The 57,671-nt window shown below is 27.2% G+C and carries 56 protein-coding genes (1 of these 56 running past the window's edge); 27 read left to right on the forward strand and 29 right to left on the reverse strand.

Annotation, left to right across the window (positions count from 1 at the left end):
* From dnaA to gyrB, 3 genes are all read left to right on the forward strand, one after another.
* Nucleotides 1-1,317 carry a chromosomal replication initiator protein DnaA gene (gene dnaA, locus AAQM_RS00005; protein WP_129095491.1) on the forward strand — a complete coding sequence of 439 codons (1,317 nt, stop codon included), beginning with the start codon at nt 1-3 and terminating at the stop codon, nt 1,315-1,317.
* A 168-nt stretch (nt 1,318-1,485) separates the two neighbouring features.
* Nucleotides 1,486-2,556, forward strand: a complete 1,071-nt coding sequence (gene dnaN, locus AAQM_RS00010) for a DNA polymerase III subunit beta (RefSeq protein ID WP_129095490.1) — start codon at nt 1,486-1,488, stop codon at nt 2,554-2,556.
* Nucleotides 2,557-2,585: 29 nt separating this feature from the next.
* Nucleotides 2,586-4,907 carry a DNA topoisomerase (ATP-hydrolyzing) subunit B gene (gene gyrB / locus AAQM_RS00015; protein WP_129095489.1) on the forward strand — a complete coding sequence of 774 codons (2,322 nt, stop codon included), beginning with the start codon at nt 2,586-2,588 and terminating at the stop codon, nt 4,905-4,907.
* Nucleotides 4,908-4,939: 32 nt separating this feature from the next.
* On the opposite strand, the gene AAQM_RS00020 is transcribed toward gyrB, so the two are convergent.
* Nucleotides 4,940-5,941, reverse strand: a complete 1,002-nt coding sequence (locus AAQM_RS00020) for an NAD(P)-binding domain-containing protein (RefSeq protein WP_129095488.1) — start codon at nt 5,939-5,941, stop codon at nt 4,940-4,942.
* A 140-nt stretch (nt 5,942-6,081) separates the two neighbouring features.
* On the opposite strand from AAQM_RS00020, the gene queF reads away from it, so the two are divergent.
* From queF to AAQM_RS00040, 4 genes are all read left to right on the forward strand, one after another.
* Nucleotides 6,082-6,459, forward strand: coding sequence for a preQ(1) synthase (gene queF, locus AAQM_RS00025; protein ID WP_164967057.1), 378 nt, complete (start codon nt 6,082-6,084; stop codon nt 6,457-6,459).
* Nucleotides 6,460-6,470: 11 nt separating this feature from the next.
* Nucleotides 6,471-7,076, forward strand: coding sequence for a MerR family transcriptional regulator (locus AAQM_RS00030; RefSeq protein WP_129095486.1), 606 nt, complete (start codon nt 6,471-6,473; stop codon nt 7,074-7,076).
* Nucleotides 7,077-7,310: 234 nt separating this feature from the next.
* Nucleotides 7,311-7,718: a YqaA family protein gene (locus tag AAQM_RS00035; protein WP_129095485.1), complete on the forward strand. Its 408-nt coding sequence runs from the start codon at nt 7,311-7,313 to the stop codon at nt 7,716-7,718.
* Between the two features lie 277 nt (nt 7,719-7,995).
* The gene (locus AAQM_RS00040; RefSeq protein WP_129095484.1) at nt 7,996-9,174 is read left to right on the forward strand and encodes a YbfB/YjiJ family MFS transporter; all 1,179 of its coding nucleotides are present in this window, start codon (nt 7,996-7,998) and stop codon (nt 9,172-9,174) included.
* 7 nt (nt 9,175-9,181) lie between these two features.
* Here the strand turns inward: AAQM_RS00040 and AAQM_RS00045 are convergent, their stop codons facing one another.
* On the reverse strand, nt 9,182-10,075 hold the full coding sequence (locus AAQM_RS00045) for an RluA family pseudouridine synthase (protein WP_129095483.1): 894 nt from the start codon (nt 10,073-10,075) through the stop codon (nt 9,182-9,184).
* A gap of 114 nt (nt 10,076-10,189) precedes the next feature.
* Here AAQM_RS00045 and purB point away from each other — a divergent pair, with 114 nt between their 5' ends.
* The 7 genes from purB to AAQM_RS12770 all read left to right on the forward strand — a co-directional run bounded on the left by purB (nt 10,190) and on the right by AAQM_RS12770 (nt 17,063).
* Nucleotides 10,190-11,521 carry an adenylosuccinate lyase gene (gene purB, locus AAQM_RS00050; RefSeq protein WP_129095482.1) on the forward strand — a complete coding sequence of 444 codons (1,332 nt, stop codon included), beginning with the start codon at nt 10,190-10,192 and terminating at the stop codon, nt 11,519-11,521.
* 11 nt (nt 11,522-11,532) lie between these two features.
* Nucleotides 11,533-13,917 carry a ribonucleoside-diphosphate reductase subunit alpha gene (locus tag AAQM_RS00055; protein ID WP_129095481.1) on the forward strand — a complete coding sequence of 795 codons (2,385 nt, stop codon included), beginning with the start codon at nt 11,533-11,535 and terminating at the stop codon, nt 13,915-13,917.
* 129 nt (nt 13,918-14,046) lie between these two features.
* The gene (locus tag AAQM_RS00060; protein ID WP_129095480.1) at nt 14,047-15,066 is read left to right on the forward strand and encodes a ribonucleotide-diphosphate reductase subunit beta; all 1,020 of its coding nucleotides are present in this window, start codon (nt 14,047-14,049) and stop codon (nt 15,064-15,066) included.
* Between the two features lie 127 nt (nt 15,067-15,193).
* Entirely contained in the window at nt 15,194-15,775 is a 582-nt protein-coding gene (locus AAQM_RS00065) for a hypothetical protein (protein WP_129095479.1), read from the forward strand.
* Between the two features lie 331 nt (nt 15,776-16,106).
* Entirely contained in the window at nt 16,107-16,535 is a 429-nt protein-coding gene (locus AAQM_RS00070) for an acyl-CoA thioesterase (protein ID WP_129095478.1), read from the forward strand.
* A gap of 1 nt (nt 16,536) precedes the next feature.
* Complete coding sequence (locus AAQM_RS00075) at nt 16,537-16,923, forward strand: VOC family protein (protein ID WP_129095477.1); 387 nt, start codon at nt 16,537-16,539, stop codon at nt 16,921-16,923.
* 14 nt (nt 16,924-16,937) lie between these two features.
* Complete coding sequence (locus tag AAQM_RS12770) at nt 16,938-17,063, forward strand: hypothetical protein (protein WP_268878218.1); 126 nt, start codon at nt 16,938-16,940, stop codon at nt 17,061-17,063.
* A 37-nt stretch (nt 17,064-17,100) separates the two neighbouring features.
* Here AAQM_RS12770 and AAQM_RS00080 read toward each other — a convergent pair whose 3' ends face one another.
* Together AAQM_RS00080 and AAQM_RS00085 are read right to left on the reverse strand one after the other, a co-directional pair.
* The gene (locus AAQM_RS00080; RefSeq protein WP_129095476.1) at nt 17,101-17,826 is read right to left on the reverse strand and encodes a dienelactone hydrolase family protein; all 726 of its coding nucleotides are present in this window, start codon (nt 17,824-17,826) and stop codon (nt 17,101-17,103) included.
* A 15-nt stretch (nt 17,827-17,841) separates the two neighbouring features.
* Nucleotides 17,842-18,330, reverse strand: coding sequence for a hypothetical protein (locus AAQM_RS00085; protein WP_129095475.1), 489 nt, complete (start codon nt 18,328-18,330; stop codon nt 17,842-17,844).
* An 86-nt stretch (nt 18,331-18,416) separates the two neighbouring features.
* Between AAQM_RS00085 and AAQM_RS00090 the strand changes: the two genes are divergently transcribed.
* Entirely contained in the window at nt 18,417-18,887 is a 471-nt protein-coding gene (locus AAQM_RS00090; RefSeq protein ID WP_129095474.1) for a CYTH domain-containing protein, read from the forward strand.
* A 22-nt stretch (nt 18,888-18,909) separates the two neighbouring features.
* Here AAQM_RS00090 and hcp read toward each other — a convergent pair whose 3' ends face one another.
* Nucleotides 18,910-20,235, reverse strand: a complete 1,326-nt coding sequence (gene hcp, locus AAQM_RS00095; protein WP_129095473.1) for a hydroxylamine reductase — start codon at nt 20,233-20,235, stop codon at nt 18,910-18,912.
* Between the two features lie 147 nt (nt 20,236-20,382).
* Between hcp and AAQM_RS00100 the strand changes: the two genes are divergently transcribed.
* Nucleotides 20,383-20,640 carry a hypothetical protein gene (locus AAQM_RS00100; RefSeq protein WP_129095472.1) on the forward strand — a complete coding sequence of 86 codons (258 nt, stop codon included), beginning with the start codon at nt 20,383-20,385 and terminating at the stop codon, nt 20,638-20,640.
* On the opposite strand, the gene AAQM_RS00105 is transcribed toward AAQM_RS00100, so the two are convergent.
* Complete coding sequence (locus AAQM_RS00105) at nt 20,637-21,854, reverse strand: NAD(P)-dependent oxidoreductase (protein ID WP_129095471.1); 1,218 nt, start codon at nt 21,852-21,854, stop codon at nt 20,637-20,639. The two genes, AAQM_RS00100 and AAQM_RS00105, sit on opposite strands and share 4 nt — an antisense overlap.
* A gap of 176 nt (nt 21,855-22,030) precedes the next feature.
* On the opposite strand from AAQM_RS00105, the gene AAQM_RS00110 reads away from it, so the two are divergent.
* Together AAQM_RS00110 and AAQM_RS00115 are read left to right on the forward strand one after the other, a co-directional pair.
* Nucleotides 22,031-23,041, forward strand: a complete 1,011-nt coding sequence (locus tag AAQM_RS00110) for an OmpA family protein (RefSeq protein ID WP_129095470.1) — start codon at nt 22,031-22,033, stop codon at nt 23,039-23,041.
* Nucleotides 23,042-23,045: 4 nt separating this feature from the next.
* Nucleotides 23,046-23,531, forward strand: a complete 486-nt coding sequence (locus AAQM_RS00115; protein ID WP_129095469.1) for a hypothetical protein — start codon at nt 23,046-23,048, stop codon at nt 23,529-23,531.
* Between the two features lies 1 nt (nt 23,532).
* On the opposite strand, the gene AAQM_RS00120 is transcribed toward AAQM_RS00115, so the two are convergent.
* Nucleotides 23,533-24,522, reverse strand: a complete 990-nt coding sequence (locus tag AAQM_RS00120; protein ID WP_129095468.1) for a YhdH/YhfP family quinone oxidoreductase — start codon at nt 24,520-24,522, stop codon at nt 23,533-23,535.
* Nucleotides 24,523-24,636: 114 nt separating this feature from the next.
* Here AAQM_RS00120 and AAQM_RS00125 point away from each other — a divergent pair, with 114 nt between their 5' ends.
* Complete coding sequence (locus AAQM_RS00125) at nt 24,637-24,960, forward strand: winged helix-turn-helix transcriptional regulator (RefSeq protein WP_129095467.1); 324 nt, start codon at nt 24,637-24,639, stop codon at nt 24,958-24,960.
* On the opposite strand, the gene AAQM_RS00130 is transcribed toward AAQM_RS00125, so the two are convergent.
* The 12 genes from AAQM_RS00130 to AAQM_RS00185 all read right to left on the reverse strand — a co-directional run bounded on the left by AAQM_RS00130 (nt 24,953) and on the right by AAQM_RS00185 (nt 38,417).
* The gene (locus AAQM_RS00130) at nt 24,953-25,627 is read right to left on the reverse strand and encodes an energy transducer TonB (protein WP_129095466.1); all 675 of its coding nucleotides are present in this window, start codon (nt 25,625-25,627) and stop codon (nt 24,953-24,955) included. The genes AAQM_RS00125 and AAQM_RS00130 overlap by 8 nt on opposite strands.
* Nucleotides 25,628-25,637: 10 nt before the next feature.
* Nucleotides 25,638-26,534: an NAD(P)H-dependent glycerol-3-phosphate dehydrogenase gene (locus AAQM_RS00135; RefSeq protein ID WP_129095465.1), complete on the reverse strand. Its 897-nt coding sequence runs from the start codon at nt 26,532-26,534 to the stop codon at nt 25,638-25,640.
* Nucleotides 26,534-27,958: an Asp-tRNA(Asn)/Glu-tRNA(Gln) amidotransferase subunit GatB gene (gene gatB / locus AAQM_RS00140; protein ID WP_129095566.1), complete on the reverse strand. Its 1,425-nt coding sequence runs from the start codon at nt 27,956-27,958 to the stop codon at nt 26,534-26,536. The genes AAQM_RS00135 and gatB overlap by 1 nt, the downstream gene beginning before the upstream one ends.
* 18 nt (nt 27,959-27,976) lie before the next feature.
* The gene (locus tag AAQM_RS00145; RefSeq protein WP_129095464.1) at nt 27,977-28,801 is read right to left on the reverse strand and encodes a peptidylprolyl isomerase; all 825 of its coding nucleotides are present in this window, start codon (nt 28,799-28,801) and stop codon (nt 27,977-27,979) included.
* Between the two features lie 72 nt (nt 28,802-28,873).
* Nucleotides 28,874-31,714: an FAD-binding and (Fe-S)-binding domain-containing protein gene (locus AAQM_RS00150; protein WP_129095463.1), complete on the reverse strand. Its 2,841-nt coding sequence runs from the start codon at nt 31,712-31,714 to the stop codon at nt 28,874-28,876.
* A gap of 73 nt (nt 31,715-31,787) precedes the next feature.
* Nucleotides 31,788-32,432, reverse strand: a complete 645-nt coding sequence (locus tag AAQM_RS00155; protein ID WP_129095462.1) for a response regulator transcription factor — start codon at nt 32,430-32,432, stop codon at nt 31,788-31,790.
* A 1-nt stretch (nt 32,433) separates the two neighbouring features.
* Nucleotides 32,434-34,629, reverse strand: a complete 2,196-nt coding sequence (locus tag AAQM_RS00160; protein ID WP_129095461.1) for a sensor histidine kinase — start codon at nt 34,627-34,629, stop codon at nt 32,434-32,436.
* A gap of 25 nt (nt 34,630-34,654) precedes the next feature.
* Nucleotides 34,655-35,242: a LutC/YkgG family protein gene (locus AAQM_RS00165; RefSeq protein ID WP_129095460.1), complete on the reverse strand. Its 588-nt coding sequence runs from the start codon at nt 35,240-35,242 to the stop codon at nt 34,655-34,657.
* A complete protein-coding gene (locus AAQM_RS00170) occupies nt 35,235-36,614 on the reverse strand; it encodes a lactate utilization protein B (RefSeq protein WP_129095459.1) in 1,380 nt (459 codons plus the stop codon). The genes AAQM_RS00165 and AAQM_RS00170 overlap by 8 nt, the downstream gene beginning before the upstream one ends.
* Entirely contained in the window at nt 36,611-37,360 is a 750-nt protein-coding gene (locus AAQM_RS00175) for a (Fe-S)-binding protein (RefSeq protein WP_129095458.1), read from the reverse strand. Before AAQM_RS00175 ends, AAQM_RS00170 begins: the two co-directional genes overlap by 4 nt.
* Before the next feature lie 60 nt (nt 37,361-37,420).
* On the reverse strand, nt 37,421-38,008 hold the full coding sequence (locus AAQM_RS00180; protein ID WP_129095457.1) for a class I SAM-dependent methyltransferase: 588 nt from the start codon (nt 38,006-38,008) through the stop codon (nt 37,421-37,423).
* On the reverse strand, nt 37,980-38,417 hold the full coding sequence (locus AAQM_RS00185; protein WP_129095456.1) for a deoxycytidylate deaminase: 438 nt from the start codon (nt 38,415-38,417) through the stop codon (nt 37,980-37,982). The genes AAQM_RS00180 and AAQM_RS00185 overlap by 29 nt, the downstream gene beginning before the upstream one ends.
* Nucleotides 38,418-38,567: 150 nt before the next feature.
* On the opposite strand from AAQM_RS00185, the gene accB reads away from it, so the two are divergent.
* The 8 genes from accB to bluB all read left to right on the forward strand — a co-directional run bounded on the left by accB (nt 38,568) and on the right by bluB (nt 47,664).
* Nucleotides 38,568-39,032 carry an acetyl-CoA carboxylase biotin carboxyl carrier protein gene (gene accB, locus AAQM_RS00190; protein WP_129095455.1) on the forward strand — a complete coding sequence of 155 codons (465 nt, stop codon included), beginning with the start codon at nt 38,568-38,570 and terminating at the stop codon, nt 39,030-39,032.
* A gap of 9 nt (nt 39,033-39,041) precedes the next feature.
* Entirely contained in the window at nt 39,042-40,394 is a 1,353-nt protein-coding gene (locus tag AAQM_RS00195) for an acetyl-CoA carboxylase biotin carboxylase subunit (protein WP_129095454.1), read from the forward strand.
* Between the two features lie 237 nt (nt 40,395-40,631).
* A complete protein-coding gene (locus tag AAQM_RS00200; protein WP_129095453.1) occupies nt 40,632-42,194 on the forward strand; it encodes a DEAD/DEAH box helicase in 1,563 nt (520 codons plus the stop codon).
* A gap of 124 nt (nt 42,195-42,318) precedes the next feature.
* Nucleotides 42,319-43,905, forward strand: a complete 1,587-nt coding sequence (locus AAQM_RS00205) for an inorganic phosphate transporter (protein WP_129095452.1) — start codon at nt 42,319-42,321, stop codon at nt 43,903-43,905.
* Nucleotides 43,906-43,988: 83 nt separating this feature from the next.
* Nucleotides 43,989-44,894: an AEC family transporter gene (locus tag AAQM_RS00210; protein ID WP_228254533.1), complete on the forward strand. Its 906-nt coding sequence runs from the start codon at nt 43,989-43,991 to the stop codon at nt 44,892-44,894.
* Between the two features lie 5 nt (nt 44,895-44,899).
* On the forward strand, nt 44,900-46,690 hold the full coding sequence (gene asnB, locus AAQM_RS00215) for an asparagine synthase (glutamine-hydrolyzing) (RefSeq protein ID WP_129095450.1): 1,791 nt from the start codon (nt 44,900-44,902) through the stop codon (nt 46,688-46,690).
* A gap of 51 nt (nt 46,691-46,741) precedes the next feature.
* A complete protein-coding gene (locus AAQM_RS00220) occupies nt 46,742-47,044 on the forward strand; it encodes a hypothetical protein (protein WP_129095449.1) in 303 nt (100 codons plus the stop codon).
* Entirely contained in the window at nt 47,044-47,664 is a 621-nt protein-coding gene (gene bluB / locus AAQM_RS00225) for a 5,6-dimethylbenzimidazole synthase (RefSeq protein ID WP_129095448.1), read from the forward strand. Before AAQM_RS00220 ends, bluB begins: the two co-directional genes overlap by 1 nt.
* A gap of 6 nt (nt 47,665-47,670) precedes the next feature.
* On the opposite strand, the gene AAQM_RS00230 is transcribed toward bluB, so the two are convergent.
* The 10 genes from AAQM_RS00230 to rsmA all read right to left on the reverse strand — a co-directional run.
* Complete coding sequence (locus AAQM_RS00230; protein WP_129095447.1) at nt 47,671-48,399, reverse strand: succinate dehydrogenase/fumarate reductase iron-sulfur subunit; 729 nt, start codon at nt 48,397-48,399, stop codon at nt 47,671-47,673.
* On the reverse strand, nt 48,396-49,994 hold the full coding sequence (locus tag AAQM_RS00235) for an FAD-binding protein (protein ID WP_129095446.1): 1,599 nt from the start codon (nt 49,992-49,994) through the stop codon (nt 48,396-48,398). The genes AAQM_RS00230 and AAQM_RS00235 overlap by 4 nt, the downstream gene beginning before the upstream one ends.
* A 1-nt stretch (nt 49,995) precedes the next feature.
* Nucleotides 49,996-50,379 (reverse strand): type II toxin-antitoxin system Phd/YefM family antitoxin, encoded by a 384-nt coding sequence (locus tag AAQM_RS00240; RefSeq protein ID WP_171920630.1) that lies wholly within the window; start codon nt 50,377-50,379, stop codon nt 49,996-49,998.
* A gap of 345 nt (nt 50,380-50,724) precedes the next feature.
* Entirely contained in the window at nt 50,725-52,131 is a 1,407-nt protein-coding gene (locus AAQM_RS00245) for a PhoH family protein (RefSeq protein WP_129095285.1), read from the reverse strand.
* Nucleotides 52,121-52,648, reverse strand: coding sequence for a CopD family protein (locus tag AAQM_RS00250; RefSeq protein WP_129095284.1), 528 nt, complete (start codon nt 52,646-52,648; stop codon nt 52,121-52,123). Before AAQM_RS00250 ends, AAQM_RS00245 begins: the two co-directional genes overlap by 11 nt.
* Nucleotides 52,649-52,685: 37 nt before the next feature.
* The gene (locus tag AAQM_RS00255) at nt 52,686-53,870 is read right to left on the reverse strand and encodes a replication-associated recombination protein A (protein WP_129095283.1); all 1,185 of its coding nucleotides are present in this window, start codon (nt 53,868-53,870) and stop codon (nt 52,686-52,688) included.
* On the reverse strand, nt 53,854-54,684 hold the full coding sequence (locus AAQM_RS00260) for a pseudouridine synthase (RefSeq protein ID WP_129095282.1): 831 nt from the start codon (nt 54,682-54,684) through the stop codon (nt 53,854-53,856). Before AAQM_RS00260 ends, AAQM_RS00255 begins: the two co-directional genes overlap by 17 nt.
* Nucleotides 54,684-55,646, reverse strand: coding sequence for a KpsF/GutQ family sugar-phosphate isomerase (locus AAQM_RS00265; protein WP_129095281.1), 963 nt, complete (start codon nt 55,644-55,646; stop codon nt 54,684-54,686). The genes AAQM_RS00260 and AAQM_RS00265 overlap by 1 nt, the downstream gene beginning before the upstream one ends.
* A gap of 9 nt (nt 55,647-55,655) precedes the next feature.
* The gene (locus tag AAQM_RS00270; RefSeq protein ID WP_129095280.1) at nt 55,656-57,587 is read right to left on the reverse strand and encodes a ribonuclease J; all 1,932 of its coding nucleotides are present in this window, start codon (nt 57,585-57,587) and stop codon (nt 55,656-55,658) included.
* Nucleotides 57,574-57,671, reverse strand: partial view of a 16S rRNA (adenine(1518)-N(6)/adenine(1519)-N(6))-dimethyltransferase RsmA gene (gene rsmA, locus AAQM_RS00275; RefSeq protein WP_129095279.1) — the end only. Its footprint extends 697 nt past the window's final position; only the last 98 of its 795 coding nucleotides appear in the window; its start codon lies beyond the right edge, outside the window — the gene reads right to left on this strand; it ends in the stop codon at nt 57,574-57,576. The genes AAQM_RS00270 and rsmA overlap by 14 nt, the downstream gene beginning before the upstream one ends.

Genomic DNA, 57,671 nt, shown 5'->3' on the forward strand with positions numbered 1-57,671 from the left:
ATGACAAGCAAAGATTTTCTAACAATTATTCAAAAAGAAGCCACAAAAACTGACTATGAAAGATACTTAAAACAGTTAGTTTATAAAAAAGTATCTTCTGATGAAAAAATTGCCATTTTTGAAGTAAATAACAAGTATATAGCCTCTTGGATAAAGAGTAAATTTACTGGTTTAATTCAACACTGCTTTGAAATTTACGATGGTTCAAAACCTTCTATTGAAATCAAACTTGCTGGTGAAAAAAAATCTAAAAAAGAGATAATTAAAGAGCAAATTCAAAATCAAACAGCTGAAAGTACGATATTGAACCCCTCTTATACATTTGATTCATTTGTAGTTGGTCCCTCAAATCAAATGGCTTATAATGCTTCACTTGCTGTTTCAAACAAACCAGGCATTCAATATAATCCTTTATTCATTTATGGAGGAACTGGACTTGGAAAAACTCACCTTTTACAAGCAGTTGGAAATCACGCAATTGAAAAAGGAAATACTGTTATTTACGTAACAATCGAACAATTTATGAATGATTTTACCTTTTCTTTAAAAAATAAAAGTATGGAACATTTTAGAAATAAATATAGAAAATGTGATGTTCTTCTAATAGATGATATTCAATTTTTAAGTGGAAAAGAGCAAACTCAAGAAGAGTTTTTTCACACTTTTAACGAACTACATAATGCAAAAAAACAAATAGTGATGACCAGTGATAGACTTCCTTCTCAAATTGCTGGACTTGTAGATAGGTTAAAATCAAGATTTGAATGGGGATTAACAGCTGATGTTCAAATTCCAGGACTTGAGACAAAAATTGCTATTATTGAAAAAAAATCTGAATTAAATGGAATCTCTTTAAGTAGAGAAATTATTAATTTTATTGCTACAACACTTGATAACTCTATTAGAGAAATAGAAGGTGTTTTAATAAGAATAAATGCCAGTGCTTCTTTACTAAATCAAGAAATCACGTTACAAATGGTTCAAGGGTTATTAAAAGACCAAATAAAAGAGACAAAAGAAAATATAAAACTTCCTGATGTTATAAATATTGTTGCAAATCAATTAAATATTAAACCAAGTGATATAAAATCTAAAAAAAGAACAGCAACAGTAGCAAATGCTAGAAGAGTTGTAATTTATCTAACAAGAGAATTAACACATAACTCTATGCCAGATATTGCAAAATTCTTAGGAATGAAAGATCATAGTTCAATTTCTCATAATATTAAAAAAGCAAATGAGTTAATTGAAAAAGATGAAAACTTTAAAGTAATCATTGAAAATTTAAAAAATAAAATTATAAATAAGGAGTGGTAAAAACTTTAAAACAAAATAAGTTTTAAAGAATTGTGTGAAAAGATGTGAATACATATCAAACTTTAATCACTTAAACAAATTCCAGTTTTAAGGCTTTAAAGAGGTATTTTCATCTTTTCACATAGACTACTACTTTTACTAATTAAATAAAAATATATAGGAGAAAAAATGAGGTTTGTAATTACAAAAAATATATTTGAAAATGTTATAGCTTCTATGCAACCTTTTTTAGAAAAAAAAGACTCTAGTTCAATAACATCACATATATATTTAGAAATAAATAATACAAAATTAATTATTAAAGCAACAGATTATGAAATTGGTTTAGAATCATACATCGATAATATTACTGATATGGTAGATGGAAAAACTACAGTTAATGGTTCTAACTTATTAGGAATAATTAAAAGATTAAAAAATGAAGATATCTTAATTGAATATTCAAATAATAATTTAAATATAAAACAAAATAAATCTACATTTAAATTACCAACTTATGATGCTAATGAATTTCCTTCATTAAATAAATATGAAAATTTAAAAGATTTATCAATGTCAACTATAAACTTCATTAATTCTATAAGAAAAATTACTCCAGCAATTGATAATAATAATCCTAAATTTGAATTAAATGGAGCATTACTAGATATAAAAAGTCAAAAAATCAATTTTGTTTCAACTGATACAAGAAGATTAGCAGTTTCATTTTTACAAAATATAAATAATGATGAAGTTCAATTTATAATTCCTAAAAAAGCTATCATTGAAATTCAAAAACTTTTTTTAGATGAAGCTAAAATATCTTATGATGACACAAATTTAGTAATTTCTAATGAACACACTAAATTTTTTACAAAATTAATAAATGGAAAATTCCCTGATTATGAAAGAATTATTCCAAATACGTTAAAATACAATTTTCCATTACCTAAAAATGTATTAGTAGAATCTATAAAATTAGTAACTTCTTTATTTTCAAATATCAAAATAACATTTAATTCAACTTCTATAATATTTGAATCACTAGATGAAGATAGTGAAGCAAAAACTCAAATTGATATTGATTTAAATATTGAAAAAGAATTTTACTTAGCAGTAAATGCAAAATATCTATTAGACTTTTTAAGTATGTCAAACAATGACAAAATAAAAATTGGTTTTAATGAATCAAATTTACCATTTTTACTAGAAGATGATAAATTTTTTACTATTGTAATGCCAATAGTTTTAGAAAAATAAATAAAATAAATTAAGTAAGGAAATCTATAATGAGTCAACAAGAATACGGCGCTAGTAACATTAAAGTTTTAAAAGGTCTTGAAGCAGTAAGAAAAAGACCTGGAATGTATATTGGTGATACAAATACAAATGGTTTACACCACTTAGTATATGAAGTAGTTGATAACTCAATTGATGAGGCAATGGCTGGATATTGTAAAAATATTAAAATTACAATGGGAAAAGATAACTGGATAAAAGTAGAAGATGATGGAAGAGGAATTCCAACTGCAATTCATGAAGGTGAAGGAATATCTGCTGCTACAGTTGTATTAACAGTTCTTCATGCTGGTGGAAAATTTGATAAAGATACTTATAAAGTTTCAGGAGGACTTCACGGAGTTGGAGTTTCTGTTGTAAATGCTTTATCAAAACATTTAAAAATGACAATTTATAGAGAAGGAAAAATTCATTATCAAGAATTTAAATGTGGAATTCCTCAAGGACCATTAGAAATAATTGGTGATAGTCCTAGAAAAACAGGAACAACAATTGAATTTTTAGCTGATGATACAATTTTTGAAGTTACAAAATATGAATTTTCAATTTTAGCAAAAAGATTTAGAGAAGTTGCATATTTAAACTCATTTATTTCAATTACTTTAGATAATGAAATTACTAAAACAAAAGAAGTTTATCATTTTGAAGGTGGTATTAAACAATTTGTTGAAGATATGAATAAAGATACAGCTGTTTGTGATGCAGTTTCATTTAATGATACTATTGAAGGTGTTGAAGTTGATATTGCTGTTATGTATAATGATACTTATGTTGAAAAAACTTTATCTTTTGTAAATAATATTAGAACAATTGATGGTGGAACTCATGAAGCTGGATTTAAAGCAGGACTTACAAGAAGTATTGTTAAATATTTAAATGAAAATGCAGCAGCTAGAGAAAAAGATACAAAAATTACTGGTGATGATGTAAGAGAAGGATTGATTGCAGTTATTTCTGTAAAAGTTCCAGAACCTCAATTTGAAGGTCAAACAAAAAGTAAATTAGGTTCTTCTTATGTAAAAGCAATTACTCAAAAATTAACTGGTGATGCATTAGATAAATATTTTGAAGAAAATCCTACTCAAGCAAAAGCTATTATGGAAAAAGCATTAATGGCTGCACGAGGAAGAGAAGCTGCTAAAAAAGCAAGAGATTTAACTAGAAAAAAAGATGCTATGTCAGTAGGAACACTTCCAGGAAAACTTGCAGAATGTCAAAGTAAAGATCCAGCTATTAGAGAATTATATCTAGTGGAAGGAGATTCTGCTGGAGGTTCAGCAAAACAAGGAAGAGATAGAGTTTTCCAAGCAATTTTACCACTAAAAGGTAAGATATTAAATGTTGAAAAAAGTAGACTTGATAAAATTTTAAAATCAGATGAAATTAGAAATATGATTACAGCTCTTGGATGTGGAATTGGTGAAGATTTTGATGATGAAAAAATTAGATATCATAAAATTATTATTATGACCGATGCCGATGTTGATGGTAGCCATATTCAAACACTATTATTAACATTTTTCTTTAGATTTTTAAGACCTGTTATTGAAAAAGGATATTTATATATAGCTCAACCACCACTTTATAGATACAAAAAAGGTAAAAATGAAATTTATCTAAAAGATGATTCAGCTTTATCTGCATTTTTGATTGAAAATGGTTTAGAATCTTTTAGTTTTGAAGGACTAGGATATAACGATTTATTAGATTTATTTAAAATTGTAGCTAGATATAGAGGAATGTTAGGACAACTTGGTAAAAGATATTCTTTATTAGAAGTTTTAAAATATTTAATTGAAAATAATGATTTAGTAAATCTTGATTTTCCAGCACTTTATGAAAAAATAAAAGAGTATTTAGATGCTAAAGGTTACAATATTTTATCAAAAACAATTCTTGAAGATAAAATTCAATTATTTGTTCAAACAAATGAAGGTTTAGAAGAATTAATTATTGATGAGGAGTTATTTGCATCTCCATATTTTAGTGAAGCAACTTATATTTATAGTAAATTAGTTGAAAGAGACTTAACAGTATTTGAAGGTAGAGATTTACTTGATATTTTAGATGATATTGAAACATTAGCTAAAAAAGGTGCTTATATTCAAAGATATAAAGGTTTAGGAGAGATGAATCCTGAACAATTATGGGAAACAACAATGATTCCTGAAAATAGAAGACTTTTAAGAGTTAAAATTGAAGATGCAGAAGTTGCAAGTGATACATTTACTTTATTTATGGGAGATGAAGTAGAACCTAGAAGAAATTATATTGAAGAACACGCAAAAGACGTTGAACACTTAGACGTTTAATAAGATAAAGCATAGTTTTAAACTATGCTTTTTTAATTTGAAAATTTTTCCGTATGAGCAAAAATTTTTCCTCTTTTTCTTAAAATATTATTTACAATATGATAACCATGATTTAAAGCAATAGCAATTGAACCGCCACTTGCAAATGCAATATCACCAGCTACATATATATCTTTTGCAGTTGTTTCTTGATGTTCATCAAATATTGGTTTTAAGTCTTTATCAACTTCTATTCCACAGGCCTTTAAGAAATCAACAGGTGTTGTTCCTCCTATAGCGTAAATTATTCTGTCATAAATAACATTAAAACCATCGTTAAATGTAACTTTAACTTTACCATCTTCATTTTCTAAAGATTCTATATCTGTATTCATTCTAAGTCTTAATTTTTCTTCACCATTATATTTTCTTAATAAATCTTCATTTAAATCATTTAATCTTGAAAAAGTAGCTTTTCTATAAACTAATGTAACATTGTTATTTTCATCTGCTAAATGATAAGCATATTCAGCAGCACTATTTCCACCACCTACAACTAATATTTTTTCATTTGATGAACAGTGGTCTAAATTAAAATTAACAAAAGGTTTTATTGAAGGAGGAATTTTATAATCAGGTTTATTTGGTTTTCCCATTTTTCCAATTGCAACAATCGCATTTTTTGTTTGAATTATTCCTTTTGAAGTATGAACTTCTAATAAATCAGTTTTTTCATTTCTTATTATTTTTTCAACTTCAGTATTAAATATTGAGTCAATTTTTTCATTATCTAATAAATCATTAAAATAGTCTATAGTCGTCTCTTTTGTACCATCAAAAAAATCAACATTTCCTTGTAAAGTTGTAACTTGACCTTTATAATCTTTATCTACTCTTTTATTATCTTTATAAAATTTTCTAATAGTATTAGAGTGATTGTCACTTTTTTCAATTAATAGTATTTCTCCTATTTTATGGGCAGATGCTTCAATAGCACAACCAATACCACCAGGACCTCCACCAATAATTACAACATCATAAATTTTATCTTTCATATAATACTCTCTTATATTTATTTGTTAATTTCATCATTATACTTGAAATAATTTGTTTTTTCAATAAGCAACACTTGTAAGGCATTTTTAGATAGAATTCGTCAAAAATTATATTTATAAAGGTTACTAAAGATATGGAAATTAAATACGGTGAACAAGAAATCTTAGATTTTAATATAGATAATGAAGAGAATTTTTGGCCAAATCAACATGAAAAAAATTATGTAATAGATATTGAATTACCTGAATTTATGGCAAAATGTCCAAGAAGTGGTTACCCAGATTTTGCAACTATTAAAATTCAATATACTCCAAATAAAAAAGTAATAGAATTAAAAGCTTTAAAAATTTATATCAATTCATTTATGAATAGATATATTTCTCATGAAAATTCAGCAAATGAAATTTTTGATATTTTATATACAAAATTAGAACCAAAATGGTTAAAAGTTATTGCTGATTTTAAACCAAGAGGAAATGTGCATACTGTTATAGAAATAGATAGTTCAAAAATGTAAGGATTTAAACCTTGGAAAGATTAGTTACTACCTCTCAAGCAGCTGAAATATTGGGCTTATCTTTACAAGGAATCCACTATCGTATTAAAAAAAATCAATTAAAATCAATTAAAAAAGATGGAAAAATTTTTGTTTATGTTGATGATTCTAAAAAAGTTTATCAACAAGAACAAAAAGTTGAAGCTATAAAGCAAGAATCAAATTTTAATAATTATGAAGCTGTTATCGAAGTAAAAAATGAGCAAATAGAACTTTTAAAGAAATCTATGAAATGGATGAAAAAACAGTATATTTCAGAAATTTTTAGACTTGAAAAAAATCAAAAAAGAATAATAGAAGTGTTCAATTCAGAAATAAAACTTTTACAAAGTGCTTTTAATGAAATGCGTTCTATTTATAAACCTCAAATTGAACAAAAAATATCAGAACAAAAACAAAATAGTGGATTTATAGCGTTAAAAGATTTTTTTATTTTAATGAAAAGAGAAAACAAAAGTGATAAAGAGATAAAACACATCATTTTTGAAGCGATTAAAAATGGGGATAAAAGATTTATTTATAATAAAATTGAAAAAAAATTGCTAATTTTAGATTCTAATTTTGAGGATTTGATTTAAATATAAGCAAAAAAAAAGAGTACTTTTAAGTACTCTTCTCCAGATACCTAAACACAACACTAAAAAAGGTGCCTTGCTATGTTCCCATCCTGGGGCGTTGTCTTTAGAAATGCTTGTAAAGGTCTAAAGAAGAGCATTCAAAATACTAAAAGTATTCTCAATGTTCCTCTTTTAAGGCTGGAAGTATAGCTTAAAAATCTTTAATTTATACTAAATTTATAAAAAAAGGAAGTTATGACCTATTTAATACTATTTATATCAGCTTTTTTATCTGCAACATTACTTCCTTTTGGAAGTGAAGCTTTATTAATTTATAATATTTCAGAAGGTTATGATATTTATTTATTACTTTTTTTTGCAACATTAGGTAATAGTTTAGGTTCTATTTTGAATTATTATTTGGGATTAAAAGGTGAAGAGTATTTAATTGAGAAAAAACTTTTAAAAGAAAAATATATAAATATTTCAAAAAAATATTTTGATAAATATGGTTTTTTATCTATTTTATTTGCTTGGGTTCCAATAATAGGTGACCCTATTACTTTTGTTGCAGGAGTTTTGAAATATGATTTTAAAAAATTTGTTATTTTAATTATAATTTCTAAATTTTCAAGATATCTTTTTATTGCTTTAATAATTTAAAACTAAGTAAGATTTTAAAATTAATTTTTTATCAAAGGAATTTATATTAAAATGTGGATATAATTCGCACGTTGAAAAATTGATGACCGATGAGTATAAAACTTACAGCAGAAGTTTAACTAAAACAAATATACTCATCGCTTATTAATTTGGATATTTTTAATATATAAATTACTTCTTTATCATTTTTCCTTATATCACATATCATTATTGATTATTTGACACAGCATAACTTTTAGTGATAATATACCTTACTTTATATAACCAAGGTTTTTTCATGAATAGACTTTTAAACAAAGATGATAATTTATCCATCTTAATTGCTGGTATATTCGCAATTATTGTAGGTATTGGAGTTGCAAGATTTGCTTTTACTTCTTTAATTCCTTCAATGTTGCAAGATTATTTAGATATTACCTTTGCAGGAATTCTAGCTTCACTAAATTTTGCAGGGTATTTAACAGGTTCAATTTTATCTGTATTTATAAAAGATATAAATCAAAAAGTAGTATTGTTTAGAATTGGGTTAGTTTTAGCAATACTTACAACTTTTGTTTTAGGATTTAGTACAAATGAAACTTATTGGATAATTGCAAGAATAATAGCAGGATTTGCAGGGGCAATGGCTTTAGTAGTAGGTTCAGCAATTGTAATGACAAAATTGAAAATAGAGAGTAAAACTAAAGCTATGGGGATACACTTTAGTGGTATTGGATTTTCTATTTTAACTACAGATTTGTTAAACAGATATATTTTAAGTAGCGGTGGAACTTGGCAAGAATCTTGGAAGGTTTTGGCTATTTTTGGAGCAATTTTATCAATTTATTCGATTTATATCTTATCATTTGATAAAGAAGTAAAACAAAATGTGGTAAAACACAAATTTGATATCTCAATATTTACAATTTTTGTTATTTTATTGATTATGGCATATTTTACAGAAGGTGTTGGGTTTGTTGTTCAAGGAACATTCTTGCCTGATATTATAAATAATCTTCCAGGACTTGAAGGTTATGGAAATTTAACTTGGACTTTAGTAGGACTTGCTGGAATTCCTTCTTGTATTATTTGGATGAGATTAGCTCATAAATATGGAAGTGTAAATATAATTATCATCGCATTATTGATTCAAATGGTAGGTATTTTAATACCAACATTTACAAATAATATCTATTTGAATCTTTTAAGTGGTATTTTTTATGGTGGAACTTTTGTTGGTTTAGTTGCTCTTTTTATGAATCTTGGTGGGCAACTTGCAAAACATAATCCAGTTGTTTTAATGGGAGCTTTAACTACTTCTTATGGAATTGGACAAGTTATAGCTCCACTTTATAGTGTATATTTGATTGAAAAATATGGTAATTATGATTATGCTTTATATTTAACAGCATTTATTGTTTTTGGTGGAGTTTTATTATTGTTAATTGCAAAAAAATTTCAAACACAAAGAGTTTAAATAAATTTTATTTAAACTCTTTGTAAATATCTCTATTTTTAGAGAAAATTTTATAAGTGACATCTTTAAAAGTAAATTCTAAATAGTTTGCATGAAGCCATAATCTATGAGATTTTGTAACTTTAAATCTATCTTCTTCACTCAAAGTTTTATTTAGATAATTTTCAGCATTTACGTCATCTATTCCATAAATTGGGTCACCTAAAATAGTATGACCAATAGAATGTAAATGAACTCTTATTTGATGTTGTCTTCCTGTAAGTGGTATTGCTTCAATAAGTGTTAGATCTTTTTCTTTATTATATTTGATAGGTTTTATAATTGTAACTGATTCTTTTCCATCATCACAAACTTTCATTCTAACGCCAATTGCTAAGCCTTCTCTATCTAAACCTTTATCAATTTTTATCTCTTCTTTTATCTTTCCTTGAACGATTGCAAGATATGATTTGTGATATTTTTTTTCCTGAAACATATCTTTTAGTTCAATTTCACTTTTTTTATTTTTTCCTACTATTATAAGACCAGAAGTTTCTGCATCAATTCTATGAATTAAATTTGCATCTTCTCCAAAATGGTAGCGAATTTCATCAAGTAAAGAGTAAGGGGTATTTTTTGAAATTGGATGAACCATAAGGTTTGTAGGTTTATCAAATATTGCAAAATCATTAAACTCTATCAAAGGTTTTAAACCCCTTGTAGCACCCTCAAAAACAGCAATATAAATATATTCTGTAGGTATTGTATCTCCTGTGTTGATTGTATTCATATTTTCATCAAAAATTCTTCCTTTAGATGTTAGTCTCTGCCCTACTTTTGGTTCTATTCCTAATTCTTGAATTAAAAAAATTTGAATTTTTTTACCTACAATTGCTTTATGTTTTTTTAGTGTGAATGGCAAATTTTTGTCCTGCTATTTTTAATTTTGTTTTAGTTCTTTTAGGTACAATACAAACTAAATTTTAAACTATTTTATAATAAAAAATATAGAAATACGATTATAAGGGATTATGTTATGGTAGAAAGATACGCAAGAGAGCAAATGAGTTCAAAATGGACACAACAAGCTAGATATGCAGCTTGGTTAGAAGTTGAAAAAGCAGCTGTTAAAGCTTGGAATAAATTAGGTCTTATTCCAGATGAAGATTGTGAAAAGATAGTAAAAAATGCTACTTTTTCAGTTGAAAGAATCGAAGAAATCGAGGCTATTACAAAACATGATTTAATTGCATTTAATACAAGCGTATCTGAATCTTTGGGTGAAGAGTCAAGATGGTTTCATTATGGTATGACTTCATCAGATGCTGTTGATACTGGTGTTGCACTTCAAATGAGAGACTCTTTAGAAATTATTATTGAAGATGTAAAAATGCTTATGGAATCTATAAAAATAAGAGCTTATGAGCATAAAATGACTTTAATGATTGGAAGAAGTCATGGAATTCATGGAGAGCCTATAACTTTTGGTTTAACTTTAGCTGTTTGGTATGATGAAGTGGCAAGACATCTTAAAAATCTTGAAGAAACAATGGAAGTTATTGCTGTTGGTCAAATTTCAGGAGCTATGGGAAATTTTGCTCACGCACCACTTGAACTAGAAGAGTATGCGATGGCTGAACTTGGTCTTAAACCAGAACCTTGTTCAAATCAAGTAATTCACAGAGATAGATATGCAAGACTTGCAACTGCTTTAGCACTTTTAGCGTCATCTGTTGAAAAATTTGCAGTTCAAGTAAGACATTTACAAAGAACTGAAGTTTATGAAGCTGAAGAATATTTTGCAAAAGGTCAAAAAGGAAGTTCAGCTATGCCACATAAAAGAAACCCTATTTTAACTGAAAATATTACTGGACTTGCTAGAATGATTAGGGCTTATGCAGTTCCAGCTATGGAAAATGTTGCACTTTGGCATGAAAGAGATATTTCACACTCTTCAACAGAGAGATTCTGGTTACCAGATGCATTTATTACAACTGATTTTATGTTACATAGAATGAACAATGTAATTGCAAATTTAACTGTAATGCCTGAAAATATGATGAAAAACTTAAACTTAACAGGTGGATTAGTATTCTCTCAAAGAGTTTTATTAGAGTTACCACTTGCTGGTGTAAGTAGAGAAGATGCTTATAGAATTGTTCAAAGAAATGCTATGAAAGTTTGGGAAGAGATACAACAAGGTAAACCAACTACAAATGAAAAGGGTGAATCTTTATATCTTCAGTATTTATTAGCAGATGAAGAATTAAGAAATTCATTAAGTGAAGAGCAAATAAGAGAATGTTTTAATTTTGATTATTACACAAAAAATGTAGACAAAATTTTTGAAAGAGTTTTTAACAAATAAGGTAGTATCAAATGGGAATTATGATAAAAAAAAGAAATGGTCGTAAAGAAATTTTAGATATTACTAAAATTCAAAAGATGACTATTGATGCAACTTCTGATTTAGAAGGTGTTAGTCAAAGTGAACTTGAACTTGATGCACAAATTAAGTTTATTGATGGAATGAGTTCATCTGATATTCAAGATGCACTTATTAAAACAGCAGTTGAAAAAATAGATATTGATGTTCCAAATTGGACTTTTGTAGCAGCTCGATTATTTGTTTTTGATTTATATCATAGAGTTGGAAAATCAACGCATGGAATTAAAGGTGAGCCATATTGTCATTTAAAAGATTATTTGAAATATGGAAAAGATGCAGGAAGATTAATTCCAAATCTTGGTGAGGGTTATGATTTAGATGAATTAAATTCTTATATTGATCCTAAAAGAGATTTTTTATTTAACTATTTAGGAATTAAAACTTTATATGATAGATATTTAATCAAAAATAATCAAGGTGATCCAATAGAACTTCCTCAACAGATGTTTATGGCAATTGCTATGTTTTTAGCTCAAAATGAAACAAATAAACAACAATGCGCAAAAGAGTTCTATGATGTTATTTCTAAATTTGAAGTAATGCTTGCAACTCCAACATTATCAAATGCTAGAACAAATAGACATCAATTATCTTCTTGTTATATAGGAAGTTCTCCTGATAATATAGAAGGAATTTTCGATGGTTACAAAGAGATGGCATTATTATCTAAATTTGGTGGAGGAATCGGTTGGGATTGGACACAGATTAGAGCTTTAGGTGGAGTTATTGATAACCACAAAAGTGCAGCTGGAGGAACGGTACCTTTTTTAAAAATTACAAATGATATTGCACTTGCAGTTGACCAACTAGGAACTAGAAAAGGTGCAATTGCTGTATATCTTGAGCCTTGGCACATGGATATTGTAGATTTTATAGATTTAAAGAAGAATTCTGGTGAAGAAAGAAGAAGAGCTCACGATTTATTCCCAGCTCTTTGGATTACAGATTTATTTATGGAGAGAGTTTTAGAAGATTCTCACTGGACATTATTTGACCCTTATGAAGTAAAAGATTTATCAGAGTGTTATGGTGATGAGTTTAAAGCTAAATATATAGCTTATGAAAATGATGAAACTATTACTAAAAATACTATGAAAGCAAAAGATTTATGGAAAAAAGTTTTAACTTCATATTTTGAATCAGGAAGTCCATTTTTATGTTTTAAAGATACAGCAAATAAAGCTAATCCAAACTCTCATGTTGGACATATTAGAAGTTCAAATCTTTGTACAGAGATTTTCCAAAATACAAATCCAAACCATTATTTAATCAAATTAGAGTTTGAAGATGGAATGATTGAAACTTATGAAGAAGAAGATTTAATAGTTGTAGATGGTGGAATTACTAAAAAAGCAAACAAAGTATCAGCACTTGATAGTATAAATGGTAAAAAAGTATTTATAGTTGAAAAAGAGAAAATAGATGGAGATACAGCTGTTTGTAATTTAGCTTCTGTAAATCTTTCAAGAATAAATACAAAAGAAGATATACAAAGAGTTGTACCAATTGCTATTAGAATGCTTGATAATGTTATAGATTTAAATTTTTATCCATTAAGAAAAGTAAAAGCAACGAACATGAAATCAAGAAGTATTGGTCTTGGAGTTATGGGTGAAGCTGAAATGTTAGCTGAATATAAACTAGCCTGGGGTTCAAACGAACATTTTAAAATGATTGATTCTATTATGGAAGCAATTTCGTATAATGCAATTAAATCAAGTTCAGATTTAGCTATTGAAAAAGGTATTTATCCAACATTTGAAGGTTCAAAATGGAGTCAGGGTATTATGCCACATGACCATGCTCCACAAGCTGTAAATGCTTTAGTAAATAAGGATTTATTTGATACGGGATATGATTGGGATAGTTTAAGAGAAAAAGTAAAAAAAGATGGAATGAGAAATGGTTACTTAATGGCTGTTGCTCCAACTTCATCTATTTCTATTTTAGTGGGAACTACACAAGCTATAGAGCCAGTTTATAAAAGAAAATGGTTTGAAGAAAACTTATCAGGATTAATTCCTGTTGTTGTTCCAAAACTATCTCCAGAAACTTGGAATTATTATACACCTGCTTTTGAAATTGACCAATTACAAGTTATAAAAGCAGCTGCAATTAGACAAAAATGGATAGACCAAGGTCAATCTACAAATATTTTCATGAGCTTAGATAAAGCAAGTGGAAAATATTTACATGAAATTTATACATTAGCTTGGAAATTAGGACTTAAATCGACATACTATTTAAGAAGTCAATCTCCTGAAGCAAAAAATGATGTAGAAGACAGAAGCATGGAGTGTGCAGGTTGTCAATAATTTAAGAATTAAATTTTTTAGGACAACTATATATGGCACTGCAAAAAAAAGATTTAAAAAATAGTTTATTAAGAATCGAGTTCCGTATTTTCGGATATTATGTAAAATTTATAGCAAAGAAGGCTTAAAATGGAAAGAAAAACCATATATAACCCAGACTCAAAAGAGAGTTTAAATGATAGAAGAATTTTTGGTGGAAATAGTGATGGAATGATTAATTTTACTAAAATGAAATATCAGTGGGCATTGAATCTTTGGGATACAATGGAAGCAAATACTTGGTTTCCAAAAGAAGTTCAAATGACAGGTGATGCAAAAGATTATAAGTTTTTAACACCGGCTGAAAAAAGAATGTATGATTTAGTTTTATCTCAACTTATTTTTATGGATTCATTACAAACAAATAATCTAATGGACAATATAAATCCATACATCACAGCTCCTGAAATAAACGCTTGTTTAAGTAGACAATCTTATGAAGAAGCAAATCATAGTAAATCTTATGCAGTGATGGTTGAGTCTATTTCTGATAACACAGATTTGATTTATGATATGTGGAAAAATGATGTAAAATTAAGAGAAAAAAATACATATATAGCAAAAGTTTATAAAAATCTTTCAGGTGAAATCACAGATGAAAAAATCGTTTTAGCACTTTTTGCAAACCAGATTTTAGAAGGTTTATATTTTTATGCAGGTTTTGCAGCTATTTATGCTCTTGGAAAATCAGGAAAAATGCTTGGAAGTTCACAAATGATTAGATTTATTCAAAGAGATGAAGTTACTCACCTTTTACTATTCCAAAATATGATAAATTCAGTTAGAAAAGAAAGACCTGAACTTTTTACAACAGAACTTGAAGAGACTGTAAGAGCTATGTTTAGAAAAGCTGTAGAACTTGAATCTGCTTGGGGAGCATATATTACTCAAGGACAAATATTAGGTTTTACAGATGCAATTATTAAACAATATATTCAATACTTAGCTGATAGAAGACTTGAAGCAGTTGGATATAAACCAGAATACAATGTAAAACATCCAATTCCATGGGTAGATGGTTATGCATCTTTCAATGACCAAAGAACGAATTTCTTTGAAGGGAATGTTGTAAATTATTCTAAAGGTTCTATCGACTTCGACGATTTTTAATAGTTCTTTTACCCAATCTCAGCGTTGGAGCAATTCTTTTACTCAGTCACATACTGACTGTATGCTCCTTCCTAAAAAAATCACTCCGCCTTGACCTTGAATAAAATAACTATTAAAAAGGATTTTAATGGAGAAATTTGACAAAATACTTTTTTTTGAAAAAGAATATGAAAAAGAACTTCAAGTTAAAGATAATATAAATAATAATATAACTAGTATATTAACTTTATTGACAATTAATATAACAATTTTTTCATACTTTATTATAAATGCTCCACTTATGACTTTTATTGAGTCAACACATAAATTAGCATTTGTGATTTTTTTCATTTTCATTTTTTGTTATATAGTATATTTCATTTACACATTAATGAATCTAAATCAATTTTATTTCACAAATAAACAGTATATGAAAATTCCTTATGCAGATAAATTAGATGAATATTTTGAAAGTTTAAAAGAATATGATAAAGATAATTTTAATTACAATGTAAATAACTATTTATTAAGTTTTTATATTGAAGCTACTTCAAACAATTCAAAAGTAAATGAATATAAGAATGCATTACAATTTGAAATAAGACGTTTTCTATTTATTAAATTTTTTATTTTATTTTTGACATTTATTCCTTATTATATTATTATGGAAGGTAATTTAAATACATATAATATAGCAATTAATAATAAGGAATTTACAAATGTCAAGTGATAAGAAACCACAAATGCCACCACCACCTAAACCTAGAATGATTAGAGAAGATACAAAAAAATAAAGGAGAATTTACAAATGTCAAGTGATAAGAAACCACAAATACCATCGCCACCACCACCAAGGTTTATTAGGGATGGTGCAATTAAAAAATAAAAGCTAAAAATGAAGAAATCCCAGCCTTTGTCAATTTGGCTGGTGGCTTTTTGTTTTACTTTTTACCATTAAAAAGTAAAGAAAATATTACAACTTCCAAATATCTTTAAACAAAACCTAAACCCTTTTCGTTAAACTATCTAATTAAAATTTACTAATTATTAAAAGGTAATAAATGTTCACAGAAATAATAAAACCAAGATTTTTAGAAACAGATGCTTTAGGACATATAAATAATAATACTTATGGTGTGTGGTTTGAAGCTGCTCGTGATGATATATTTCATATATTTATGCCAAAAGCAAATATTAAAGAGTGGAATCTAATCATGGCTCATAGCTCTTTTGATTTTCTAAAAGAGGTATTTTGGGGTAAAGAAGTTATTATAAAAACTGGTATTAGTAAGCTTGGAAACTCTTCTATAGAATTATGCCATGCAGTTTATCAAGACGGGAAACTATGTACTACTGGAAAATGTGTTTTAATTCATTATGATTTTACTACAAAAGTAGCTGTAAGAATTCCTGATAATATAAGAATAGAGTTAGAAAAGCATCTTTTTATGAAGCCTTGGTCAGCAACTTTAGAAGAATTAGAAGATTAAAATGATAAAAGTAAATAGATTAGATCATTTAGTTTTGACTGTAAAGGATATAGATAAAACTGTAGATTTTTACACAAAAGTTTTAGGTATGGAAAAAGAGATATTTAAAGAAAATAGAGTAGCTTTAAAATTTGCTAATCAAAAGATAAATCTTCATAAATTAGGAAATGAATTTGATCCAAAAGCTTTTAATGTGAAAAGTGGCAGTGCAGATTTATGTTTTATTATTGATATTCCTTTAATTGAAGCAAAAAATTATATAGAATTACTAGGAATAAAAATTGAAGAGGGAATAGTAAATAGAACAGGTGCTATGGGAGAGATAGAATCTATTTATTTACGTGATCCTGATAAAAACTTGATAGAATTATCAAATTATAAAAACTAAAATTAGGAAAAAAGATGCGAAATATATTTATTATTGGATTAATTATTGTGGCTATGGTTTATATGTTTTCTATTTTATATGGAAAATATGAAAATATTATAAATGAAGAAAATAATAAAAAAACACTAGAACAAAAGTGATAAAAGAGGTGAAATACCCCTTTTATATGTATAAAACTTATTTTAAAGTCTCTTCTAAAACTTCAGTAAATCTTTTCCAAGATTTTTTATCTGCATCTTCCCTATAACTTTTTGAACCAAATACAGAAAAGGCATGAGGAGCCTTGCTATAAGTTATCATTTCATGTTCAATTTCTGTTTTTTCTAACTCAACTGCTAAATCAGAAAATTCACTCATAGGAACAACCACATCAGCAGTTCCATGAAAAACTACAACTTTTCCTTTTGTATTTTTATAATCTTGTCCAGTAGGTGTTGCTAAATTTCCATGAAATGGTATGAATGCTTTTAAATCTTTTCCACTTCTTGCAAATTCTAAAATAGAACTTCCACCAAAACAGTATCCCATTCCTACTGCATTTTGAGTGTTAGCACCTAGTTTTTTTGCTTCTTCTAGTCCAACATCTAATCTTTTTCTCATTTCAGTTCTATTTTCATAAAGAGATTTTGTCATAGCTTTTTTATCTTCAAGAGCTGTTGGTCTTATCCCTTTTCCATATAAATCTACAGCAAAAACTGCATATCCTAACTCATTTAGCATATCTGCTCTTTTAATCTCATAATCAGTTATTCCATCCCAATCATGAACCATATAAACTAAAGGTGCATCTTTTGATGGTGACTTATAATATCCTTCATACTCTTTTCCATCAATTTTATATGTAATATTTTGTGCAAATACAAATGAGCTTAAACTCAAAGCTGTAAAAATTAATTTTTTCATTTTAAATCTCCTTTTTTAAAATTTAGTTTCATCGTGATAAAACTTATTAACTCCATTGAATCCTTCTAAAAAGTATAAGAAGTGATTAACTTTACTTATTTCTTCTTCAGATATTTTACCCTTCATTGAAGGCATTACTTCAAAATGACGAATAACTCCCTCTAAACAAATAGTTTTTGATAAATCAGGATTGTATAAATAATCCTTTAAAAAGTCTTCAGTTTGATGAAGATGAAATTCCATATCATCCCTACTTCCAATTTGCTGTTTTAATCTAAAAGAGATTTCATTTCCAGTTGGAGCTTTTAGATTTAGAAGTTTGTTGTTTTCTTCTATGAAGTTTTTCATCAAAAGTGGAATAGGCATTGATTTTTGGTGACATTCCATACACTTATTTTCAAAAACTTTTTCACCTTTGTCATAAAGAAGTCTGTCAAATTCTTCAGGAAGTTCTGAAGCAAAAACACTACCTAAAAATACGAACATTGCTATAATAGTTTTCATAGTAACTCCTTTTTTTTATTCTAGCACAAAAAAATAGTTTCAAATAAAATTTTTCGATAAAATTATAAAAACAAAAAAGAGGATATATGCCCTTAGAAATAGAAAGAAAATACCTTGTAGATTTGGAAAAACTTGGAACTTTAGAAAATGGAAATAGAATAAAACAAGGTTATTTATCAACAAATAAAGATGCAGTTGTACGAGTGAGAGTAAAAAATGATAAAGCATATTTAACTATAAAAGGTTCAAATATTGGAGCAACTAGATTGGAGTTTGAATATGAAATACCCGTGGATGAAGCAAATGAGATGCTTGATAAACTTTGTCAAAAGCCAGTTATTGATAAAACAAGATATTTGATAGATTATGAAAATCATACTTTTGAACTTGATATTTTTTATGGTGACAATGATGGTTTAGTTGTTGCAGAAGTTGAACTTTTAGATGAAAATGAAACTATAAAACTTCCTTCTTGGATAAAAGAAGAAGTTACATCGGATGAAAGATATTACAACTCAAATTTGATGAAAAATCCATATAAAAACTGGAAGAAATAAAGAGAATATATTCTCTTTATTTTTATGCAATAAGAAGTTTTTTCAAATCATCTTTCGCATTTGTTGTAAGTGTAAGATTGAAGTTTTGAGCTAAAAAGTTGAAAATATCTTCATTTACAAATTGTGGAGGTTTTGGTCCAAGATAGATATTTTTTACTCCTAAAGAGAATAAAGCTAAAAGAATAATCACAGCTTTTTGTTCCATCCAAGATAATACGATTGATACTGGTAAATCGTTGATTGGAGTTTTAAGAGCATCACTTAAAGCTTTTGCAATCTCAACTGCTCCATAAGAGTCATTACATTGTCCTAAGTCTAAATATCTTGGAATTCCAGTTCCTTCAATCTCTCCAAAATCAATATCGTTAAATCTGAATTTTCCACAAGATGAAGTCAAAATCACTGTATCTTTTGGTAAGTTTTGAGTTAACTCTCTATAATATTCTCCTGGTTTCCCTGGAGCATCACAACCTGCAACTACAAAAAATTGTTTGATTTTCCCTTCTTCTATTGCTTTTAAAATTTGAGGTGCTAGTGTTAGAACAGTTTTATAGTTGTGACCAGTTACAAGTGTAGTATCTTCATTTAAATCAATTCCATTTGCAGGTTCACAAGCTAAAGTTCTTTCGATTAGTTCTGTAAAATCATAATTTTCAATTGGAGTTGAACCTTCAATACCAACAATTTTATGTGTAAATACTCTATCAATATAAGAACAATTTTTTTTAGGAGGAACAATACAATTTGTATTTACTACAAATGTTCCTGTAAATTTCTCCATTAGTTTTGCTTGGTCAAACCATGCTTTTCCAACGTTTCCTTTTAAGTGTTTGAATTTTCTTAGTTCTGGGTAACCATGAGCTGGTAACATTTCAGAGTGTGTATACACATTTATACCTTTATCTTCTGTAGCAATTAATAGTTTTTCAAAAAACTCTAAATCATGTCCAGAAACTAAAATAGCTTTTCCTTCAACTTTATTTTGAGGAACTCTAACTGGTGTTGGAATACCAAATCTATTTGTATGTGCTTCACCTAATAGGTTCATCACTTTAACCCCTGCACTTCCAACTTTCATTAATTGATTTATATGGTCATTAAAATTAAAGTTTACATTTGTAAGAGTAAAGTATAAAGTTTCACTCATAACATCATCTATCTCTTTTGTAAGTTCTGGCTTAAAAGTGTTTAGATGTTCTCTGTATGCACTAAGACCTTTTAAACCAAAAATCATAATATCTTGAAGACGCGAAAGATTTTCATCTTTTCCACAAGTTCCAACTGTTGCTCCAGTACTTCCACAACCACCTTTTTGACTCATTTCACATTGATAACAAAACATACTCATATTTATAATCCTTAAAAATTTTATTGGGATTATATGAAGTTAGAATTTTTGATGCATTGATACAAATCAATAATAAAAAGTGATATATTATATAAACACAAGTAATAAAAATATACAATACGCCCTTAATTTTAAAAGGAAATAGTTATGTCAAAAGAAAGAATAAAAGATTTTATAGATAAACAATTAGAAAATTTAGATAATTTTTCATATAAATTAGAGGAAGATGAAAATCATATTTATGCAATTTTTTCAGAAATTTTGAGTAAATATACAAATAAGGAGTTAACTTTTAAACTTCTTGATGATGTTTTATATTTACACTCTATTACTTATGGTTGGAAACCAGTTGAAAAAGGTGTTGCAAATAAGTATTTTTGGTTAGAGATTTTAAATAAGGCTTAACAAGCCTTATTTTTTGGTGGTAAGTTATTTATATATTCTTCTATAGAAATAGCTACTCTTTTAGAAAATGCTACTGCTTCAACTACAGTTCTAGCACCAGTTACCACATCTCCTGAAGCAAAAACTCCATCTCTTGTAGTAACTCCATTTTCATCACTTTGTAATAAACCATTTTCTCCAAGGCTAAGACCACTATTATGTCTTACTATTAAATCTCTTGCTGTTTGACTAATAGCTATTAGAATTGTATCAGCCTTTTCAAATCCTTCAGAAGTGTCATCTTCTTTTGTATTTTCATATTTTATTCCATTTTCAGTAAATTCTATAGGAGATTTATAAAGATTAAATTTTACACCATCAATTTTTGCGTGTTCTATTTCAATTCTTTCAGCAGGCATATTTTCTTCACCTTTTCTATACATAATTGAAACATCTCTTGCCCCGTTTCGTATAGCAGTTCTTGCAACGTCCATAGCTACATTTCCAGCTCCTACAACTACAACTTTTTTACCTAAATCATACGCTTTTGGTGTTTTTAAATAATCAATTGCAAAATGCACATTTCCTAAACTTTCACCTTTTATTCCAAGTTTTTTAGGAGCCCAAACACCAGTTCCTATGAATATTGCATCAAAGCCATCTCTTTGTAAATCATCTATAGTTATATTTTTCCCAATCATTATATTTTTTCTGATTTTTACACCTAATTTTTTTAGATTTTCTTCTATTTTATCAATGATTGTTTTATCAAGTCTAAAATCTGGAATACCATATCTTAAAACTCCACCTATTTGATTATTTCCTTCATACATTGTTACATTGTAACCTTTTATTGCCATCATCATTGCTAAGCTAATTCCAGCAGGTCCTGAACCAATAATTGCAAGATTTCTTCCATTTTGAACTGGTTTTTCAAACTCTCTATAATTCATATAATAAGTTGAAATGTAGTTTTCGATTCCTCCTACATTTACAGGAGATAATTTTTTATTTAAAACACAGTGTCCTTCACAATGCTTTTCATGAGGACATACTAAAGAACAAATAATAGATAAAGGATTATTATTAAAAACCATTTCTCCAGCTTCTTTGATATTTCCACTTAAAAAAAGTCTTATCATATCTGCTATTGGAGTTCCTACAGGACAACCTTTTTGACATTTTGGTTTTTTACAGTCTAGGCAAGTTTGGGCAGAATTTATAATATGTTGCATTTTCATACTCTCAAATTTTTTTCTAATTATAACAAATAAATTAAATTTAAAAATTAATTTTACTAAATAAGTTTAAATTATATTTAAAAAGGATTTTACATTGTATAATCTTTTATTTAACAAATAGTTAGCTATTTAAGGATATAATATTATAGATTATGTAAAAAGGTTTATCAATGTCTCTTGCTCGTAAAATACTTTTTTTGCTTGTATTTTTTATTTTTTTAAATATTTATTCTATCTACGGATTTGATTACAATAGTTATTTTGAGGAAAAAAGCAACACGATTTCTTTTGTAAAAAGTGATGATAATTTTCTTGATAAAATTAAAAATTATTTTAAACAAGAAGAAGAGAGCAAGTTTCTTGAATTGGTTCTTGAAAAAAAGAGTGGTGTAGTTGTTATGAGTGGAGTATTTCCAAAACAAAATGATGCACATAAAATTGCAGATTTATTAGATGTAAATAGAGAAGGTGATTATAAATATGAAGAGAATATAATCATAGATGAGCATTTAATTACTGAATTAACTAATTTAATTACTCCTTTTAAAGATTTTTTTTCTGATGATTCAAAAATTGTTGTTAGTAATAATGAAGTGATATTAAAAGGTGAGTTAAAAGATGCTAATTACAAAGAACTCCTAAATACTATTATCTCAAGAATGAATATAGATATTAAAAATGAATTAAGTGATGAAATAAAAGCTGAAGAAGTTATTGTTTTAAATAATGAAGAAGAAAAAGTTGAAGAAAAAATAGAAACACCTGTTGTTGAAGAAGTAGTTGAAAGTAAAGTAGTTGATATTAAATCACAAATTGAAGAATTACAATCAAAAATCAATAATATTTTATTAGAGAAAAAAATTACTTTTGAAAGAAGAAGTACAGAACTTACAGCTGATTCAAAATCTGTTGTTGAAGATATTTCAAAAATTTTAAAAGAATATCCTACTCTTAATTTTGAGATTGCAGGGCATACAGATTCAAGAGGAAATGATGATTTAAATAAAAAAATCTCTCAAGATAGAGCAAATAGTGTAAAAAATCTATTAATCTCTTTTGGTATTGATGAAAATAGAATAAAAGCTGTAGGTTATGGAGAGGAGTTCCCTATTGCTAAAGATGACGAGAATGGTTTATCAGAAACAAATAGAAGAGTAGAATTTAATATTTTAGGAGAATAGATTAATGTTTGAGGTTGCATCACAAATAGTTATAAATTTGCTAATTGCTTGTTTTATAGGTTTTCTTGCTGGTTATATAGTAGCAAAATCAAGAAGTTCTAAAATTAAAGCAATTAGCAATGAAAAAAGTGAGAATTTTATTGATGACCCAAAAGTAAGAACATCTATTAATCCTATATTTAAAAAAGGTTTTTCTGTTGATAATAAACCTTTAGTATTAAGTTTCCCTAAATCAACTGGAAAAGATAATCTTAAAAAAATAAAAGGAATTAATTCACGAATTGAAGCTGAATTGAACAATTTAGGTATTTATCATTTTGAACAAATAGCAAAATGGTCTAATAAGAATTGTGATTGGATTGAGGCTTTTTTAGATATTCCAGGGTCTATAAAAAATAATCAATGGCTTGATCAAGCAAAAATCTTACAAACAGGTAATGAAACAATCTACAGTCAAAAAGTTGTAGATGGAGAAATCGAAGTAGATTAATCTATTCCGAAATCTTAACCACGTATCTACCTACAGCTTTTCCTGAAAGAAGTTGCTCATAAGCATCTTTTATCTCATAAAGTGAAATCTCATTGGTCATATTAGTTAAATTATTTACTTTCCATCTACTGGCTAATTTTTCCCAAGCAGTTTGTTTTTTCTCTAATTTACACTCAACTGAATCAATCCCTATTAATCTAACACCTCTTAAAATAAATGGAAAAACATTAGTGTTTAATTCATGAGATGAAGTTAATCCGCAACAAGTTGCTACACCGTCATATTTTATTTGTTTTAAAGCTGCTGCTAGAATATCTCCACCAACTGTATCCACAACTCCTGCATATTTTTCAGCTAATAAAGGTTTTGTTGATGTTGATAAAAACTCTTCTCTAGAGATAATTTGTGTTGCACCTATTCTTTTTAGGTATTCATATTTTTCACTTTTACCTGATATTGCAATTACGTTATAGCCTAATTTACTTAAAATTGAAACAGCAATAGAACCAACTCCTCCTGTTGCACCTGTTACTAGTATATCTCCATTTTCTGGTTTTATATGATTACTAATTAGTTCATTTATACTCAAAGCAGCTGTTAAACCAGCTGTTCCAAATGTCATAATCTCTTTTTCTGTAATAGCATCAGGAATTCTAGCAACCCACGATGCTGGAACTTTTACAAATTGTGCATGTCCACCATCTGTGTTCATTCCTAAATCATAACCTGTAACTAAAACTCTTTCTCCTACTTTAAAAATAGTTGATGTTGTTTCATATACTGTTCCTGCAACATCAATTCCTGTAATATGTGGAAAATTTTTTGTTACTCCTGGATTTCCTATTGAACTTAGTGCATCTTTATAATTTAAAGATGAATAAGTTACTTTTATAACTATTTCATCTTTTTCTTGGCATTTTGGAATAGGTAAATCTTTTACTTCTGAAATAAACTCTTTATCTTCAGTTTTTTCAACTACAAAAGCTTTCATAAATTTTCTCCTTAACTCATTTACTTCAACTATAACTTTAGCTAAAATATAACAAAAGAACAAGAACTATCTTTTAAGAAAGGTACAGACTAAAAAGATAGTTTTGGAGGTTAAATGTCTAAAAGTGATTTTGAAAAATGCCCTGTAGAAACGGCAATTGATTTATTGACAGGTAAATGGAAAATCTTAATAATTTGGTATTTAAAAGATGAAAAAAAAAGATTTAGTGAGCTTGAAAAGTTATTACCAAAAGCAACACAAAAGATGTTGATTCAAAAATTAAGAGAACTAGAAGCAGATGGTTTAGTAAATAGAGAGGTTTATCCTGTTGTTCCACCAAAAGTTGAATATTCTTTAACTGAATACGGAAAGAGTTTAAAACCTATTTTAAAACAGCTTTATTTATGGGGAGAAACTCATAAAAATAGAGTTAATTAATTTTATATTCTAAAGGAAGATTATATTCAATAAACTCTTTTTTAATATTCTCATCAAAAGGTTTATATTTTTTTGTTTCAATTATTGTATTTATTGCAGCTTCATCTAATCTATTTTTATTACTTGAAGATTCTAATTTTATATCAAAAAAAAGTCCAGATTTAGCCACTTTAAAATTAATTATTACTATACCTTGTTCTTTTAGTTTTTTAGAAATATTGGGATAAATTTTATTTTTACTTATCTCTTCTCTTAATTTTCTTCCATATTCATCTATGAATTTTTGTTCTTCTAAGTCATCTTTTGGATTTTCTGTTAAATTTATTTGATTATTTTGACTACTTTGTTTTTGTTCTTCAATTTTTGATGATTTTTCTTGTTTTTCTTTTATTTTAGGATTGTTTTTTGGTTTTAAATTTTTTGTTTTAGGTATATTTTCTTGTTTTTTTTCAACTTTTTTTTCTTTAATAGGTTCTATTCTTTTTATTATTTTTTCTGTTTTTTCTATATTTTTTTCAATAGTAATTTTGGATAGATTTATTTCTATTAGATTTTTTGTATTTGTTGATTGAGTTTTGTAAATTTGATGGTTTTTATAGTAAAGAAATAAAAATAGATGTAGTAATAATACAAATAGAAAAGATAGTGAAATTATAAATTTATTCATCAATTTATAATTAATTTTTTAATAAATCTCTTAAACTATCTTTTGGATTTTTTCCATTTATTATGTGATAAACTTCATTTGCTATTGGAGTATAGATATTGTGTTTTTTTGATAGTTCTTTTATTGCTATAGATGTTTTTACACCCTCTGCAACTTCTCCTAATTCTTTTAAAATTTCATCAAGATTTTTATCATTTGCAAGACCTAAACCAACTCTAAAATTTCTACTCATAGTTGAACTAGCTGTTAAAAATAAATCTCCTGCACCACTTAATCCTAAAAAAGATGATTCATCTGCTCCAAAATGTTTACCGAATCTTTGCATTTCTACTAAACCTCTTGCAATTAGTGAAGCTTGAGCATTTTTCCCAAGATTTAATCCTTCACAAATTCCACTAGCAATTGCAAGTACATTTTTATAAGCTCCTGCAACTTCAGCACCTATTACATCAGAACTATAGTAGGTTTTTATAAAATCTGGAAAACAAACTTCAAACTCTACATAAAGTTTTTTTGAAATACTATTTATCACTAAAGCACATGGAAGACCTTTGATAACTTCAGCTGCAAATGATGGTCCAGAGATAAAACCTATATTTTCATCTGGCACAAAATCAGCATAAATTTCATTTAAAAATTGTCCACTTGATGCTTCAATTCCTTTTGAAGCTACAAGTATTTTTTGCCCTTTAAATACGAAGTTTTCTTTTAGCCAACTTCTTATTTCTTGAGCAGGAATTGCTATTACTAAATAGTCACAATCTAAAGCAGTTTGTAAATCAACAAAATTTTTAATATCTCTTTTTGTTCTTGATGTTATTAAACATTTTTGTCTTTGGCTTAGTGCAAAATGAAGAGATAATCCCCATTTTCCTGCACCAATCACTGCAATAGATTTTTCCTTCATTATGATAATCTTTCTTTTAATAAATCATTGATTTTATTCGGGTTTGCACTCCCTTTACTAGCTTTCATAGCTTGTCCAACGAAGAATCCAAACATTTTTTCTTTACCAGCTTTATATTCAGCTACTTTATCTTGATTTGCATTTAAAATTTCATCAATAATTGCTAATAAAGCTCCATCATCACTAACTTGTTTAAGTCCAAGTTTTTCAATAACAGAATCAACATCAGTCTCATTTTCCATTAAATAATCTAAAACTTCTTTAGCTGCTTTTCCTGAGATTGTATTGTCTTCAATTCTTTTTACAAGAGTTGCTAATGTTTTAGATTTTACAGGTGAATCTTCAATAGTTACACCCTCTTTTAATCTTCCTTGTAATTCAACAGTTAGCCAAGTAGTAGCATTTTTAGCACTAATTCCTTCGTTCATCATTTCATCAAAGAAATTAGCCATTTCAAGTGAAGATGTTATAACAGAAGCATCGTACTCTTTTAATCCATACTCTTTTACGAATCTCTCTTTTTTCTCATCAGGAAGTTCAGGAATTTTTGAATACTCAGCAATCATTTCATCTGTAATGATTAAAGGTAAAAGGTCTGGATCTGGAAAATATCTATAATCAGCAGCATCCTCTTTTCCTCTCATACTTCTTGTTTCACCAGTTGATGGGTCAAAAAGTCTAGTTTCTTGTACAATTTCAGTTGAGTGAACTCCATCTTCCCAAGCTTCAATATGTCTATTTACTTCATAATGAATTGCTTTTTCAATAAATCTAAAAGAGTTCATGTTTTTGATTTCACATCTTGTATATAGATTTGTATCACCTTTTGGTCTAATTGAAACATTTACGTCACATCTAAAGCTACCCTCTTGCATATTAGCATCACTAATTCCAAGATATCTTACAATTGAGTGAAGTTTTTTTAGATATAAAACAGCTTCTTCAGCACTTCTCATATCAGGTTCACTAACAATTTCAAGTAGTGGTGTTCCTGCTCTATTTAAATCCACATGTGAAGCATTTCCAGCATGGATATTTTTTCCAGCATCATTTTCTAAGTGTGCTCTTGTTACACCAATAGTTTTTTGTCTTCCATCTGGAAAATCAATAACTAATTCTCCAAGACCAACAACTGGAATTTCAAATTGAGAAATTTGATATCCACTTGGTAAATCTGGATAGAAGTAATTTTTTCTATTAAAAACAGATTTTTTGTTTATTTTTGCTTTTAGTGCTGTTCCTAGCATAATTGCTTTATGAACAGCTTCTTTATTTAAAACTGGTAACGCTCCTGGTAATCCTAAACAAGTTGGACATACATTTGTATTTGGTTCTTCTCCAAAGCTTGTAGCACAAGAACAAAATAGTTTACTATTTGTGTTTAACTGTGCGTGAACTTCTAATCCGATAATTACTTCAAACATACTTGACATCTATTTCCTTTATCTAACTATTTTTATATCTGCTGTTAATTTTTGTTTTTCAAAATATTCTTTAAGATATTTTTTTTCTCTTTCCATCATAATATCATTAAAAATTTTCCCTTTTACACTTTCATAAGAAAGAGCAGTTAAGCCATTTTTATTTTTTATAAAAAGAGTCATAAACTGCTTATTTGCTGTAAAAATAGGTGTAAATGTATTTATTTTTGTTTCATTTAATAAATATTGCATTTGAGCTTGTAAATTTTTTGTTTCTAATGTTATTGGAGTTTTTTGAACTTCAGAAGAAACGCTTAAAGGATTTTTAACAACTTGCATTAAAGCTGCTTTATTTTTTGATGAATATTGTACAACCTCATAACTTTTTGCTGTAGAAAAGCTATTTATATTTTTTTCATAATAAAGTTGCATATCTTCTTCAGTTGCTATTGCTAATTGACCTTTAACTAATTTTTGAATTAATTTTTGTCTAAGAACAGCCTCTTTTGCCTCATTTTCAAAAATAGAGTAATCAGGATATTTTTGTTTTACTACTGATTTAAAAGTGTAAATATCCATACCATTTGAAGCAGCAAGTTTTTCAATATACTCATTGATATCAAAAATATCAGCTGTAATATTGTTTTCTGCAATTACTTGGTCGTAAAGAGTTTTGTCAATCAAATAACTCACCGCTTCATTTTTAGTTATTTTATTAACAGACATTGTTCTATCGATATCATAAATAGTAATTGGCTCATCATTTACTGTTATAGCAATACCATTTACTGTTGATGCATAAGCAAGACTTGAACCTATTATTAGTGATAAAAAAAATTTATACATAATCATTTCCTTCTTTCATAAAGCAAATATTTTACCAAAAAAATGGTAAATATCTGTTTTATAGAAAAAAGATTATAGATTTTTAGCTTTTGTAACTTGATTTACAAGATAGAAAATAGAGTTATAATCAAGTCCTGATTCATCACTTAATCCAATTTCACAAGTTTTACTTGTTGAAAATGCCATTTTAGCACCAGCTGTTTGCTCTTTTAAATATCTTAGCGCTGATTTGTTTAATTCAGGGAAATTAAATCCTCTATCACCTGCAAATCCACAGCATTTTACATCTGATGGAATAATTACAGTTGTTGAACATAAATTTGCTAATTTTTTAAATTTATCTTCAAGACCCATTTTTCTTGAACTACAAGTTGTATGGATTGTAATTGGCTCATTTATAGCTGTAAACTCTAAATCTTTTGTTAAGAATTCTAAAGCAAACTCTATTGGTTCATAAATATTTAATTTATGTGAAAAACTTTCCATCATCTTTTTTGTACAAGGACTTGTATCACATAAAATTGGATATTCCCCAAATTCACTTGCATATAATAAAGCATCTTCTAATTGTGATGATTTTGTATTTGATGCTTCAATAAAACCTTTAGAAGAAAAAGGCATTCCACAGCAAAGATTTGATAAATCTTTTGGAAAAATTATTTGGTAACCAGCTTTTTGTAAAATCTCAATTGTTACATCAAATAATTGTTTTTCCTCTTTTGAAATATCATTTAATCCCATGCTTCTTGTGATACATGAAGGAAAATATACAACTTTTTTATCTCTTATTTTTTGTTCAAAATGAAGATTTATATTTGTTCCTTTTGGCATAGTAATAGACCATTTAGGAAGAGATTTTCTACTTAAATCCCTCATAGTTTTAGTAAAAGTTTCCATACTAGCAGTTCCTAAAACTTTATGTATAAAGTTTGCACTATGAAGACCAAATCTAACACCTTTTAATGTTGTACTAAAATTATTTGCTACAAAATTTGCAATTGATTTTGCTGCTGGAGTTAGTTGTTCAGCTCTTAAATGTTTTGTCAAACTTCCTGTGTCAATTTTAACAGGACAAGCATTTGAGCATAAACTACAGGTTGCACAAGTTTCTATTCCATCATATTGATAAAGTTTTTTGTACTCATTTGCCTCTTTTTCATTTCCTAAATGCTCAAGTCTTGAAATCTCTCTATTTATTACAATTCTTTGTCTTGGAGTTAAAGTCAATTCATTTGAAGGACAAGTTGGTTCACAAAATCCACACTCAATACATTTATCAACTATTTCATTAGTTGCTGGAAGTGTTTTTAGATTTTTAAGGTGTGCTTCTTTATCATCATTTATTATAACACCAGGATTTAATAAACCTTTTGGGTCAAATAAAGATTTGATTTTTTTCATCATAATATAAGCATCTAATCCCCACTCTACTTCGACAAAAGCAGCCATATTTCGTCCAGTTCCATGTTCTGCTTTTAGGCTTCCTTGATACTTTAAAGCAACTGAATTAACAACTTCATTCATCAAGTCATCGTATCTTTTTATCTCTTTTGCATCTGAAAAATCTTGAGTAAATACAAAGTGGAAATTTCCTTCTAAAGCATGACCAAAAATCAAAGCTTCACTATAATCATATTTTCTAAATAATTCTTGAAGTTCAAGTGTAGCTTCAGCCAAACACTCAATAGGATAAGCAACATCTTCGATAATAACAGTTGTACCTGTAACTCTTACCGCTCCAACAGCTGGGAATAAGCCCTTTCTTATTTTCCAATAAAGAGTATATTCTTCTTCATCTTTTGTAAAATAAATCTTTCTTTTTACTTCAAATTCTTTTAGTAATTCTTCAATTTGTTTAATTTGAATATCTAGTTTTTCATCATTTAAAGCTCTTGTTTCTATTAAAAGTGCAGTAACCTCATCATCAAAATCTTTTATAAATTTTGGCATAACGGGGTCATTTTCTATACTTTTTAAAGCAGCTCTGTCCATAAGTTCAACCGCATCAACTACAATTTGATTTGAATCTCGTGCTAGTTTTAGTTTGGTTACTGCATTGCAAGCTTCTTTCATATCTTTAAAATAGATTAAAGCACTTGCTTTATCTTTTAAATCTTCAACTGTATAGTAAGTAATCTCTTCTATAAATGCTAAAGTTCCTTCACTTCCTATGATTAAGTGTTGAAGTATTTCAAACTCATCTTCAAAATCAATCAGTGCATTTATTGAGTAACCACATGTATTTTTGATTTTAAATTTTTTCTCTATTTTTGCTCTTAGCTCTTCATTTGATTTTGTTTCACGTGAAAACTCTTTTAATTGTTCTAAAAATTCTTTATGACTTTTTTTAAAAGCATCTTTACTTTCATTACAGGCTGTATCAAGTTTTGTTCCATCTGCAAAGATTAGCTTCATTGATTTAAGAGTTTTATATGAGTTCTGTGAAATTCCACAGCACATTCCTGAGGCATTATTTGCTGCAATTCCTCCAATCATAGCTGCATTTATACTAGCTGGATCTGGTCCTATTTTTTTTGCATAACGTGCAAGTAAACCATTTGCTTGTGCACCTGTAAGTGCTGGTTGAAGGGAAATGAAACTTGCATCAGGAGCAATTTTAAAGTTTGAGAAATTTCTTGAAGTTATAATCAAAATAGAATCACTAATCGCTTGACCAGAAAGTGAAGTTCCTGCTGCTCTAAAAGTTATACTTAAATTCATAGAGTTTGATAATTCTATAATATCTTGAACTTCTTTTACATTATCTGCTTTGATTACTATTTTTGGGATTAACCTATAAAAAGAGGCATCAGTTCCATATGCTAAAGTATGAAGTTTATCTGTGAATATTTTATCTTTTGAAATTTTAGTTGAAATTTCATCGTAAAATTTTTGGTATCTGCTTTCTAACATTTATTTATCCTTTTTTAAATTTTAACTTTTGAAAATGAAAATAATATGATATTAACTGATTTTTTATTTATGATTAATCTGTTTTAAATATATATCCAGTATCCACAACTGTTTGAATATAATCTTTATTTAAAATTTTTCTAACTCTTCTAATTAGACTTCTTATAGATTCTAAAGAGGCAAAATTACCTTCCCAAACATAATTTTCTATACTTTCGTATGAAATGAGCTGATTTTTTTTTGTTAAAAATAGATTTAATAAAAGTTTCTCTTTTTTTGTTAGCCTATTTTCTTCATCATTTATACTTACTAAAGAGGATTTAAAATCAAAATATGAGTTTTCATCAAAAAAGATTTTATCATTTTGGATATTACATAATTTTTCTATTTTTATTTCTAGTTCATCTATAAAAAAAGGCTTTTTCAAAAAATCATTACAGCCAAAATCATAAGCTTGTTTTATAACATCAAGTTCAACACTAGCACTGATTATAATTACAGGTAAAGAGTTATAATATTCTCTAATTTTTTTTAATATTTTTATTCCATCAATATTTGGAACATTTATATCCAAAATAAAACAAGAAAAACCTTCGGTTACCATCTCATAAGCATCTTTTCCATCTATAAAAGATAAAACATTGTAACCTTTAAGATTTAATCTTTTTGTAATTGCTTCATTTAATTTTTTGTTATCTTCTAAAAGTAAAATTTTCATTTTAAACCTTTTTATGAGGAAGTTTTATAGTAAATATTACGCGATTTTCATCATTTTTAGCGCTTATTGTTCCTCTCATTTTATCTTCAATTATAACTTTTGCCATATAAAGACCAATTCCCGTTCCACTCTCTTTTGTAGTGAAATATGGTTCAAAAATCGAATTTATAATTTTTTCATCAATTTTCCCACCATCATCAACAATTTCTATTGTATTAAAATTTTGACATCTTTTTATATTTATATCAATTTTATATTTTTTATTATCTTCATTTTTATTTTCAACGATTTTATTTTTTGCATTATTTATAAGATTTAATAAAACTTGTTTAAATTCATTTTCATAACCATAAATTAGTAGTTCTTCATTTTTATTTTCGTAATTAAAATTCATGATAATATTTGAATAAAAAATCTGTTTTCCAATAATTTCATTTATTTCATTTAAGGCTTTTGAGATAGAAAAAAGTTTTTTCTTAGTTGATGGTTTTAAAAAGTTTCTAAAATCACTTAGAGTTTTTGACATATATTTTATTTGAACCATAGAATCATTTACAAAATCTTTTACATTTACCTCTTTTAGTTCATTTAATAAATAAGAAGTTTGTATATCTTGAACAAGTGCTGATAATTCAACTAAAGGTTCATTCCATTGATGAGCAATAGCTGCAATCATATCTCCCATTTCAGCTAGTTTGCTTTGTTGGATTAAAAATTGTTTTTGTTGAATTCTTTCTGTTATATCATCCATAATACAAACAATTCCACCAACTGTTCCATCAATATTTTTATAAACAGCTTTGTTTAAAATAATATGTTTCATCTCATTTGATTGGGTATAAAATGTAAATTCTGAAGTGCTTGTAGAAAAGGTTTTTAATAATTCTTTATCTATTAATGTATTGGTAGTTGCCACTTTTAATGGAAAAAAATCAAATGCAGTTTTTCCAATAATCTCATTTTTAGAGCAATTAACTAAGTTCTCAAAACTTGTATTACAGCCTAAAAACTTTCCATCTATATTCTTATAATATATTGGATTTGGAATAGTATTTATTAGAACCTTATCAAATTCTATTCTATTTGAAAGGGCAAGTTCTAATTTTTCTCTTCTTTGAATATTTGCTTTTAAAATTACAACAATAATTGTTAAAATTGAAATGATTAGAAGAGTAATTATAAAAAATTTTGTATGTTCTTTATAGATTGAACTTGGTTCATTTATGATTATTGGATTATTCACATAATCTGAAATATCTATATTAAATCTTTTTAATTCATTGTAATCAAATATATATAAATTTGGTGATTTTTCAAGTGCAGGAATATCTTTTATATTTTTACCATTTAGAACTTCTATTGCCATTTTTGATACAGCTTCGCCTTGAGCAATAGCTGAAGTTAAAAGTCCTCCCACAATTCCATCATTTAAATAAAAATCCCAAAGTCCATAAATAGGTACACTACTTACTTCTTTTACTTGTTTAAAACTTTGTTTGTATGTAAAATATTTTCCTGTTGTATCTTTAAATAATAAAACAAAAAGTATTACACTATTTTGTTTATCTAAGTTTGAAACTTTAGTTTTTAAGTTTGAAAATTCTAAATTATCTGTATATTCTATATTGAATTTTTCTTCATATCTTTTTATTATTGGGTCTAAATCTCTTTTTATTGCATAACCAGTTGAAGAGGTGTCATTTATTATTAAAAGATTTTTTAAATTAGGATGTAGTTTAGAAATAAGTTCAAAGTTTTTCTCTAAATCTACTTCTTCAGCAACTCCTGTCATATAATCTTTCATTCCATTTTTTTCTAATAAGGCTTTATCAAAATTATTTATTCCACAAAATAAAACAGGTATATCTTTAAATAAAGTTTTATGATAAGTGAACATAAAATCAAATGCATTATTATCACTTACAATTATTAAATCAAATTTTCTATCAAAAAATTGTTGTTCATATAGTTTTGCTAAATTTTTTATATAGTTATTATCATCTATTCTTTTTGTATCCATATAAACAGTAGTTAATTCTATGTCTTTATATTTTGCAAAATTTTTTTCAATAGTTTTTGAAATATCATCACTCCAACTATAACCTTTATGATAAGAGTGAATTAACAATACCTCTTTTGGTTCATTTGCAAATAAGAAGTTGTGAAAAAGTATGCTAAATAGTAAAAAATATTTCATTATTATCCCCTATTTAGCAATTATATCAAGATTTTAGAAAAATCACATATCCTGATTTTGGACCATGAGCTCCAATTACAAGTGATTGTTCAATATCTGCTGTTTTTGAAGGACCTGAAATAAAAACTCCATATCCACTATCTTCAAAAGAGATTCTTTTATAAGCTTCATGCATATTATCTAAAATCTCTTTTTCATCAATTACAATCACAATATTTTGAGCAATAAAATATAAAGCTCTATGTCTGTTACTTTCATTTTTCATCCAGATAGCACCATTTTCAGCAACTGCAAAATTACCTTTTACTATTGCTAAATCAATATCTTTTAAATCATGGGCATCATCAATACTATTTGAATCAAAGTTTCCTAAACTACAAGCTTCGACATTACAGACAATTTGCTTTTCATCAGGATATAACTCTTTTATAGTTTTGTCTAAATCTTCTTTGTTAATAACTAAAGCTTTCCCACCAACACTCTCAATCATAGTTGAAAAAGTTTGAAATTTATCTTCAAATTTAATTCCAAAATTTTCATAACTTGGAAGTTTTACATCTTTTACAATATTGTTTTTTCTTATAGAGTCTAAAATTTTTTCTTTACTAGTCATCTAATTCTCCATTTCTAAACATCTCTTTGAAGCTTTTTTTAGGCATTTTTGGTAATTCTCTTTGTTTTCCCCAAACATTAGATTTGTTATATAAAATCGAATTTGGAAGTTTTGGAACTATAAATCTTGCCATTTTTCCAGCCATTTCAAATATGGTTGGTTTATTCATTAACCATGTGGTTACCTTCATCGCCATTTTCTTTTTGCTATCTATTAAATTTGCATTTCCTAAATCTTGTCTTAGACTATAAAGTTGTGAATCTAAATCAATTTTAACTGGACAAACATTTGTACATGAACCACATAGAGTACAAGCAAATGGTAATGAGTTATGCGTATCAGGATGTCTAGCACTTCCTAAAATAGAACCAATTGGTCCTGGAATTACATACTCATAAGAATGACCACCACTTCTTCTATATACAGGACATGTATTCATGCAAGCTCCACATCTAATACAATTTAGAGCTTTTTTATTTTTATGTGATGATAAAAATTGACTTCTTTTATTATCTACAATAATTATATGCATCTCTCCACCTTCAACACTTCCATGGAAATGTGAAGTATAAGAAGTTATTGGCTGACCCGTTGCACTTCTTGCAAGAAGTCTTGTAAATACAGACAAATCTTCAAGTCTTGGAATAATTTTTTCCATTCCCATTGAAGCTATATGAAGTTTAGGAACACTAGCTCCCATATCTGCATTTCCTTCATTTGTACAAACTACAACACCACCTGTATTTGCTATTGCAAAATTTACCCCTGTAAGTCCTGCTTGGGCTGTTAAAAAATCTTCTCTTAAAGCACTTCTTGCAGCTCGTGTTAGATAAGTTGGGTCATAATTTCCAAGTTCTGTACCTAAATGTTCATGAAAAGTATCAGAAACATCAGATTTTTTTAAGTGAATTGCTGGAAGAACTATATGTGAAGGTGGTTCATTTCTTAATTGAACTATTCTTTCACCTAAATCTGTATCAATTACTTCAATGCCTTTTGATTCTAAATATGGATTTAAATGACACTCTTCTGTTAACATAGATTTAGATTTTACAAGTTTTTTTACATTGTGTGAATTTAGTATGTTGTAAACTATTTCATTATGCTCTTTTGCATCCATTGCAAAATGAACTTTTATACCTTTTTTTGTAGCATTTTCTTCAAATTCTAATAGATATTTATCTAAATTTGCCATTGTATGAGTTTTTATTTGATTAGCAAATTCCCTTAAATTTTCCCATTCAGGGATAGATTTACTAGCTCTGTCTCTTTTTTCTCTTACAAACCATAAAGCTTGGTCATGCCAATGCATTCTTTCATCATTTGCTACAAATTTTGTTGCATTATCTGAGTGATTGTGATTTGTACTCATGGTCTAACTCCAGCTAAAATTTCAACTATATGCATAACTTTAACTGGATTTTTATCTCTATTTATGATTCCATCCATATGCATAAGACATGACATATCTGCACCTGTTATAATTTGTGCATTAGAATTTAGATGGTCTTTGATTCTATCTTTTCCCATCGCAACTGAAACAGCTTCTTCTGCAACACTAAATGTTCCACCAAAACCACAGCATTCATCTTCTCTTTTTAAAGTTATAAGTTCTATATTAGGTACTTTTTCTAAAAGATTTTTTAATTTTGAGTTATATGGGATATTTAATTCACTTGCAGTTGCTAGTTTTAGAACTCTATGACCATGACAAGAGTTATGAATTCCTACTTTATAAGGGAAAGAGTGTTCAAATTTTATATTTTCAATTTTAATTATATCATGCAAAAATTCGCAAATTTCATAAATAGAAGCTTTTACCTTATTATAATCTTCATTATCATCAAAAAATTCACCGTAATGTTCTTTTACCATAGTAACACATGAACCACTAGGTGCAACTATATAATCATAATTTTTAAAAGTTTTTACAAAAGAAATAGCTAAATCTTTTACATCTTTTGAGCAACCAGAATTTGCCATAGGTTGTCCACAGCAAGTTTGACTTAATGGATAATCAACATCTAATCCTTGATTTTTTAATATTTTATAAGTTGCTTTACAAACTAGAGGATAGAGTTCATTCATAAAACATGGAATAAATAGACCAATTTTCATATTTTCTCCTTTATTAATTATAGCAATTCTATATTCAAAATATGAGAAACTTATGATATTTTATTTTTCTAAATAAATTGAGATATCGTTTTGTAAATAATCTTCTTTTATAGTAACATTTTTTGTCAATTTCTTTGAATGTTCTATAATATCTTTAATATTTATATTTGTTAAGGGGTCGTTTTTTAAGAAATTAAAAGCAAAACCTTTTTTTGAAAAGATAAAACATTTTTCTATAAAAATAAATATTTTTTCTTTTTGCAATAAATTCATTGCTCCACTACAAACATAATAATCAGCTTCTATTAATTCATCTTTTAAAATATCAATTATTTTAAAATCCACATTAATAAATCTCTTTTTTGCAAGCTCAATCATCATCTCTTCACAATCTATTCCTAAATAATTAAAAGGTTTTTTATGTGAATCAAATAGATAATTATAATATTCTCCAAGTCCACATCCTGCATCTATTATATAAGAGGATTCTACGTCTTTTATAAAACTTGTTAAAATTTCAAATCTTTTATATTGAGTATATTGAGAGTTCCAATGAACTCCTTTTGCGCTAATTCCATATTTAGTTAAAGATTTTTTGTAGAACTCTGTATTGTCTTTTTTATGATTTGATTTGTTCAATTTGTACATTATTGTCTTTAATAAATTTTGAAATAATTTCAGAATTTGTATGTTCGTAAGCTTTTTCATAAACTATTCTTTTTATCCCACTTGCAATTAGATTTTTAGAACATTCACTACAAGGCTCAAGAGTTACATAAATAGTTGCACCTTCTATTGAAATACCTTTTCTAGCTGCCCAAATTATTGCATTCATTTCAGCGTGAATTTCATAAGTTTTTGACCATTCGTGATGATCTTTTGTATATTCTCCATTCCAATGGTCACTACAGTTTTTGTAACCAGCTGGTGTTCCATTATATCCTGTTGATAAAATTCTTCCATCTTTTACAATTACTGCTCCAACTTGTTTTGATACACATTTTGAAGCAAGTGCTATTTCTTTTGCGATATTTATAAAACTTCTATCGTTTAACATAATATTCCTAGAATTAATTTTTTATATTATATCAAAAAGATATTTTAATTATTAAACTTAAATAAAGCTTATTTAAATAAGCAAAAATATATTTATCAGAAAAAATGTGATATTATCAGAAAAAATTTTACTAAATAAAAAAGGCTAAGTATGGATTTTAAAGACATCAAAGAATTAATAAGAGTTTTCGACAAGAGTGAACTTAACAAGTTAAAAGTTAAAGAAGGTGAATTCGAAATCTCTATGCAAAGAGGTTTTGAAAGTGGTGTAACAACAGTTACAACTTCAACTGTTGCACAAGCTCCAGCGGCTGTTGCAGCTCCTGTAACTATATCAGCTCCTGTTGTTACTGAAACTTCAATAGCACCAAAAAGTGGAGATTTTATAACTTCTCCAATGGTTGGAACTTTCTATTCTTCTCCTTCTCCTGAGTCTCCTGCATTTGTTGAAGTAGGAAGCACTGTTAAAAAAGGACAAACTCTTTGTATATTAGAAGCAATGAAAATCATGAACGAAGTTGAAGCTGAATTTGATTGTAAAATTTTAGAAATTTTAGTTAAAGATGGTTCTCCTGTAGAATATGATATGCCTATATTCTGCGTTGAAAAGCTATAAGAGTTAAGTATGGCAGAAATTAAAAAAATTTTAATAGCTAACAGAGGAGAAATCGTTCAAAGAGCTGTTAGAACAATAAGAGAAATGGGAAAAAAATCAGTTGCTATTTATAGTGCTGGTGATAAAAATGCATCATATTTAAAACATGCAGATGAAGCTGTTTGTATTGGTGGTGCAAAATCAAGTGAGTCTTACTTAAATATTCCAGCAATTATAACAGCTGCTGAAATGACAGGTTGTGATGCAATTTTCCCAGGATATGGTTTTTTATCTGAAAATCAAGATTTTGTAGAAATTTGTAGATTACACAATATCAAATTTATTGGTCCATCTGTTGAAGTAATGGAAAAAATGGCTGATAAATCTAAAGCAAAAGAAGAGATGATTAAAGCTGGTGTACCTGTTGTTCCAGGTTCAAAAGGTGCTGTACATTCTGTTGCTGAAGGTAAAAAAGTTGCTCTTGAAATAGGTTATCCAATAATGGCAAAAGCTGCTGCTGGTGGTGGTGGAAGAGGAATGAGACTTATCAAAGATGAGTCTGAATTCGATCAACTATTTATGGCTGCTTCAAGTGAAGCTCTTGCTGCATTTGGTGATGGGACAATGTATCTTGAAAGATTTATTAGTAATCCAAGACATATTGAAGTTCAAGTTGTTGGAGATTCTCATGGTAATGCAATTCACATTGGTGAAAGAGATTGTTCTTTACAAAGAAGACATCAAAAAGTTATCGAAGAATCACCTGCTATTTTATTAAATGAAGAAACAAGACAAAAACTTTTAGATGTTGCAGTTAAGGCTACAAAATATTTAAAATATGAAGGTGCAGGAACTTTTGAATTTTTAGCTGATGATAAACAAAATATCTATTTTATGGAAATGAATACAAGACTTCAAGTTGAGCATCCTGTTTCTGAAATGGTTTCAGGAATTGATATTGTTGAACTTATGATTAAAGTAGCTGAAGGTGAAAAAGTTCCAGCTCAAGAATCTATTAAATTTAGAGGTCATGCTATTGAGTGTAGAATCACAGCAGAAGATCCAAATACATTTTTACCATGTCCAGGAAAAGTTACTCAATGGATGGTTCCAGGAGGAAGAAATGTAAGAGTTGATTCACATGTTTATACAAACTATGTTGTTCCACCTTATTATGATTCAATGATTGGTAAACTAATTGTTTGGGGAAGAGATAGAAATAAAGCTATAAATATTATGAAAAGAGCTTTAAAAGAGTTTGAAGTAGATGGAATTAAAACAACTATTCCATTCCATCAAAAAATGATGGAAAACGAAGATTTTATTTCAAATAATTATGATACTAAATACTTAGAGAACTATAAAGGTTTAGAGGATTTATAAGATTAAGAGCTTTGCTCTTTTTCTTAAAGCTTAAATTTATCTAAAAATAGATATACTCCGCGAAATTATACACATTTATATACCCATTTTACTTTGATTTTATATCAAAGATTCATTTTTCAAAACTGACTTACTTGCAAGACTCAAATTGCGTTTTAATTGTACATTTATGGGAGATTTAAATCTAGCTTATATAACCGTGTGTATTTTTAATAAATCATATACTAAGGTAAAAAAATGACATTTAATGAATTCAATTTCAAAGAACAATTACAAAAAGCAATCGATGATGCAGGTTTTAAAGAGCCAAGTCCTATTCAAGAACAAGCTATTCCGTTCATATTAGCAGGTAAAGATATTGTTGGTCAAGCACATACAGGTACAGGTAAAACAGCAGCATTTGGACTTCCTATTTTAAATAAATTAAAAGGAAAATCAGGAGTTGAGGCTGTTGTTATTGTTCCAACAAGAGAACTTGCAATGCAAGTTTCAGATGAAATATATAGATTTGGAAAACTTTTGGGAATTAATACAGCAACAGTTTATGGTGGGCAAGCGTATGCTAGACAAATTAAATTAATTGAAAATGCAAGTGTTATTATTGCAACTCCTGGTAGATTTTTAGATTTATTAAGAGGTGATAAAATTGATATAAAACCTGATTTTGTTATTCTTGATGAAGCTGATGAGATGCTTGATATGGGATTTTTAGATGATATTAAAGAAATTTTTACTTTCTTACCAAAAGAGAGACAAACTCTATTATTCTCTGCAACTATGCCAACAGCTATTAAAAATCTTGCAAAAACTATCTTAAATGAGCCAGAATTTGTAACTTTAACAAAAAGTGATGTGACAAATTCAAAAATTACTCAAACTTTCTATGTTGTTGATGAAAGAGAAAGAGATGATGCTCTTATTAGACTATACGACTATAAAAATCCAAGTAAATCAATTATTTTCTGTAGAACTAAAAAAGAAGTGGATAGATTATCAACATTTATGGTTTCTCAAGGATTTATGGCAAAAGGTCTTCATGGTGATATGGAACAAAGACAAAGAGAAGAGGCTATTAGAGCATTTAAAACTTCAAAATTAGAAATTTTAATTGCAACGGATGTTGCAGCACGTGGACTTGATGTAAATGATGTATCACACGTATTTAATTATCATTTACCGTTTGATTCAGAGTCTTATGTTCATAGAATTGGAAGAACTGGTCGTGCTGGTAAAGAAGGAGTAGCTGTATCTATTGTAACTCCTCATGAATTTAGAATGTTACAAAAAATCGAAAAAAATATAGGAACTAAATTAGAACCTAAAATTGTTCCAAATATTGATTCTGTAAAAGTTAAAAAAATAGCAGAACTAAAACAACAAATTAGTGAGCAAGAGATAAAAGATTATGCTTTAGCATTAGTTGAAGAATTAAAAGAAGAGTTTGATATTTCAACAATTGCATTTAAATTAGCTTCAATGATTTCAGCATCTACTTATGTTCAAGGAAACAATAATATTGGTAAGTCAGAGTCTGATATAAAAAGATTAATAGAAAATTCATCAAGATATGAAGGTGAAGGTTCATCTGGAAGAAATTCAAGAGGTGGAAGATTTGGCTCAAGAGGCGGTTCAAGAAGTGGTGATTCAAGAGGTGGAAGATCAGATAGAAACTCAAGAGGTGGTGATAGAAATAGAGCACCAAGAGGTGATAGACCAGCTTCTGATAGATCTAATAAACCAAGAACAGACAGACCAAGAAGTGATAGACCATCAGGTGACAGAAGTAGAAAGAGAGATTAATCTCTCTTTTTAAATAAATAATTTTATTTCCTCTTTTAACTTAAGCTTTTTTAAAGCTTTGCTAAGAATAATCCGACTATAATATTATCAAATAATAATTACAAAACAATTACAAAGGGTTCCCTTGGATATCAAAACTCTCAACAAAATTGAAAAAGCAAGAGATAAAACATTGCCTGATTTTGCAAAGCTTTCATTAGCTTTATTATTTATAGTAGTAGTATTTTTATGGTCGTACACTTCTCATGGAAACGTTCCTAATAATACATTTTTAATAATTGGTGCGATATTTGGTGCTTATATGGCTATGAATATTGGTGCAAATGATGTTGCAAATAATGTTGGACCTGCAGTTGGTTCTAAAGCTATAACATTAGGTGGTGCTATTTTAGTTGCGGCTATTTTTGAGGCTTTGGGTGCATTTATAGCAGGAGGAGATGTTGTAAATACTATTAAAGGGGGAATAATTGACCCTTCAATGATTACAAATCCTGATATTTTTATTTGGGCAATGACAGCAGCACTTTTATCAGGTGCTTTATGGTTAAATTTTGCAACTTCAATTGGTGCACCAGTTTCAACTACACATTCAATTATTGGTGGTGTAATGGGAGGTGGAGTTGCAGCTGTTGGGTTTGCTTTAGTTAATTGGGACACAATTGGTAAAATTGTAATTTCATGGATAATATCTCCTTTATTAGGGGCATTAGTAGCTGCTGGATTTTTGTATTTTATAAAAAAACAGATTTTATATAAATCTGATTTATTAGATGCATCAAAAAAGATAGTACCACTATTAATAGCAATTATGGCTTGGGCTTTTAGTACGTATTTAATATTAAAAGGATTAAAGGTTTTAATTAAATTAGATTTTATTTCTGCATCTATTATTGGTTTATTTATAGCCATTGGAACATATTTTTTAGTTAAACCTTTAATTATAAAAGCTGCTAATAATTTAGCAAATGATAGAGCATCGGTTAATAAATTATTTAATATTCCTTTAATTTTTTCAGCAGCATTACTTTCTTTTGCTCATGGTGCAAATGATGTTGCAAATGCTATTGGACCACTTGCTGCAATAAATGATGCTATTATGAATTCAGGAGTATCAACAAAAGCACAAATACCATTTTGGGTTATGGCTGTTGGTGCTTTGGGTCTTGTAATCGGTCTTGCTTTATATGGACCTAAACTTATAAAAACTGTAGGTTCTGAAATTACTGAACTTGATCAAATGAGAGCTTATTCTATAGCAATGGCTGCATCTTTAACTGTAATTATTGCAAGTCAGTTGGGACTACCTGTTTCTTCAACTCATATTGCAATTGGTGGAGTTTTTGGAGTTGGATTTTTAAGAGAATATTTGGATTCTAACGAAAAAAATTATATGCAAGATATTAGAAAAAAATTTAAAAAGCATAAAAAAGAGTTAGATTCTATGCAAGAAGAGTTAGAAAAGCTTGAATTAATCAAAGATAAATCAAAAGCTAATTATATGAAAATTGTTGAGTTATATAAAAAGATTGATGATAGAGAAGATATAGTTAAGCAAGATAGAAAAGATGTAAAAGATGCAAAAAGTACAAAATATGTGAAAAGAGATGCAGTTAAAAAGATAGTTGCTGCGTGGATTATTACTGTTCCTGCTACTGCTATTCTAGCTGCTGCTATATTTTTTATGATAAAAGGAATTATGATACAAGCATAGGATTACTCCTATCCTTGTATATAAATTTTAACTTTATTGATGTTACAATCTTGCAAAAATTTTAGGAATTCTAAATCGAAGCAATACTTTCAGTTTTACCAGTCTATTTTTTTATTTTATTAGGATTTACAGCAAAAAAAATCTTTACAAATGAAATAAATGAAAAGACTTTAGTATTATTATCACTATATTTTTTTCAACCTATTTTAATATTTTGGGGATTAACAAAAGCTCCAATAAATTATGAGTTTATAGCATCTCCATTTTTTTATTTAGTTATCGTTCTTTTTTGTTTGATTCTTCTTCTTTTTTTATCAAAGATTTTTTTTAAATCAAGAACAGAAGAATCTATATATTTAGCAACTTCACTTGTAGGTAATACTGGTAATTTAGGTATTCCTCTTGGAATTGCACTTTTTGGAGTTGAATCAGTTCCTTATACAAGTATTATAAATATAGCCAACATTATATTTATTTATATATTTTCTGTTTATTTCTTTGCAAGAGAACAATTTTCTATAAAAGAAGCTATTTTTTCAATTTTAAAAATTCCAGGTATTTGGTTTGCATTACTTGCATTATTTGTTAATTATCATGAAATAACAATAAACAAACATATTTATACAGCATTAGAAATGGGTGCTTATACTTCTATGGTTATTCAACTTTTAATATTTGGTATCTATTTATATAGTGTTAAGATAAAAACTATCCCTTGGCATTTAACTTTACATATAAATTTTGTAAAACATATTTTATTACCTATTATTGGAATAATTATAGTTGTTAATTTTACTCAATTAGACTCTTTTGTAGCTTCAATATTGATTATGGAACTTATGGTCCCACTTGCAGTTAATAATGTTAATATTGCAGCTTTATATAATTGTAAACCATTTGATGTAGCTGCAACAGTTTTAGTCTCTACAGCTTTATTTGTTGGACTGTTGTATTTTTATATTTATATCATCGAATATTTTATTAAGTAGTTTATATGTGTGGAATTATTGGAACAAATTTTTTATCACCTAGATTTGACAAATCTTTAGAACTTTTACATCATAGAGGTCCAGACTTTCAAAATTCAATTAAAATAGAAAATAAACAATTTGGTCATACAAGACTTGCAATAATTGATTTAGATGAAGAAGCAAATCAACCAATGATATTTGATGATATTTTGCTTGTTTTTAATGGTGAGATTTACAATTATAAAGAATTGATTCACGTGGAACATTTAGAGTGTAAAACAAAAAGTGATAGTGAAGTATTAATAAGACTTTATCAAAAGTATGGATTTGATTTTTTAAATAAATTAAATGGTATGTTTTCTTTTTGTATTTATGATATGAAAAAAGATTTATATTTTTGTGCACGAGATAGATATGGTAAAAAACCATTTTTTTACTATTTTAAAGATAACAAATTTATCTTCTCATCAAGTGTTAAATCAATTTTAAATCTACTTGATTATAAACCAAATCTAAATAAAGTTGCTCTTTCTAAATATATGCAATATTTTGTATCTTTTGGCGAAGATTCTTTCTATCAAGATATTTTTAAATTAGAAGCTTCTACATATATGATTTATGAGCCAAATAAAGCTCAGGAGCTTCAAAAGAAGAAATATTACAAGATAAACACCTATAAAGCAATAAAAGATGAAAAACAAGCTTTAAATGATATTGAAGAGCTTTTATTTAAAAGTGTTGAGTATAGATTAAATAGTGATGTTGAAGTTGCTTCACTTTTAAGTGGTGGAATTGATAGTTCATTAATCTCTGCCCTTTATACAAAAATATCAGGAAAGAAAATTAATACTTTTAGTATTGGTTATGATGAATATAAAAATTATTGTGAGTTAGATTATGCACAAATTACAGCAAGTCATATAAACTCAAATCATCATCCAGTAGAAATAAATCAAAAAGAGTATATCAATCATTTTGAGCAAACACTTGATATTCTTGAAGAACCTCATGGAGATAGTGCAGCAATTCCTTTGAATATTTTAACAAAACAAATTCATAAAGCAGGAATAAAAACTGTATTGTCAGGTGAAGGAAGTGATGAGATATTTTTAGGTTATGATAACTATGCAAAGTTTTTAAAATATTATGAGTTTGAAAAAAGTTTATCAAATGAACAAAATCTTTTTTTAAATGATATTATTACAGCTTTACAAAATAATACTAAAGAGAGTGAATATTTAAGAAGAATTGTTAAAAAACAAAATCTTTATAACTCTTTTGGAGAAATTTATACAGATATTCAAAGAAAGAGATTATTCAAAAAAGTTCCAACATATAAAAGTGAAACAGCAAAACGAGATCCAGTTGATTGGATGAGTTATATTGATTTAAAAATATGGCTGGGAGAATCACTTTTATCAAAAGTTGATAGAATATCAATGGGTAACTCTTTAGAGGTTAGAACACCTTTTCTTGACGTTAATTTAGTAAATTATATGTTTAGTGTTGAATCAGCTATAAAAGTTGGTGATACAAATAAATATTTACTAAAAAAAATTGCTTCAAAATATATTCCAGAAACGATAATAAACAGAACAAAAAAAGGTTTTAATTCTCCATTTAATGAGTGGCTTAATAAAGAGTATAAAGATAAAATTCTTGATGTAATTGTTGAAGTAAATAATGCTACAAATTTATTTAATCATGAGTATATTTTACATATTTATGAATTATCTAAATCAAATAAATTCAAACAGCATTTATATTCACTTTTTGTATTCTCTTTATGGTATAAAAAGGAATTTTTATCTTAAGATAAAAGATTGTAAAATCAAAAAAATTTAAACAAATATAAAAGAGAAAATATGACTATATTAATACCAGTAGATTCGAAAGATAGACATCAATCTGTAATATCATCTATAGAAGAAAATAAAGCTTGGGCATTTATAACTTTAGATGAAGGAAAAATCTCAAAAGTTGAGTTTTTTGATAGACGAGAAGATATTACTTGTTGGATTGATGCAGTAGTTGTAATAAATGAGCTTGAATACGTTTGGCCATTTATGGATGAAGGAATTATTGCTTTGATTGCTCCAACTCAAAAAAGTATAGATGAAATTGTTGAAGCTTTTTTATTCAAAGATTTACATGATTTTACTGTTTAATGAAATTTAATAAAAAAGATTTAAAGACACTTACTAAAATTATTGCCTCAAGACGTGATGTTAGAGGTAATAACTTCATAAATAAAGAAATATCAAGTAAAAAGTTAAAAATAATACTTAAATCTGCACTGAATGCACCTTCTGTTGGTTATTCTCAACCTTGGAAGTTTATAATTATTGATAAAAATAAAAAAGATGAAATTTTTAAACATTTTACAGATTCTTTTGAAAAAAGTAAAAAAGATTTTATTGATAAACCTTTATATAATAAATTAAAACTAGAAGGTATAAAAGAATCAAATATAAATATAGCTGTTTATTATAAAAAAAGTAATTCTAAAGTCCTAGGTCAAACTTTTATGAAAAGAACAGGTGAATACTCTGTCGTTTGTGCAATATTAAATATGTGGCTTACAGCAAGAGCTTTAAATATTGGTATGGGTTGGGTATCTATTTTAAAACCAAAAAAAATTGATAAAATACTTGATGTTAATCGTGATAAATACAAATTTATTGCTTATCTTTGTTTGGGTTATACAAAAGAGTTTTACAATGAACCAGAACTTAAAAAACTTAAATGGAATAAAAAAAAGAGCCTAAAAGACTCTTTTCTTAAATAAATTAAATTAAAATCCATTTGGATTAAAACCATCAAATTCATAATCAAAATTCATGTCAAAATTATTCAAATTTGGATTCGAAAAACCTTCTTGAAAAGATATGTTTTGTAATTTTAAAATATCAGCTTTTGGGTCAATACTTTGGGGACAAACTAAGCTACATGTTCCACATAAAGTACAATCCCATATCCCATTTGTTTGAATATTATTTAAGATTTCTTTTTTATCTTTAAGCTTTTTATCATCAACATATCTTAAAGCTCTAGTTAAAGCAAATGGACCTATGAAATCTTTATTTATACTATAAATTGGACATGAACTATAACAAGAATTACATAAAATACAATTACTTTGTAAATCAATTTTTTCTATATCTTCTTGATTAATTTCTTTATTTGAATTTATATCTATATATGATTTCACTTTATCCAATAAAAATGTTTCATGTGAAACATCAATAACTAGGTCTTTTATGATATTTATATTTGATAAAGGTTCAATCAAGTCATTTTGATTAATTTTTGTTCTGCAAGCTAATTTTTCGAGTCCATTTACTTTTACAGCACAAGAACCACAAACGCCACTTTTACAGCCACATCTAAAAGTTAGTGTTGAATCATTGTATTGTTTTATTTGAATTAGTGCTTTTAATAGATTAGTATTACTTACTTCAAATTCATCTATTGAATTTTTTTCTATTAGCTCTTGATTATATCTTTTGATTTTTATTTTCATGAAATTTCCTCAAAACCAATTTTTAATAATTCATCTTCAATCAAAGCATAAGAGTATTTTTCATATTCATTTGAAATATTTTTAAACTCCAATCGATTATGTGAACCTCTACTCTCTTTTCTCTGTTTTGAGCATAAAGCAATTATTTTTGAAATTTCTATTTGATTTAAAAATTCAAGAAAATCTATCAAATTTTTATTATAGATTTTACTTTTATCCAAAATCCCCATATTTGGAAGTTGTGAGTTTAAATTATCGATAAAATTAATAAAATCATCTAAATCATTTTCATTTTTTATTATTCCAACTTTTTCAAATAGTTCATTTGCTAATAAATCTTTTTTTTCATAAAAATTGATTTTATTGGGTAAATTATAGATATTTTCTATTTTATTTTCAAAAGAAGTTATAGACTCTATATTTTTAATACTTTTCATATTTTTAGAGTTATTTGAAGCACTTATTCCAGCTTTTTTTCCAAAAGTGATGATTTCTATTAAAGAGTTTCCTCCAAGTCTATTTGCCCCATGTATTGAGCTTTGAGCAACTTCGCCACAAGCATAAAGATTTTCTATATTTGTTTTAAAATTTTTATCAGTTTTTATTCCACCCATTGAATAATGAGCAGCTGGATTTATAGGTAATAACTCTTTTGTTATATCAATATTTGTGTATTCAAAAGCAATTCTTTTTTCTTGAGGTAGAAGTTTATTTATTTTGTTTTCATCTAAATGTCTTAAGTCAAGATAGACTTTATCTTTATTGATTAGTTTTTCATAAATAGCTTTTGTTACTTCATCTCTTGATTTTAATTCATCAATAAATCTTTTATTTTTGCTATCAACTAAATAAGCACCCTCACCTCTGGCACTTTCACTAATCAAAATATTTGAATTTTCAAGAGCTGTTGGGTGAAATTGAACAAACTCAATATTTGATAATTTTACCCCTGCTCTTAAAGCTGCTGCTGTACCATCTGCGCAATTTGATAAAGAATTTGTAGTATTATTTGAATAAACACCTGCATATCCACCAGTTGCTAAAATAGTAGATTTTGAGTAGATATTTTCAATCTTTCCTGTTTTAATATCTAAAAAAATAGCTCCATAACATTTTTTATTTTCTACTATTAAATCAATTAAAAAATATTCATTTTTAAAATCAATTTTGTTTTTTATACATTGATCAAATAGAGTATGAATTATTTTTAAACCAGTATAATCACTACTATAGCAAGTTCTTTTTTTATTGGTACCTCCAAATTTTCTTTGCTTTATTTTTGAATTTTCATCTTTATTAAAAGGAACACCAATTGATTCAAGCCATAGAACACTATCTTTTGCATTTTCACATAAAGTTTTTATATTATCTTTATTAGAGAGTCTACAAGAAGCTTTATATGTATCTTCAATATGCAAATTTATATCATCATCATTTTCATATAAAACAGCATTTATTCCACCTTGTGCTTGTACAGTTTGAGAATGAGTAGGATAAGTTTTTGATACTACTAAAACATCACAACCATTTTCTTTAGCACTAAGTGCTGCACATAGCCCTGCTCCTCCTGAGCCTATGATTAATAAATCAACCATATTAATCCCAAAACTCTTTCAAAGGTTCTTCTTTTTCTTTTAAGTCATTTTTTAATTGTGTATCAAAATTAAAATCTAATTTTTCAATCTCTTGTAGTGCATTATTAAAATCTTCATCTTTATCAGTTTTAGAAATTTTTATATTTTCTTTGATTTCTAATTCATCTTTTTGATTAGATTTTATTTTATTTTTTAATTCTAAGTAATCTTTCATGATTTTTTCATATTCATTGAAATCTAGAAGAATAATACCTGGTTTTCCATCTCGTAAAATAATGGCTTTCTCAATCTCTTTTTTATTTACTTTATCAAAAATATTTTTACTTTTTCTAACTAATTCTGTAGATGAATACATTTCATCAGATGTATACTGTAATAAACCCATATTTAAAATTCCTTTACGTATTATAATATGTATTATAACACATTTTATAAATTCTAGATATTTATTAATAAAGTAAAATATTTAGAAAAAGCAAATTTTTATATATGTATATAAAAGCTCGTAAAACCTATATTAATTTGATTTTTTTAATAAAAATTTCAATAAAAATATTTATATAATTCATAGATTTTTACATATATAAATTATATATTTTTATTTACTTAGAGAAAGTTTTTTATATATTAGAAATTGAATTTAATATTTATAATTTGTATTTAAAAGTATATTTTAGAATGGTTTTTGATTAGTATTAATTTATCTATAAATTTTAATTTTATAGATAAATTATTTAGAAAAAATTTCTTCAGCCCACTCTGTAATAGGACCTCTTAGAACTTTTTGTAATTTAATTGCAAAACAATTTACGATTTTATTTTCGTTTTTTGTTGATTTTAAAAGAGTAGTTAATGCATTTGTATATTTATTTACATAGAAATTATCTATTTGTTTATTAGAACCTAAAATTACAACTTTACAAGAACTATCAATTCTTGATAAGACCATTTGCATAGTTTTATTTGACATATTTTGAGCCTCATCAATAATAATAAAAGAATTAGAAAGAGTTCTTCCTCTCATCTCTCCTACCCACATAGTTTCTATTCCATAATTACTAATCATTTGTTCAATTCTTGCAGTTACTTCACTGTCATCAAGTTCATTAAATACTGCATCAGGATTTTTCTTATTTCTTTTTCTTTTATGCTCACTTCTAATTATATAGTCTAAACTATCCATCAAAGGATGATTATAGATTTTAAATTTCTCTTCAAGTCCTGGAAGATATCCTACATCTTCACCTTTATCAAGAGATTCTATCGAGTTTCTAATGTATATTATCTTTTGGTAATGTTTTTGTCTTACTAATTTTAAAGCCCCACTAAGAGCTAAAAGAGTTTTTCCTGAACCTGCCCTAGCCTCAACAATTAAAACGTTATATAAGTGATTTATGATAGCTTCACTAAAGAAAAGTTGTTCTTTATTTAGTGGAGTGATTATTTGATCTCTTATCTCTTCTTCATCAAGAATTTTTATTTTTCTATTTTGAATATTTGCTAAAATCACTTGATCTGAATATTTAACATTAAAACAATATGAAAAATTATAAGGTTTATAATCTTTATCAAATTTTATAATGTCTTGATTATCTATATACTCTAAATCTTCGAAATTTACTTCTATTTCTTTTATAAATTCGAAATCAAAAACATCTTTATCTTTACCAACTAAAGCATCAGTTTTTATATCAAGTGATATAGCTCTCGTTCTGGCCATTATATCAAGTGATAAAAATTCAACTTGATTTTTATAGTATGAATTTGCAAATTTTGCAATTTCTAGGATTTTTCTGTCATTTATTATATTAGGAGAAATATTTTTTATATTTACATCATACTCTTCTTTTGAGATGATATCTATGATAGTATTTTTTTCATTTTCAATTTTAAGTCTTATGATTTTATATAAATCTTTTTTTATAGATTCTAAAATAGTTGCATTTTCAAGAATTCTTGCAAACTCTCTTGCTTGAAAATTTATTTCATCAAAACCACTTTTTTTAGTATCTATTTCATCTAAAACTGTTTCTGCTAGTATTATTAGATTCTTACCATCTTGTGAAAGTTTATAGATATTTGTGGCATCTTCTAATAAGATATTTGTATCTAAAACATAGTATTTTTCAAAGTTCATTTTTTACCTTTTTAGGTTTCATAATTACATAAGAGATGTATGCAAATAATATTACAATAATAGCAGTAAATGTTATTGAAAAAGTTTTAGTAATAACATATCCTACTATTAAAATTGCAAGCATTGTTGGCATTTCATTATACATTCTAAAAAATTTACCACTTTTTTTACAATTATCATTGGCTAATTGTTTTCTATATTTTTCTAGTGAAAAAGAGTAATGTAATAAGAATAATAAAGTTATTAGTTTTGCATACATCCAAGAAGAAGTATCAAAATCTAACAAAATTGGATTTAATGAAAGCATTGTAATTCCACTTAAAATAGTAGCAATTTTTGCTGGTAATCCAATATATTTATATATTTTATACTCTTGAATTTTTACAATTTCAACAAACTCTTTTTTTTCAATATTTTCAACATGATATACAAATAATCTAGGAAGATAAAATAACATTGCCATCCATGACATAAAAGCTACCACATGAAAAGTTAAAATCCAACTGTAATATTCCATTTACTAATCCTCTTTTTTATTTTTTATTTTTTATTTTTTATTTTTTATTTTTTATTTTTTTTAGCCATTCATCTAAAGTTTTTTCAAATCCAATATTTGAATTTTCATAAAGTTCTAGATTTTCTTTTAAATATTCCTGTTCCACATATCCACCAAAATTATGGGGGTATAAATAGCCAATATGCTGTGAATCAAGATGTTTTGGTATATCTAGTATCTTTCCTTCTTTTATCTCTTCTAGGGCTTTATTTATAGCTTTATATGCACTATTTGATTTTGGACTTGAGGCTAAATAAACTGCACATTGAGAAAGAATAATTCTTGATTCTGGATATCCTATTTTATTACAAGCAATCATTGTATTAACTGCAAGATTTAAAGCGTTTGGATTTGCATTTCCAATATCTTCACTTGCAAATATAACTAATCTTCTTGTTATAAAATCAACACTTTCTCCCCCATTTATTAATCTTGCCATATAATACAAAGCTGCATTTATATCAGAACCCCTTAATGACTTTATCATAGCACTTGCTAAATCATAATGTGTGTCAGAAGATGATACTCCATCACCAATTATATTTTCTCTTAACTCTTTTAATAAAGCTAAATTTATATCTTTAGATACTTTATATGCAAAGTTTAATAAAGTTAACATAGCCCTAGCATCTCCAGAACTTGATATAATTAAGTATTCTAAGGCATCTTTTTGAATATTTATCTCTATATCTTTTAAAGCGATATTAAGAATTTTATTCATTTCTTCTTTTGTAAAAGCTTTAAATTCATATAAAAAAGACCTAGAACGTATAGCAGAAGTTAGAGTAAAAAATGGATTTTCAGTACTTGCTCCAATTATTATAGCATCATAGTTTTCCATAATTGGAAGCAAAACTTCTTGTTGATTTTTTGAAAGTCTATGAACTTCATCTATAAATATTAAAGGTTTGATTAAAGAACCTTTGTATTTATCAAAAACTTTTCTTAAATCTTCAATTTTGATACTTGTAGCATTAAAATAGTAATAATTTGTATTTATTTCCCGAGCAATTATTTTAGCTAGTGTTGTTTTTCCAGTCCCTGGTTTTCCATAAAAAAACAGATGAGGAATATCTTTTTGTTTGATTAGTTTGTAAAGTGCTTTATCTTTTGCAATTATATGAGATTGACCAACAAAAGTTTCTAAACTTGTTGGTCTTAGTTTGTTAGATAGATCTATCATCTTCGTTCATAAAGATTCTAAGGTTTTTATACTCTTCTTTTGTTAAAAATCTTGTTTTTCCAGTTGGTAGGTTATTTAATGAAACTCCTCCATACTCAAGTCTTTTTAAATCAAGTACATCAAGATTAAAATGTGCAAAGAATCTTCTTAATTCTCTATTCTTCCCTTCAGATATTACAACTTTTATTTTTGAAAATTTTTCACCATTACTTTGAATATCATAAGCTAAAAATGGTGCGAAACTCATTGATTTAATTTTTGTAGTTTTATATGCACCTGATCTTGCATCCTCTACTTCTAAACCATGTTGCATAGCTTCTTCCACAGATTTTGTGATTAGACCATTTACTTTTATTTTATAAACTCTTTCTAAATTAGAATGCATTAATGCATTTACAACATCAACACTATCAGATAAAAGTAACAATCCTTCAGATGAATAGTCAAGTCTTCCTACACTTAAAAAGTGTTTATATTTTTTTTCAAGTGAATCATAGATAGTACGTCTGCCTTGAGGATCTTTTTTAGAAACTATTTCACCTTTTGGTTTATTATATACTATAACGGTATACATTTTATTTTTATCTTCTTTGATATTTTTTTTACCAATTTGTACTTCATCTTTAGAAGAGACTTTAGTAGCTAAATTTGTAATAACTTTACCATTTACTTTTACTCTACCCTCTTCTATTAGTTTATCAGCTTCTCTTCTTGAGTAGTTACTATTATGAGATAAAAATTTATTAAGTCTAGTTAATTCTTCAACTATCTCTTCTTTTTTATTTTTATAATTTTGGTTTTTGTTTTCTTTCATTATTTTATTCCAGCTTCAATTAGATCATGAATATGTAACACACCAATTAATTTGTCATTTTCATCAGTAACAATCAAAAGTTGAATTTTGTAATTTTCAATAATTTGTAGTGCATCACTTGCCAATATTTCTTTATTTTTAAGAGTTTTAGGATTTTTTGTTGCTATCTCTTCTACTTTACAATCCATAGAGAAGTTATCTTTCATCAAAGCTCTTCTTAAATCTCCATCACTTAATAGTGCAATTACTTTTTTATTTTCATTTTCAATAATTACACTACCTAATCTTCCTTCACTCATTACTAAAATGGCATCTTTTAATTTAGTTTCACGTGAAACTATTGGCAGATTATCTTTTTTTAATAAATCATCAACTTTTATAAAAAGTTTTTTCCCTAAACTTCCACCTGGATGAAATGAAGCAAAATCTTCTTTTTTGAAATCTCTTTTTTTCATTAAACAAACAGCTAGAGCATCACCCATTGCCATTGTCAATGTTGTAGATGAAGTAGGAGCTGTATCTAGTGGACAAGCCTCTTTATCTACGTTTATGTTGATAAACACATCTGAATATTTTGCTAATGTTGAAGTTTCACTTTTTGCCATAGCAATCAAAGGAATATTAAATCTTTTTAAATGGGGTAAAATTTGAACTAATTCTTCACTCTCTCCACTATATGAGATACCAAGAACTATATCCTCTTTTCCTATCATTCCTAAATCGCCATGCATAGCTTCTGTTGGATGTAGGAAAAAAGAGCTTGTTCCTGTACTTGCAAGAGTTGCAGCTATTTTTGTTCCAACAAGTCCAGATTTTCCAACACCTGTTACAATTAATTTACCTCTAGAGTTGATAATCAGCTCTATAGCTTTTTCAATGTCAAATGATATTTTATTAGCTGCTTTTTCTAATTCGTAAGCTTCTGTTAATAAAACTTCTTTAACAATTTGTTTGAAATCCATTATTATTCCTTATTGAACAAAAATCGTTGGAACTATCATCGGGTATTTTTTATATTTTCTTGTACAATGTTTTCTTACAACTTTTCTTAATTCATCTTCTAAAATTCTATTGTTTTTAAGAATTCCAGGTTTTATGTTTTCTAAGAAAATTGCTAATAAATCTTCAATTTCTTTTGAGAAGTATTTATCTTGTTTATCAGAAACCAATCCAAAAGATGTAACTTTAGGTTTTTGTGCTAATGTTCTATCACTTTCATTGATTTGAGCAACAATCATAACTATTCCTTCTTTAGCCATTGTTTGTCTATCAATGATTATATCATCTGCAATTTTATGATTTAGTTGGTTATCAATATAAACTTTTCCAGTTTTTACTGTTTTTACTTTTTTAAGATATTTTGGACTAATCTCAACTTGTTCACCATCACTCATAATATAAACATTTCTTTCTAATACTCCGCAATCAATACCTGTTTGTCCATGTTTTAAAGCATGATTGTATTCACCATGAACAGGCAAGAAAAATTTAGGTTTAACTAGTCTTAACATAAGTTTTTGTTCTTCTTGAGCAGCATGTCCTGAAACGTGAATATCTGGATAATCTTGATAAGCAACCTTAGCACCAGCTTTTAAAAGATGGTTAATAATTTCTGAAACGCTAGCTTCATTTCCAGGAATAGCTTTTGCAGAAAGAATTATTTGGTCTTCAGGTTTTATTTTAATATGTCTATGTTCATGTATAGCCATTCTATATAAAGCTGACATTGATTCACCTTGAGAACCAGTTGTAACTATTAAAACTTCTTTATCATTATATTTATTTACTTCGTGTGCTTCTATAAATTGATCTTTAGGAAATTTGATATATCCAAGACTCATTGCAATATCAAGATTTTTTTCCATCGATCTACCAATAACACAGATTTTTCTACCATAGAAAAGTGCTTTTTCAATTGCTTGTGCAACTCTGTGAATATTAGAAGAAAAAGTTGACATAATAACTCTTCCTTTTGCATTTTGGAATATTCTATCAAAAGTTGGCCCTACAGTTTTTTCAGTTCTTGTAAAACCAGGAGCATGAGAATTTGTAGAATCTGATGTTAAAACTAAAACACCCTCTTCTCCATAATGAGCAAGTCTATGTAAATCTGTTGGGAATCCATCAATTGGTGTGTGGTCAATTTTAAAATCACCTGTATGAATCCAAGTTCCAGCTTCTGTTTTAACAGCAATACAAGATGAATCAATAATTGAGTGAGTAACATGCATCCATTCAACTTCAAATCCACCTATTTTTATAGGAGTTCTTTTTTGAATAGCTCTAAAATAAGCTCTATGTTCTCTCATTTTATGTTCATCAAATTTAGAACCAATCATTTCAAGTGGTAATGATGTTCCGTAAACTGGGAATTGCATCTCTTTAAATAAGTATGGCATAGCACCAATGTGATCCTCATGTCCATGTGTAATAATAATACCAATAATCTTATCTTTTATCTCTCTTATATAGCTAAAATCAGGAATTAAAATATCAACACCATGCATTTCTCCATCTGGAAAACTCATACCAACATCAATGATTAAAGCTTCAGTTTCAGTTTCAACAACCATCATGTTTCCACCAATCTCATTTAATCCACCAAGTGGAGTAATTCTAAGTTTAGCAGTAGTATTAAGGTTTAGTTTATAATGAGGATTTAGTCTATCTCTATGTATTTTTTCATTTATCAAATAAGCTTTTTTTAAATCACTTATCCAACCTTCACCTTTTGCTTGATTTAATGAGGGATCTTTTGGAATTTTAGGTTTAGGTTTTCTTTTTTTGAAAGGAGGTTTTTTTGTTTCTCCTACTTCTGTATTCTGATTTTCATCATTTTGATTAGTAACTTGAGTTATCTCTGAGTTAACAACAATTTTTTCTTCGTTTTTAATTTCTTCCATCTTTTACCTTTGTATACATTTGGCTATACAAAGACGAACTTACTTCATGAGGTCTAATATTATCATTAATATTTAATTCTTCAT

The sequence above is a fragment of the Arcobacter aquimarinus genome, assembly GCF_013177635.1.
GTDB lineage: Bacteria > Campylobacterota > Campylobacteria > Campylobacterales > Arcobacteraceae > Aliarcobacter > Aliarcobacter aquimarinus.

What these genes read in the sequence shown, in the direction of transcription:
- dnaA (WP_129095491.1), top strand. Translation starts at nt 1, where the DNA reads ATGACAAGCAAAGATTTTCTAACAATTATTCAAAAAGAAGCCACAAAA.
- dnaN (WP_129095490.1), top strand. Translation starts at nt 1,486, where the DNA reads ATGAGGTTTGTAATTACAAAAAATATATTTGAAAATGTTATAGCTTCT.
- gyrB (WP_129095489.1), top strand. Translation starts at nt 2,586, where the DNA reads ATGAGTCAACAAGAATACGGCGCTAGTAACATTAAAGTTTTAAAAGGT.
- AAQM_RS00020 (WP_129095488.1), bottom strand. Translation starts at nt 5,941, where the DNA reads ATGAAAGATAAAATTTATGATGTTGTAATTATTGGTGGAGGTCCTGGT.
- AAQM_RS00035 (WP_129095485.1), top strand. Translation starts at nt 7,311, where the DNA reads ATGACCTATTTAATACTATTTATATCAGCTTTTTTATCTGCAACATTA.
- AAQM_RS00040 (WP_129095484.1), top strand. Translation starts at nt 7,996, where the DNA reads ATGAATAGACTTTTAAACAAAGATGATAATTTATCCATCTTAATTGCT.
- purB (WP_129095482.1), top strand. Translation starts at nt 10,190, where the DNA reads ATGGTAGAAAGATACGCAAGAGAGCAAATGAGTTCAAAATGGACACAA.
- AAQM_RS00055 (WP_129095481.1), top strand. Translation starts at nt 11,533, where the DNA reads ATGGGAATTATGATAAAAAAAAGAAATGGTCGTAAAGAAATTTTAGAT.
- AAQM_RS00060 (WP_129095480.1), top strand. Translation starts at nt 14,047, where the DNA reads ATGGAAAGAAAAACCATATATAACCCAGACTCAAAAGAGAGTTTAAAT.
- AAQM_RS00065 (WP_129095479.1), top strand. Translation starts at nt 15,194, where the DNA reads ATGGAGAAATTTGACAAAATACTTTTTTTTGAAAAAGAATATGAAAAA.
- AAQM_RS00070 (WP_129095478.1), top strand. Translation starts at nt 16,107, where the DNA reads ATGTTCACAGAAATAATAAAACCAAGATTTTTAGAAACAGATGCTTTA.
- AAQM_RS00075 (WP_129095477.1), top strand. Translation starts at nt 16,537, where the DNA reads ATGATAAAAGTAAATAGATTAGATCATTTAGTTTTGACTGTAAAGGAT.
- AAQM_RS12770 (WP_268878218.1), top strand. Translation starts at nt 16,938, where the DNA reads ATGCGAAATATATTTATTATTGGATTAATTATTGTGGCTATGGTTTAT.
- AAQM_RS00080 (WP_129095476.1), bottom strand. Translation starts at nt 17,826, where the DNA reads ATGAAAAAATTAATTTTTACAGCTTTGAGTTTAAGCTCATTTGTATTT.
- AAQM_RS00085 (WP_129095475.1), bottom strand. Translation starts at nt 18,330, where the DNA reads ATGAAAACTATTATAGCAATGTTCGTATTTTTAGGTAGTGTTTTTGCT.
- AAQM_RS00090 (WP_129095474.1), top strand. Translation starts at nt 18,417, where the DNA reads ATGCCCTTAGAAATAGAAAGAAAATACCTTGTAGATTTGGAAAAACTT.
- hcp (WP_129095473.1), bottom strand. Translation starts at nt 20,235, where the DNA reads ATGAGTATGTTTTGTTATCAATGTGAAATGAGTCAAAAAGGTGGTTGT.
- AAQM_RS00100 (WP_129095472.1), top strand. Translation starts at nt 20,383, where the DNA reads ATGTCAAAAGAAAGAATAAAAGATTTTATAGATAAACAATTAGAAAAT.
- AAQM_RS00105 (WP_129095471.1), bottom strand. Translation starts at nt 21,854, where the DNA reads ATGCAACATATTATAAATTCTGCCCAAACTTGCCTAGACTGTAAAAAA.
- AAQM_RS00110 (WP_129095470.1), top strand. Translation starts at nt 22,031, where the DNA reads ATGTCTCTTGCTCGTAAAATACTTTTTTTGCTTGTATTTTTTATTTTT.
- AAQM_RS00115 (WP_129095469.1), top strand. Translation starts at nt 23,046, where the DNA reads ATGTTTGAGGTTGCATCACAAATAGTTATAAATTTGCTAATTGCTTGT.
- AAQM_RS00120 (WP_129095468.1), bottom strand. Translation starts at nt 24,522, where the DNA reads ATGAAAGCTTTTGTAGTTGAAAAAACTGAAGATAAAGAGTTTATTTCA.
- AAQM_RS00125 (WP_129095467.1), top strand. Translation starts at nt 24,637, where the DNA reads ATGTCTAAAAGTGATTTTGAAAAATGCCCTGTAGAAACGGCAATTGAT.
- AAQM_RS00130 (WP_129095466.1), bottom strand. Translation starts at nt 25,627, where the DNA reads ATGAATAAATTTATAATTTCACTATCTTTTCTATTTGTATTATTACTA.
- AAQM_RS00135 (WP_129095465.1), bottom strand. Translation starts at nt 26,534, where the DNA reads ATGAAGGAAAAATCTATTGCAGTGATTGGTGCAGGAAAATGGGGATTA.
- gatB (WP_129095566.1), bottom strand. Translation starts at nt 27,958, where the DNA reads ATGTTTGAAGTAATTATCGGATTAGAAGTTCACGCACAGTTAAACACA.
- AAQM_RS00145 (WP_129095464.1), bottom strand. Translation starts at nt 28,801, where the DNA reads ATGTATAAATTTTTTTTATCACTAATAATAGGTTCAAGTCTTGCTTAT.
- AAQM_RS00150 (WP_129095463.1), bottom strand. Translation starts at nt 31,714, where the DNA reads ATGTTAGAAAGCAGATACCAAAAATTTTACGATGAAATTTCAACTAAA.
- AAQM_RS00155 (WP_129095462.1), bottom strand. Translation starts at nt 32,432, where the DNA reads ATGAAAATTTTACTTTTAGAAGATAACAAAAAATTAAATGAAGCAATT.
- AAQM_RS00160 (WP_129095461.1), bottom strand. Translation starts at nt 34,629, where the DNA reads ATGAAATATTTTTTACTATTTAGCATACTTTTTCACAACTTCTTATTT.
- AAQM_RS00165 (WP_129095460.1), bottom strand. Translation starts at nt 35,242, where the DNA reads ATGACTAGTAAAGAAAAAATTTTAGACTCTATAAGAAAAAACAATATT.
- AAQM_RS00170 (WP_129095459.1), bottom strand. Translation starts at nt 36,614, where the DNA reads ATGAGTACAAATCACAATCACTCAGATAATGCAACAAAATTTGTAGCA.
- AAQM_RS00175 (WP_129095458.1), bottom strand. Translation starts at nt 37,360, where the DNA reads ATGAAAATTGGTCTATTTATTCCATGTTTTATGAATGAACTCTATCCT.
- AAQM_RS00180 (WP_129095457.1), bottom strand. Translation starts at nt 38,008, where the DNA reads ATGTACAAATTGAACAAATCAAATCATAAAAAAGACAATACAGAGTTC.
- AAQM_RS00185 (WP_129095456.1), bottom strand. Translation starts at nt 38,417, where the DNA reads ATGTTAAACGATAGAAGTTTTATAAATATCGCAAAAGAAATAGCACTT.
- accB (WP_129095455.1), top strand. Translation starts at nt 38,568, where the DNA reads ATGGATTTTAAAGACATCAAAGAATTAATAAGAGTTTTCGACAAGAGT.
- AAQM_RS00195 (WP_129095454.1), top strand. Translation starts at nt 39,042, where the DNA reads ATGGCAGAAATTAAAAAAATTTTAATAGCTAACAGAGGAGAAATCGTT.
- AAQM_RS00200 (WP_129095453.1), top strand. Translation starts at nt 40,632, where the DNA reads ATGACATTTAATGAATTCAATTTCAAAGAACAATTACAAAAAGCAATC.
- asnB (WP_129095450.1), top strand. Translation starts at nt 44,900, where the DNA reads ATGTGTGGAATTATTGGAACAAATTTTTTATCACCTAGATTTGACAAA.
- AAQM_RS00220 (WP_129095449.1), top strand. Translation starts at nt 46,742, where the DNA reads ATGACTATATTAATACCAGTAGATTCGAAAGATAGACATCAATCTGTA.
- bluB (WP_129095448.1), top strand. Translation starts at nt 47,044, where the DNA reads ATGAAATTTAATAAAAAAGATTTAAAGACACTTACTAAAATTATTGCC.
- AAQM_RS00230 (WP_129095447.1), bottom strand. Translation starts at nt 48,399, where the DNA reads ATGAAAATAAAAATCAAAAGATATAATCAAGAGCTAATAGAAAAAAAT.
- AAQM_RS00235 (WP_129095446.1), bottom strand. Translation starts at nt 49,994, where the DNA reads ATGGTTGATTTATTAATCATAGGCTCAGGAGGAGCAGGGCTATGTGCA.
- AAQM_RS00240 (WP_171920630.1), bottom strand. Translation starts at nt 50,379, where the DNA reads ATGGGTTTATTACAGTATACATCTGATGAAATGTATTCATCTACAGAA.
- AAQM_RS00245 (WP_129095285.1), bottom strand. Translation starts at nt 52,131, where the DNA reads ATGAACTTTGAAAAATACTATGTTTTAGATACAAATATCTTATTAGAA.
- AAQM_RS00250 (WP_129095284.1), bottom strand. Translation starts at nt 52,648, where the DNA reads ATGGAATATTACAGTTGGATTTTAACTTTTCATGTGGTAGCTTTTATG.
- AAQM_RS00255 (WP_129095283.1), bottom strand. Translation starts at nt 53,870, where the DNA reads ATGATAGATCTATCTAACAAACTAAGACCAACAAGTTTAGAAACTTTT.
- AAQM_RS00260 (WP_129095282.1), bottom strand. Translation starts at nt 54,684, where the DNA reads ATGAAAGAAAACAAAAACCAAAATTATAAAAATAAAAAAGAAGAGATA.
- AAQM_RS00265 (WP_129095281.1), bottom strand. Translation starts at nt 55,646, where the DNA reads ATGGATTTCAAACAAATTGTTAAAGAAGTTTTATTAACAGAAGCTTAC.
- AAQM_RS00270 (WP_129095280.1), bottom strand. Translation starts at nt 57,587, where the DNA reads ATGGAAGAAATTAAAAACGAAGAAAAAATTGTTGTTAACTCAGAGATA.